This window comes from Puniceicoccus vermicola (genome assembly GCF_014230055.1).
Lineage (GTDB): Bacteria > Verrucomicrobiota > Verrucomicrobiia > Opitutales > Puniceicoccaceae > Puniceicoccus > Puniceicoccus vermicola.
On sequence record NZ_JACHVA010000082.1, the window covers coordinates 55865 to 113535 of the forward strand.

Sequence of the window (57671 nt, forward strand, 5' to 3'; positions counted from 1 at the left end):
CGTCTTTCCAGTGATTCGATAGATGGCCGATGTCGAGGGCACCGGAAAGGCTTACTGCGGCGCTGTAACGCTCTGGATGGGCAAGCCCGAGACGGAAGGCTCCGTATCCCCCCATCGAGAGACCAGCGGCGAAGCGAGCTTTGCGGTCGGAACGGATGGGGAACCAAGCTTCGCAGAGAGATGGTAATTCCTGACTGATATAGGACCAGTAGTTCATCCCCGAGGCGGTGTCCTGATAATAGCTCAAGTCAACTCGCGGCATGACGACGACGAGTGGGTAACTGGCCGCATAGCGCTCAATGGAAGTGCGTCGCATCCAGATGGTTTCATCATCGGACCACCCGTGCAGGAGGTAGAGCGCGGGATAACGGTCGAGCCGATCCGGGGTGCTCATCCCGATCTGACCCTGGGCATCGGGCTGGGGAAGAAGAACTTCGACCGAAGTCGAAACTCCTAGTTGTTGGGAAAAAAATCGAGTGCTTAACCAAGCCATCCCTTCACCATGAAATGGTTCACGGCCTGCGGCCAGCTTGAATCAATTTGGATGTGCCCGGTCGCCGCTTTCACGAGGGAAATGCCAAGAGGGTTGCGCTGGGGCGTCAGATGCTGCAGAATTTTGTCTACCGATGGCGAGAGTTACCATCCTCCTTCCTGTGCGCAATGGAGCGCAGACTCTGGAGGCAGCGGTGGAGTCGATCCTCCAGCAGACCTTCAAGGATTGGCGGCTATTGATCGTCGACGATCATTCGACCGACAGGACCCGGAAGTTGGCTGAGGGTTTCTCCGCCGAGGATCGTCGGATTTTGTCGATTCAGGCGGTGGGCCGAGGAATCGTCGCGGCGTTGAACGAAGGGCTCGCGAGGGTATCCAGTCCATTCGTGGCTCGGATGGACGTCGATGACTATTGTCATCCAGAGCGATTGCGGTGGCAGTGCGAGTTTTTGGAGGAGAATCCTGAGATCGGAGTGGTCTCCTGCCGGACCTGGCAGGATGGTGGTGGCCGGGGATATCAGCGCTACATGGATTGGACCAATTCGATTCTCTCGGTGGAGGAGCATTTCCAGAATCGGTTCGTAGAGTCTCCGGTGGCGCATCCGAGTGTCGTCTTTCGACGCGAAATTCCTGACCGCTTTGGGGGCTATCGTGCAGGTGATTTTCCGGAGGACTATGAGATGTGGCTCCGGTGGATGGACCAAGGCGTTCGATTTCAGAAAATCCCGGAATTCCTTCTGGAGTGGAGGGATTCGGAGAAGCGGCTCTCACGGTCTGATCCCCGCTACCGGCCGGAAGCGTTTTATGAAATCAAGAGTCACTTTCTCGGTCGTTGGTTGGAGCGGGAGATCCCTGCGGATCGTCCTCTTTGGCTCTGGGGAGCAGGCCGAGTAACCCGGCGTCGATTTCGGTCTTTGGAGGACAGTGGACATCGTTTCGCCGGATTCCTCGACATTGACCCGAAAAAGATCGGTCAGACGCTGGACGGGCGACCGGTGGAGGATCCGCGAGATCTCGCAGAGGACTCTGATCGATTTCTATTGTTCGGAGTGGGCGCGAGGGGCGCACGCGAGCGAGCCACCCAGTTTCTGGAAAGCCGGGGCTATCGGATCGGGAAGGATTTCTTGGCAGTGGCCTAGGCCGAATACTCTCCGAAAACGTAGTTTTTCAGATGCTCGGCTTCGACTTGATGCTCTTCCATTTGCCAGCGAGTGACATCCCCTATCGAGATGAGCCCGACGAGGCAATCCACCGTATCGAAGACCGGGAGGTGTCGGGTGCGCTTCTCGGTCATTTTCTGCATGGCCGTGGCGATGGTATCCGTGGTGTGAAGGAACTGCGGATCGGGGGTCATCACGTCGGCAATCCGAGTCGTTTGAGGATCCAGGGTTTTGGCGACAACCCGGGTCAGAACGTCACGTTCGGTGAAGATCCCGACCAGTTTTTGTTCCTCCAAGACCACGAGGCTGCCCACACGATGGCGGTTCATCTCAGCGACGGCTTCGAACACGGATTGATCGGGGGAAGTGGAGTAAACGTCCGAGGATTTGCGATTGAGGAGTTTGGTAATAGGGGTGTTGTTTTGAGGCATGGCCGGATATTATCGGAGCATGGCGCGGTTGGCAAACGAATAGAGAAGCAGTTGCGGCTGGCTTTTCGACCGGTGTATGCCTATCGAATGAAAGGGTGGAGAGACCTGTTTTCCCGATTTTCTACCTCTGGCGATTGTGGGCGCTGACTGGAGCCGGAGGATCTGAGCTTGTGGTGAAAAGAGCGTCTCTGCCTACCGTTTATCATGATTAAAGCCGAGAAAGACCGTATTCGCACCTGGTTGCTGTTTCGTTATTGTCGGTTTGCGATGCGGCGGCGTTTCTTTTCGGTCCGGCTTTACGTGGATTTGGATGATTTTCAAGAAACGGGAACTTTTCCGCTGATTCTCTATGGAAACCATTCCTACTGGTGGGACGGGCTCATGGAGACGCTGATTTTCGACCGGCTGAACCTGGACTACTACATCATGATGGAGGAGAAAAACCTCCTGAAGTTCCGTTATTTTCAGAAAACAGGGGTGTTCGGGGTGGATCTGGACAGCCAGAAAGGCCGGAGCCAGGCCTTGCTTTACGCGGCTCGATTACTGCGTTCAGATAGCTTTCGCCGGACGCTCCTGATGTATCCGCACGGTCGCCTCGTAAACGATTTTGAACCTTGGCCGGAGTTTCAAGGAGGGCTCAGCGGATTGCTGAAGATCAACGAAGGCGCCCACGCCCGGCCGATGGCGAAAAAAATCCACTCCGGAAAATATCCTTTGCCAGAGGCGGTGATACGGATCGGGGCACCGATTGCTGCGGATAATTTGGAAGAAGGACTACGGAGCTGTCACGAAAAGCTTCTGAAGGACCTCAACTCGGATGAAGAAACCGATCGTCACTGGTTGATTCCTCCTCCGCGGAAGTGGCATGGGAAGACGTAGGGGCTGGGCTGTCTGAATTCAGGCTGGGGTGCGGGTTGGGCCAACCCGCGCTACCTATTGGGAGATAGCAGCCTGGGAGGCTTATTGTGCGAGCTGTTCGCCGGGGACGGCTTGGCCGGTGCGGCGGTTCAGTTCCTCATAGATGCGGAGGGACACCCAGGCGTCGGTGGCAGTGTAGTTGATTTGCTTCTTGGTCAGAGGATTCTGTTCCCAATTGGAGACCCGTGCGGCTTTGGAAATGCGGAGGTAATTCAGGCTGGGGTGCGGGTTGGGCCAACCCGCGCTACCTATTGGGAGATAGCAGCCGGGGAGACTTATTGTGCGAGCTGTTCGCCGGGGACGGCTTGGCCGGTGCGGCGGTTCAGTTCCTCGTAGATGCGGAGGGAGACCCAGGCGTCGGTGGCGGCGTAGTTGATTTGCTTCTTGGTCAGAGGATTCTGTTCGCAGTTGGAGACCTGTGCGGCTTTGGAAATGCGGAGGTAATTCAGGCTGGGGTGCGGGTTGGGCCAACCCGCGCTACCTATTGTGAGATCGCAGTCGGGGAGACTTATTGCGCGAGCTGTTCGCCGGGGACGGCTTGGCCGGTGCGGCGGTTCAGTTCCTCATAGATGCGGAGGGAGACCCAGGCGTCGGTGGCGGCGTAGTTGATTTGCTTCTTGGTCAGAGGATTCTGTTCCCAATTGGAGACCTGTGCGGCTTTCGAAATACGGCCGTTGAGGAACATTCCGGCGAGATTACGGAGGCCGGTGGTAATGATTCCGCGGGCGGAGGCTATGGTGCCGAGATCGGTGAAGCCAGCGGCTTGGAAAGGGGAAATACGATTGAGGCCTTTGATGTCATCGTGAGGGGCGACGCCCACTTTCTCGACAGCCGGATCGGCAAGAATGGCGAACAATTCTTCGTGTCGGGAAATCTGCCGAAGCTGGAACAACCACGCTGTCGCTCCGTTGGACAGCTGGAGGAGAGCCGGTGGTCGAACTTCGTCTTGGCGGCGGAAAGTCGGCTTACTCTCCGTATCAAACCCGAGAAGGGTTTCGTGGCGAAGTTCTTCCAAGGCGCTGTCCATCTGAGCGTCATCTTGGATCAACTCGATCTTTCCCTTGAAGCCGATCATCGGCAGATTGCGGAGGACCTCTTTGCACATCCTCTCGGGAAAGGGAGCGTCGGCAGGTATATTCATCCTTCGGATTCTTGCGGTCCGTGGGGTTGTGGCAATGGTTTTTTGGCGCTGAAGACCCCTCGGGTATTGCGGTAGAGGACCCAGTCCGCGTGGTCCTTGGCTCCGGCTGAAAAACGCGGGAAGTCCCGCAGATTGCTTTTGAGGAAGACCTCTATGGCTTTTTCGAGGGCGTAGGCGCGTTCGGCGATATCGCGGGAGAGCCGGGCGTTGAGCTGGGTGCGCCAGTGAGATTCGACGAGGATGAAGAGATCGAATTGCGTGCGCAGCTCCTCGTGGGCGGCGATTTCGCCGTCGCAGATCAGGCAAGTTCCGGGATGAACGGGTTCCGTTTGGTCGGCTTCGCCCGCCGTCGCGTTGAAAATGGGGCGATGGATAGTCCGTCCTGATCGAGCCGCATCGAGGTCTGCAAAAAGCCGGGGCAGATCATTGCCTTCGGGATGTGAGCCGAGGAGGCCGCGTTTCGCCCGGTCCCGACGGGGAAGCCGGTAGTCGTCAAGAGGGAGGAGGGCGGAACCCTCAATCTTGTTCACGAGCCAGTGGGAGACGCTGGATTTGCCGGAGCCGCCCTGTCCACCGATTCCGATGAGGAGTGGAGTAGGCGGGGTCGGTTCGCGCTCCTGAAGATCAGATTGAAGCTGGGGCCACCAGCTCTCGAGGCTTTTGATTCCGTTGCGATTCATTAATCTAGATAGTCCTCATCGCTGGCTTTACGAACGGCCTCGACGGAGGGGAGGATTGACGCTCAATCAACTCGTCAATCCGTCTCCTTGCCGAGGAGGGCGCGAAGGTCAGAGGGGGCGTCGGAGACGGATCCTCAGACAAATCCGGTGCCGGATTCTGGACTTTCTTGTTCATGTTTTGCTGGTTGCTTGGATACATGCTGGTTGCGGGTTGAGCCAACCCGCGCTACCTTGGGCTAGAACTGGGTGGTGGGGACTTCGCGGACCGACGGGTCTACGTCGAAATATTCCTCAGGCTGAAATCCAAAGGCGCCGGCGACTAAGCTGGAGGGGAACTGTTCGCACTTATTGCGATATTCGCGGACGTTGCCGTTGAAGAAGCGACGGGCGGCTTGGATGCGATCTTCTGTGATAACGAGTTCGCGTTGCAGTTGGAGGAAATTCTGGTCGGCCTTGAGTTCTGGGTAATCTTCGGCACGGGCGAGGAGATGGGTGACCTGTCGGGACATCTCCTGCTCGGCGGGAGCTTGCTGGCCGGCCGAACCCTGACCACTCGTCTGGAGACAGCGTTCCCGGGCGAGGGTGACTCGCTCGAGGACTTCCTTTTCGTGGGCCGCGTAGCCCTTTACGGTTTCGACCAGATTGGGAATGAGTTCGTAGCGCCGTTTCAACTCCGTGTCGATATTGCTCCAGGCTTCCCGGATGTGATTGCGGAGGGAAACGAGGCCATTGTACTGGGCCAAGAGCCAGATGCCGGGAAGAAGGATGACCACCGCGACGATGATCCAGGGGAGTATGGACGGTGCATTCATGAAATGGGTCGTTCTTCCTCGAATAGGTATTCAGGCATGAGGCCGAAGATGGATCCGAGCCGTGCGACGTTGCGCTCCCAGTCCTCGACTTTGGTTTTGCGGGAAAAGGCGAGCACAAGCCATGCTCCTTCCACCTCAATGTTGAGGTCCTCTTCGTCGAGGAGATAGTCGATCATCCGGGCATTGCAGAAATCGTAGGCAAACTTCTTGTCGCGGCTCTTGACGTTGTAGCGCTTGGAGAACTCCACGGACTCAAAATCGATGTCGTCGAACCCGAGCATTTGGGCAAACTTCTGAAAGATTCCCTCCCGGTAAATGCGGAGCTCGGGGAAAGCACCGGGAAGCATGAGGAGGAAACTGGAACCGTGGTAATGGTGAGTCGTGCGGTTCCCCTTAGAGTCGGTCGAATGCGTTTCGTAGTGAAAGTCGAAGGTCTCGAGCGTTCGCCCGTCCATGTCTCCACGAAGTCGATTGTAGAGGTATCGATTACTGCCCTTGCGGATCGGATCAATGAATTCGAATTGCCGGATCTCAGTCTTGTTTTTTTCGGGGAAGAACTGCAGTCCATGCTTGCGGGCCAAAGCCGCTAGAGCTTCGCGTCGCTTTTTCTGCTGGAGCCAACCATAGTAGGCCAGTCCTCCAAAAACGATGACGACGGGGATGATTATGAAAACGGGGTTCATCGGATTAGAGTGTGAGAAAGGATCGAGGAGGGGACCAGTCTCAATTCGCGGAGGAAGACAGGCGAAGGCAAGAACAGGATGTTTGTAGTAGGGGCGCAGCTTCAGCTGCCCCCATCGCGGATTTTTGGGCAGTCTCTCCGTGAGGACCTTTCGTAGCCGCAGGACCGCGCAGCTAAAGCTGAGCGGCTACTTGTTGTAGGACCGGCAGCTAGAGCGGCCGGTCCCAGTGGGGATGTCGAATGTTGGGAATGCCGCCTAGGCGTCGGCGAAGAGTGCGGCTGGTGGGCCGCTTACGGGGAGGTCGCGGACGATTTTAGTAGGGGCGCAGCTTCAGCTGCCCCCATCGCGGATTTTTGGACAGTCTCTCCGTGAGGACCCTTCGTGGCCGCAGGCCCGCGCAGCTAAAGCTGAGCGGCTACTTGTTGTAGGACCGGCTGCTAGATCGGCCGGTCCCAGTGGGGACAGTGGAATGTTGAGGATACCGCCTGGACGTCGGCGAAGAGTGCGCCTGGTGGGCCGCTTGCGGGGAGTTCGCGCACGATTTTAGTAGGGGGCAGCTTCAGCTGCCCCCATTGCGGATTTTTGGACAGTCTCCCCGTGAGGACCCTTCGTGACCGCAGGACCGCGCAGCTAAAGCTGAGCGGCTACTTGTTGTAGGACCGGCTGCTAGATCGGCCGGTCCCAGTGGGGACAGGGGAATGTTGAGGATACCGCCTGGACGTCGGCGAAGAGTGCGGCTGGTGGGCCCCTTAGGGGAGGTTGCGGACGATTTTAGTAGGGGCGCAGCTTCAGCTGCCCCCATCGCGGATTTCTCGGACAGTCTCCCCGTGAGGACCCTTCGTGGCCGCAGGACCGCGCAGCTAAAGCTGAGCGGCTACTTGTTGTAGGAGACCGGCAGCTAAAGCTGCCGGTCCCAGTGGGGATGGCGAATGTTGGGAATGCCGCCTAGGCGTCGGCGAAGAGTGCGGCTGGTGGGCCGCTTACGGGGAGATCGCGCACGACGAAAAGGTTTCCGCCGAATTCTTCATCACGGTCTTTGGCTGTGCCGGTGCTGATGTAGAGGTCATTGCCCTTCGGTCCTCCGAAGGCGCACGAGGTGGTTTCGTGGGCGGGGACGTCGATGCGGCTGACCTCCTTGCCGGTTTCCGGATTGTAGCGGGCGACGTGTCCGCCGTGGCAGAAGGCGATCCAGAGGTTGTCTTCGCTGTCGATGGTCATTCCATCGGGCGAGGAATCCTTGTTCGAGGTCTCGACCACGACCCGAGGATTGGAAAGGGTCCCGGTTGCAGAATCGTAATCGAAGGCTTTGACTTCCTTGGAGGGGGTGTCGATGTAGAAGAGGGTCTTGCCGTCGGCTGACCAAGCGAGCCCGTTGGAGTTGGTCACTGGGCCGTAGGCTACGGAGTGCGACAAATCGCTGTCCAAGCAGTAGAGTTTGGCGGCTCCCGTTACTTTATCGGTGGCAATCGTTCCGCCATAGAGACGACCGTCAGGAGAGCACTTGCCGTCGTTGAAACGATTGTTGGGAAGATCGGGCTCGGGATCGTATATCGGGGTGCTCGTGCCCGTTTCGCGATCCAGGAAATAAAAACCGTTGTCTCCGCCCCAGAGGAGGCGTCCGGACTTGCAGGGAACGACGAAGCCTACTTGTTGGTCGAGTTCCCAGCTCTGTTGCTTGCCGGTCTCGGGATCGAATTCAAGGATGCTCTGGGCGTGAATGTCGACGTAGAGGAGGCGGCCGTTGTGCCAAGTCGGGCCCTCGCCCCATTTCGATTGGTAGTTGCCGATCGGTTCCGGTTTATTCATGGAGAAAGGCTTTCACAGAACCGGAAGCCAAGGCAAGGCGGTTTGTCGGTCTGTCAGTGGCCGGTGGTCGGTTTGTCGGTGGTCGGTCTGTCGGTGGTCAGTGGTCAGTGGTCAGTGGTCAGCGGTCGGTAGTCGGTGGTCGGTGGTCGGAGAGGCGGTTGCGCGACGGTCGGGACCTTCGACTAGGCGATGAGGGCCATCTTCTCCTTGGTAACGGGAGTGATGGGTTCTTTTCCTGCGAGGAAGCGCTCGCACTCCTTAACGACTTCGGCGCCCATGCGGAAGCATTCACGTCCTTTGGAACCGGCGATGTGGGGAGTGAGGATGGCGTTGGGCAAATCGCGAAGAGGTGAGCTATGACGATTGGCCTCATCCTGAATGACGTCGAGGATGGCGGTAATGTCGGGTCGTTCGCGGAGGACCTCGATCATCGCAGGTTCGTCGACGACCATCCCGCGGGAGGTGTTGATGAAGGTGGTGCCGTGGCTCATGCTACGGAGGTGGTCTCCGGTGATCATTCCCTCCGTCGACGGAAGCCAGGGGGTGTGGAGCGAAACCACATCGCAAGTTTCGAAAATCGCCTCCAGGGTTTCCGATTTCTCAGCTCCGCAGGCGTAAAAGAGGTCGTTAGTGGCGAAGGGGTCGTAAGCGACGACGTCGAGATCGAGATGTTTCAATTTCTGACAAACGAGTTGACCGATGGCACCGAGCGAAATGATACCGACGCGGCTACCGTGATACATGCCCTGAATGGTTTGGTGGGAGTCTCCATCTTCTCCCTTCTGGAGAGCCGTCATGTAGTGCCAAAAGCGCTTGAGCGAAAGAGTGATCGTGGCTTCGGTGAACTCTGCGACGGGAATCGCGTTCATCTGATAGGCACTGGTGAGGAGGATGTCGCGTTCCCAAAATGAATCGGTGATGAATCCGCGGGTGCTACCAGCCGCGTAGAAGAGGGCTTTCAGCGAGGGAAGAGCGTTCAGAAGCTCTTCGTCAAAGAGTGGGCAGCCCCAGCTTGAAAAGACAATATCGACATCCTGGTAGGCGGACGGATTGCTGAGAATCGACTCCCGAGTATGGAGATTCCCGTCATTGTCGGTCATCTCTTTGATCTGTTGAATGGAGCTCGTGTTGTAGACGAACTTGAGGGAATCCTCCGGAAGTAGGAAAATCGATTTCACTTTGGTTTAATAAAAATGGTATTTTTTGCTGTTGGCAGCAAGTCAATGACCTTAGAGCAGACATTATGGGTGGGTCAAGTTTGTGGAGATTCGATCCTTTCGAATCAGAAACCTTTGACTTTTCGCCTCGCAAAGAAAATTGCGGGGGGCGCCACGGCGGGATGCCGGCCTATTCTGCGTTGCGGAAAATGAGGGTCCGTTTCTCGCTCATATCTTCGATCGCGTAGCGTACTCCCTCGCGGCCAAGACCGCTGTCTTTCACTCCTCCGTAGGGAAGGTTGTCGACCCGCCAGGAGGGGATCTCATTGATGAGCACTCCACCAGCCTCGAGCGTGTCCCAAGCCCGGAAGGCGTGATCAATCTTGGCGGTGAAGACGCCGGCGTGGATCGCATAGTGGCTCTCGTTGACGGACTCCAGCACCTCATCGAATTCGAAAAATCGTTCAAGGACGACAATCGGCCCGAAGGCTTCCTCGCAATAGAGCTTCTGATCGCGGGGAACGTCGTAGAGAATGGTTGGCTCGACGAATTGACCGTCCCGCTTGCCTCCGTGGAGGATTTGGGCCCCGGAGGCCGTTGCTTCGTAGATCCATTCTTCGAGTCGCTGGGCCTGAGCTTCGTCGATGAGAGGGCCGATGAAGGTTTCTTGATCCCGAGGATCTCCGGACTTCAGGGCTTGGGTGGCGGCGACAAACTTTTGTACAAACTCTTCGGCGAGGGAATTGTGGAGATAAATCCTTTGCACGGAGATGCAGCTCTGGCCCGATTGGTAGAATGCACCAACGATGCAGCGTTTGACGGCATCCTCGACATCGGTGCCCTCATCGAGAACACAGGCGGCGTTTCCCCCCAGCTCGAGGACGACCTTTTTCTTGCCGGCGCGTTTCTTCAGTTCCCAGCCGACTCTGGGAGAACCGGTGAAGCTGAGGAGCTTGAGTCGCTTGTCGGTGGTGAACGCATCTGCCTCTGAGACCTCGCAGGGGAGGATCGAAAATGCGCCCTCCGGGAGGTCAGTTTCGGCAAGAATCTCTCCGATGATCAACGCTCCGAGAGGTGTGCGGCTGTCCGGCTTGAGGATGAAAGGACAACCGGCGGCGATAGCGGGTGCAACCTTGTGGGCCACTAGGTTGAGAGGGAAATTAAAAGGGGTGATAAAGGAACAGGGGCCGATCGGAACCCGCTTGACGATGCCGCGATATCCTCGGCAGCGTTCGCTGAGTTGGAGGTTCAGGACCTCTCCTTCGTCAGCCATGGTCTCGCGGGAGGCGATTTCAAACGTTTCGATGAGGCGTTCAACCTCACCCCGGCAGTCTTTGATCGGCTTTCCGGCTTCGCTGCAGAGAGCTTCTGCCAATTCCTCCTCCCGTTCACGGAAGCGCTTTATGCAGTGGTCGAGAGCAGCTTTCCGTTCAAACGGAGTTGTTTTGGCCATGGGCTTTCTTGCCGATACTGCCGATTCGATGGCTCGATCAATATCCTTGCGGTCTGCAAGGGCTACGGAGGCGATGAGCTCTCCACTGAATTTGTCGCAGACCTTGAGGTCGGTATTTGGCTCTTCGGGTTGGCTCCCGAGGTAGAACGGATAGGTGCCTTTCATGATAGGAGAAAGCATAGATTGGGAATCGCTCGGGGTCAAAGACGGACTGATTGGCTTGGGTCTTGCTATCTTCTTGCCACCAAGGACCCATTCCTTGAGTTTCCAGTCGCGAAAGCACTGGAAACTCGTCCTGAGGGTTCGCACTGAATCATTATGTGGTTATACGCAGCATCCTCTCTAGAATTTAATGTCGTCGTCGAGACTCCGTTTTTGATGATGTTGCGACCCCGGAGTGGGACCCAGCAATGGGTGAGTCGGGAGCAGTATGTCATGTCACCGAATGCTTCGCCCGTTGAGTTCACCGATCCCTTTGGAAATCTTTGCCAGCGATTGGTGGCACCACCAGGGCGGTTCTCGGTGAGGACGTCGGTCGATATTGAGGTTGCGGATGCCTATGATGTCGCGCCGGGGGCACCTTTCGTAGAAGTCCAGAATCTCCCGGATGAGACCTTGCCCTTCCTTTTGCCGAGTCGCTTCTGTGAGGCGGATCGTTTTACTCAGCTGTCCGCCTCTCTCGTGGGCGGGTGTAATCCGGGCTATGATCAGTGCATGGCGATCGTCGACTATATCAAGCGGACGGTTATCTATACACCCGGTCAAGGTCAGGAGATCATCAGCGCTTGCGAAGTCAATGGGCGCAATCAGGGAGTTTGTCGGGACATGGCGCATCTGGGTATTGCCTGTTGCCGGGCTCTTTCGATTCCGGCTCGGTTGGTTGTGGGTTACCTGGACCAGCTCGAGCCGATGGACCTCCACGCTTGGTTTGAGGCCTATGTCGGTGGTCGTTGGTACACCTTTGACCCGACCCAGAACAATCCAAATGGTGGCCGGGTTGCGATCGCCTATGGACGGGACGCGGCGGATGTTGCCGTGTACACCCAGTTCGGTGAACCGGTCGAACTCCTCAGCCTCGATGTTACCGTCGAGCGACGGTCTGCTCCGCCGAGCTGAGAGGCTCTTTGGAGATCGAACCTGCCAAGGTTAGGATCTGTTCGGCGACGTCGGCGATGTTGTAGAAAAGAGTAAACTGTAGCCGAGTCAGCCCTGCATTTGTCTGTTGGGTCTTTTCGGTGATTGAGGTGAGGATCGGGCGAAGATCTTCTTCCGGTGATGGGCAGGGTTGTTGCAAGCAATGCTGGCAGGTCTCCAGGGCCGAGAGGATTGAGTTGGAGAAATCGAGAATCTCCTCAGGAGGCCGCCTCTCAGGGCGGCGATGAGCGCCGAAGGCCGATAAATAGGAGAGTAGGGCGTGATTGAGGTAGGTCAGGTCAAAGGCGAGCTCACGTGACTTTTGGCGCTTGCTGGGTTCGAGATGCATGTCCTGCCAAGCGAGAACGAGAGCATTGTCGGCGCGGTGGGCTTCGCGCCGGGCAGAGCGGTAGGGGAGGTCGTCTCCGGTGACTGTCCCGGAATACTCGTCGAGGATTGCCCGAAAGTAGGCCGCATTCTTCGCCAAGGCTTCAGACAGGAGGCTGGGCAGTCGTTTGTACTGCCAGTCAGGCCAGAGTAATCGAACGCTGAGGTAAGCCAACCCCGAACCGATCAGCGTGTCGATCAAACGTGGGGCCATAAGGGCTACGCCTTGATGGGAGACCAGATTGAAGGCACAGAGGACGAATGTGGTGATGAAGATGACTGAGACGGAGTAGTTCTTCTTCAGCCAGAAGAAGAAGGCAAACGCCGAGACGAGCATGAAGAGCAATTGCCCCGGAATCGTGGGAAGCAATTGGACAATGAGAATTCCACCAACGACTCCGCTGAGGGTTCCGAGAATGCGCTGAAAGAGTCGGCGTCTCGTGCTGCTATAACTCGGTTGGCAGACGAAGAGACTCGTCAGAATGATCCATTCGCCCTTGGGCATGGGAAAGATCTGGAAGATCGTAAAACCAGTGAGAAAGCAAAGACTGAGGCGGATTGCGTGACGGAGACGCGGGCTCTCCCAGTAAAGCTGGTCCTTGATTCGCTGGACCGTGGTTCGTCGGTCACGAGCGAGTTGGGGCGATAGGTCGCGGAAGAGATTGTCGCTGAGATTCCGGAGCGACTGATTGGAACGGGCGAGGTTGTTGACGAGAAGGACAAGGGGCGAGGTCTGATCGAATTGGTTGTCCTGTAGTTGTTTTTCGAGAACGCCGATGATCCAGTCGAGGGAGACGGGGTGGCGATAAGGGACTCCGGTGAGAAGGCTTTCAGAGAGCTTTCGGGAGGCTTGCGACAATTGGCTAAGGGTCTGGCTGATGCCTTCCAGTAACTCCCGGTTTTCGGGTTTTTGGCTCAAAAGGTCGTAACGTTCGTGACTGGAAGCGGCGCGTTCGTGCAGGCTTTGAAGCAGCATGAAAGACTGCAGATAGGGCCGGAGTTCTGAGGGGTCCTTCAGGGAGTCGCTGTAGCTGTTGAGGACGTCTTTGCATTGGTCGAGTGCGGTGACGAGGCGAACGTTGCGAAGAGCGAGCTGGTTGCGCACCTGGCCCTGACTCTTTTCCTCGCTGGGGAAAAGACTCGCTTTGATTTCCAGATAGTCGGCGAGGGCCGCGTAGCCACGGGCGAGTTGTTCTTCCAGAAGACGCCATGGATGGAGGAGGAGCAGGCCCAGTGAGATGAGCCCGTAAAACAGGGCCCCAGCGGGGAGGAGGAGCGGCTGCCAGTACCAGGCTGGGCTGATCGAGGCTCCAATCATGGCATAGATTCCGACCAGAACAGCACCAAAGGTAACTCCGCGATAGCGTTCGCTGATTCCCCCGATCAGGAGAAACCCGATTGTAGATAGTGCGAGCCCTAGTCCGAGGAGGATCGGATAGGGGCGAAGGAGTTCTACCGAAAGGCTGGAGATTCCAAAGCTGACCACCTTCAGTGCCATTGACTTGACGCGGCCGGCGGGATGATCGTCAGTCTCGGAGAGGGCTCCGGCTAAGGCACCGAGGGAGAGCGATACCGCAAAGAAAGGAAAGCCAAGCAATACGAGAGGGATGGCAAGAAGAGCAATCGCGACGGTAGCCTTGATCGCCATGAGCCGATCCGGGTTTCGCCAGAAAGATCGGCGGATGGGCTCATACCATGAGCATCCTTCGAGCAAGCCTCGCACTCGGGATGTGCCTTCGTGTCCCTTCCTCTCTATCATTGGTTTTAAAGATTATCACCCGGGTTCTTCATTGAGAAGACTGTTTCTTGATCCGTCCCGCGGTAGGGGATGTCCGTTGCGGTTAAATGTCCGGCACTGGGCAAACCCAAAATGGACGCTGATCGGCTCCATCAGGGAAATTCAGGAATGGATAGCGTGGGATAAATATCTTTTTTGGGGGAGGGCGAAGCTAAAGTAGTGAGAGCTTCCAGCTCTCTCCTGCCGATCAGAGGCGAAACGGCGGGGAGCCATGTTGATTACACCCTCCGAGTTTCCACGTTTTCAATATAACCGTCCCAGTGCCCTCAATCCCTCCACTCAGGCAAGTTAGCCAAGGAATCGCCAACTCACTTGCCCGATTCATTTTTTCCGCTTCTTGGCGACCTTCCTCTTTCGCGGCGTCACCCAATGATCCACTGAGGAGTCGACGACGAAGGCTCCGCTCAACGTCTCGCGGCCTAGAAGCATTCGGTGGATCATGTTTTTGCGGCAGACCAGACTGACGAGAATTCGCTGTTTCACCCCCGATAGTTCCAAAGTCGTTTCGACGAAGAGACGCTCCTGCCCATGACCCGAAGTGCTTCGCACCCGTTTGCGGAGTTTGATGTCTTCTTCGACGGTGATGAGTTCGTCCTTTTTTCGGGAGAGGCGTATCTTGAACTGAACCCGATTATTCGGTAGCTCCAGAATCTCCGCGCAGTCGATGGCGCTACTCTTCGCCCCGGTGTCTGCTTTCGCTCGTAGGTGGAGGTTCCAGTCTGGAAGGTCGATCCACTCCCGCCAGCCGATGACCATGGGGGAACTCATTGTTCTTCCTCCTCACTCACATCGATGTTGGTCGCCAGTTGGGTTCGCAGATCGGATTCGAGTGAGTTCTTTTCGAGTCCGCCGATACTTTGAGTTAATCGGAGGTGCTGCTGTTTACTCTTGGGGAGGGCGATGTGAAATATTGGATCGCCGGCGGCGACGGCCGGCATTGTCGTCATCCCCATGACGATTCCATCGTAGGGGCTTCGAATGGTTTCATTGGTGCGGCCGAGGAGGGTGGTGTTGGTGGCAAGCACTTGACCCGAGGCGACTGATTGTCCAGGGGCGACGTGGTAGCGTAAGAGGCCAGCCTTTTCGGCCCGAACCCATTTGGTTTCTTCGACAATGATCTGGTGTGGAGGGAGCTGTTGGAATCCTTCGACGATTCCCAGTTCAATGAGGACGTTGGTAATGCCTCGTCGGGTGAGATCCAATACGGTGGGCTCCACTTTCCAAACTTCGCCTGCTTCGATGACAATTGTGGGGCATCCGGCATCGACCGCTTCTCTACGAAGTGAACCTTCGGGGCCTGATCCGTTGACAATCACCTCGCAACCGAAGGCACGCGCGAGGCGTTGACAGTCCGTATTCTCGCAGTCGGCCCGTACGTTGGGAAAATTGGTTCGCCGCAGGGCGGCTGTGTGAAGGTCGACGATGTAGTCGCAGCGTTTGACGACATCTTCAAACACCTTGCGGGCGAGCCTCGCAGTGAGACTGCCTTTGGCGGTTCCCGGGAAAGAGCGATTGAGATCGCGGCGGTCCGGCATGTAGCGAGTGTGTCGCTCGAATCCGAGAATGTTGATCACCGGGATGAGGATAAGAGTCCCGCGGGCCAAAGAGAAGGGAGGTTCTTGGATGAGGCTGCGGATCGCTCCTGTGCCATTCACTTCATCGCCATGAACGGCGCTGGTGATTCCCAGGACCGGTCCAGGCTCTTTGGCTCTCCAAACAACGATAGGAAGATTCACCCGGGCACCACTGAGGCTCTTGCCCACTTCGAGGGAGAATCGCTTCAGCTGTCCTGCCTCGACTCTCACCTTTCCCCATTCTGCGGGCGAGGGTTTCATAGCGTTTTTCCGTTTGTGACCGGAGTCTCGGGAAGCGGTTTAAGCTTCCGCCGTTTAGGAGATGGATCGGGGATCAGGCCCTTCATCTGATCGACTTGGCCATAGCACATCAGCGAATCGTTCGCCTCGAGCACCCGGCTCCCTTTGGGATTGGAAATAACCTTGTCGCCCCGTCGAAGCATCAGGACCACGACGTCGAGGTCGCGAAGACCGGTGTCGGCTACGGTTGATCCGACGAACTTGCTGCCTTCGGGGATCGAAATGTCGGCGACCCCGTATCCTCGACTGACGGTCAGACGCTGGCGGATATCAATCTCCGGGAATTTGATCTGGTCGGCAATGTAATCGATGACCGCCCCGGCGACGTCTAGTCCCGTAGCGTGCTCGATGCCCTCCAGTCCTGGCGAGGAATTGATTTCCATGATCTGGGGGCCGTCCTCTGCCTCCAGCATATCGACCCCGCAAATCTTGAGTCCCATGATCTGGGCGGCGCGGACCGCAGCTTCCGCGTAGGCAGGATCGAGGTCGATTACCTCGGCCTTGCCCCCTCGATGGACGTTGCTGCGAAACTCCTGTCCCTGTGCTACGCGCCGAATAGCCGCCACGACGCGATCCCCGATCACAAAGGCGCGCACATCCTTCCCTTTGCTCTCGGCGACAAACTTCTGCAGCAGCACCTGCTGTTTCGTGCTGTGGAGGGTTTCGATGATCGCCATGGCGATTTCCTTGCGATCAGCGAGGATCACTCCGACGCCCTGAGTTCCCTCAATCAACTTGATGATGACCGGAGCTCCACCTACGCGGTCCAAAGCCGCGGCGACATCCCTCTTGTCTTGAACATAGGCGGTGGGAGGAATACCGACATCATGTCGTGAAAGGATTTGCAGACTGCGGAGTTTGTCCCGTGAGTTTACGATCCCCGGTGCGGTATTCGGTGTGTAGACGTCCATCTGCTGAAACTGTTGGACAATCGCGGTGCCGTAACGGGTGATCGAGGTGCCGATGCGGGGAAGAATCGCATCGGGGGGAGTGATTTCTCGGTCTTTGTAAAAGAGGTTCGGGTCTCCGTGAGCGATATCAATGGCCAGCCGGAGGGTGTTGAAGACCTTTACGACGTGACCGCGGTTTTTCGCTGCTTCGATCAATCGGCGTGACGAGTAGCATTTGGGCGCGCAAGTGAGAATTCCAAGGTTCATTGGAGTATAGGCTAACGATACCTGCCTCGGGTAGCAACGGCTTTTGCCGGATTGCGTTCAACCGAAAATGTCAAAAGACCTATGACGGAATTCACGCTCGACCGGAAATCTTGAGTAAGATGGTCAAGCAATCCCCGGTGAGCGGAGCTCTTTGACCTTTTCGAAGTCCAGTGGGCGAGTCGCATACTTCGACCCTTTTTTGCTTCAAAAGTCGCGGCGAATCCCTTGGCTCTGGAATCGGGAGGTTTCGCATTCCTCGCACCCAATCCACTTGCTCATGGGGTATCTCACGATTGGGGCGAGGCGTTTTCGGTTTGTTTGTAGAATGGAATTCACTTACGTTTTTTTTATGAAAGTAAACGCACGGATATCGGTCGAATGGCGGCGCCGCATGCTCATTTTGTTCCTCATGTTTTTTGGGGTTGGGGCGTGGTTTCTCGCGGATGGGTATGTGAATTGGCCGAATGAGGCGAAGCGATATGAGGCTTTTTCCGAGATCCGTAGCGAGCTGGGCGAATCCGATGAGGTAGAGTCGGCCCACTCGGAAGAGGGTGAGAGTGCCGAGGTCCAATTGGCTTGGAAGCGCTACACTGAGGAACAGGGGATTTCGAATAAAATCCCGAAAGAACGCACAGAAGATGCGATCCGGGAGCAGCGGATCATCGGCGGCGTCGTGATGGCCTTCGCCCTCCTTTTCGGGGGTTGGGTGATTTGGAATCACAAGCTGTCCGTTCGCGCTGAGGGAGAGACGATTATCGGAGCCTCGGGCCAGCGGGTAGAACTCGACTCCATCGTCGCGACGGATCGCAAGAAGTGGAAAAAGAAGGGGATTGCTTACGCGATCTATGAGGAGAATGGGAAGCGGAAGCGCCTGACCCTCGACGACCACAAATTTGCCGGCTGTGAAGAGATTCTCCTCGAAGCGGAACGGCGGATCAAGGCGCGTGAAGGCGATTCATCCGAATAGTGCTTGTTGAAGGGCTGACTCGGGTTTTACTGCCGGAACGTTTGCTCTGTCATCGATTGACCGCAAGAAGGTTGGATCATCCCAACGGGCATTAGGCGGTTCAGTTTGCGGGTCTGCTCGGCTTGCTGAACTGAGATTGCGCGGATCCTGGATCGAAGTGCCGGAAGTCTGCAATACTGCTAGGGGATGGCCGGATTTTTGCTTTTGTTCAGGAGTCTCACCAACACCTGAACAGTTCTTATGAAACCAATCCAATACGCTCTCTTGATGATCGATTTTCAGAATGATTTTTGTCTGAAGGGAGGATACGGCGATCAGTGCGCGGGGTTGGACTGGGTGAATCCCGTTATTCCGAGGGCAAAGGCCTTACTCGAAGGGGCGCGGGCCTACGGGGTGCCGGTTATTCATACACGTGAAGGTTATGCATCGGATCTATCGGACTGCCCTCCGCTCCGGATCGAGAGGTCAGAGAAGGCGGGGGCCAAATACGGCTCGGAAGGTCCGATGGGCCGATTGATGATTCGGGGCGAATACGGGAATCAGATTATTGAGGAACTCGCTCCGATTGAAGGGGAGTTACAATATGACAAGAACTCCTACGGTGCGTTTGCGACGACGACTATCGATGAGGATTTAAAAGCTCTCGGAGTGACCGACCTCGTATTTGCGGGAGTCACAGCGGATATTTGCGTGCACACAACGCTGCGTGAAGCCACAGATCGAGGTTACAACTGTCTCTATGTGCGCGATGCGATCAGCACTCTAAATCCCTACATCCGCAAGGCGGCGGAAGAGATGATCCGCCAAGAAGGCGGAATCTGGGGCGAGGTAGTGGATTCGGAGGCAATTATTGAAATTTGGGCCAAGCTGAAAGCCTCTGAATGACGCGAGCAAGGGAGACGCCTTGGTCCATCAACGTCGGGATCAATGGAAGAAACTGGCACGGAAGCTGAATTTCTTCAGCCTCGAGTTGGTGAGCTTCAGGGTATTCCGGGAGGGACGCACCGTTTTCTTGCCAAACGTGGTTATTCGCTGTCTCAGATTTCGGGAATATCCAGCGTGAGAGTTGTCCACTCGTGTCGGCGGTGATAACTGGGCTTCGTTAGGTTTGCTGTCGAAGAAAGGGTGGCTTCCTTTTTACCGGGAGAAGCATCGTAGCGACAGATTGCGATTTCGAACGTTAGGGAACTTGGATTGGATACGATTCCAATCGATTTCCACGGGAGGAAAATGTGAGTGGACCACCGGTGAGACTCTTCGTCGATGGAGACGGAGCTCGTAATGAAATCGGGGTCGGTAATGTGAAACTCCTCGATCTGGCGTTCGGATTTCCGTACGGAGTCAAAATCCGCTGCCGTCCAATTGAGCTGGAGCCGGTGATCATTGGGGGTGACGTGAATTTCCCAGTAGGTGGGGAATCCGGGGATGCCCGCGAACAACTCGACGACATCGCCGAGTTCCCAAGTCTTTTGATTGAAGCCGGTTGCCTCCGAGAAGATGGTTTTATCCATTAGGGTGACAATGATGTTGAGCCCCTCGGAGGATGCATAGAGGAGAGCGACACCAGGAAGAAAATCTTCGGAAGGTTCGGCCAGCCAGAATTGCTTAAGCTCTAGGACTTTATCAGGAGATTGAGTCAATCCTTGTTGGTCGGCAAAGGCCAATGCTTCGGAGGTTAGATCGGAAATAGAAGTTCCCATGGTTGTGGAGATCGTGATTAGGGAAAGAAGAGAATAGATAGTCTTTGGGAGAAAGAGTTTTTTTGATAATTGTCATCTTTTGGAGATTGAAGAATGGGCGGCTCGTATGAGGTAGTCTGGGCGAACTCGGTTACGGAAAAATTACCCCGAGATTGTTCTGCGAGGCGACCACCCGGGCGGTTCGGAATTGTGCCCGCGGATGGTTCGGTTACTCTCGCAGGATGGTTAAAACCTTTGAAGAGGCCTGCGAGTTCGTTCTGAAGCACAAGGTTTGCACGGTTTTCGGGAGTAAGGACTCTCCTTACGTTTCTCTCTGGGACCATACGGATTTGTCCGCAAAGAAGCCCGCAGGCGGGGGATGGAGTCCGCGGGTGCAGGCGGTTTGGGACTGGAAGACGCGGATTCCGCAGACTTTTCCGGATGAGATTTTCTACGGAAAGGTGCCGGGAGGCGACGCGGTGCTAATGGAGATGAACTACCTGAGGGAGGTGCATTATCCGAAAGCTTATCAACCGATCGAGGAGCTCCCGGAATTGTCGCAGCAGCTCTATGAGCTCATCCAGATGGAGCCGTGGTATACGGGAGACCTTCGGCGGGAGGCGATGGAGCGGTTTGGATGCACGAAGAGTCGTTTCGATACTGCTCTGAAAAAGCTGCAAATCAGCCTGAATATCGTTCGCTCGTTGGATCCGCGCATCGAAAATGATTTCTGGCTTCCCTTTCGTGAGGTCTATTGGGACATCTTCGAGCGGTATCAAGAGAGCGGAGACTGAGATCTTGATCCGGGATGACGAGATGGCGGAGGTTTACCACTCCGGCAATTTTCCGTCCCACCAGCGAGGATCTTGAAAGCCCAGCATCGCATTCGGGTCCTGGGGGACTTTTTGAATCGGATATTCATGCCAGGTCCCGTCGGGGGCGAGCGCTCCGGGTTGTCCGGTTGTGTGGACCCAGTTCTGGCATGCTTCTCGGAGGCGGAGGAGTTCGGGGTGTGACTCCGTAGTCGAGGCCAAGTTGTGGTTTTCGCGAGGATCGTTGGTTAGGTCGAAGAGATATTCCTTTTGATCCGGGGCGCTGAAGATGTATTTCCAACCCTCCTCGACGGCCATGTAGAGGCCGTTTTCCTGACAGTTGTACTGAGAGAAGACCTGTGTGCGACCGGTGCTTCCGTCGGCAACGGATTGCAGCGGGATTCCATCGAAATCTTCCGTTTCGAACGGGACGTCCGCGGCGCGGAGAAACGTGGGAGCCAGGTCGATGAGACTGACCGGTGTCCCGGTGCGGGTGTCGGCGCGGGAGCCGTCCGGCCAGCGGACGATCATCGGAACTCGGGCGGAAACGTCGTGCATCCCCCGCTTTCCGAAGCAGCCGTAGTCGCCGAGGTATTCGCCGTGGTCGGCGCTGAAGACGATGAGGGTGTTCTCGAGTTGTCCGGTTTTTTCCAAGGATTGGAGAATGCGCCCGACTTGTTTGTCGATGAAGCTGATGCAGGCGAAGTAGTAGGCACGCATTTGCCGGATGAGGTTGAGGTCAAGTCCTCCGTAGTCTCGGTATTTTTGACGGTTTTGGCGGCGATTGATGAAAAAGGTAAGTTCCTCGAGGTCGCCCGGGAGGTCCGGAAGGGGCATGTCAGGGCCACGGTAGAGTTTGTGCCAGGGGACCGGCGGTGCGAATGGCGGGTGGGGGTGAATGAAGCTGCTGTAGAGATACCAAGGCTGGCTTTCGGTTTTCTCGCTTTCGATGAAGTCGATGGAGCGGTCGCCGATCCAATGAGTCGGGTGCTTCTCCTCCGGTAAAAGGCTGGGTTGCGGGACGTAGTACATCTCTCCGCGGATTCCGTGGGGCTCAAGAACCCAGCCGCAATCGGATTCGACGAGGTCTCGTGCGTAGTCGTCGCGAACCCGGTCCTCGGGGATTTCCTCCTGATAGTCACGGGTTTCGAATCCACGTTTTGAATACGGGTCCGGCGTGAAGTGGCATTTGCCGACTCCGTGCGTACGGTATCCGCTTTGGCGAAGGCGTTCCATGAAGGTGGGTTGGTCCTCTGCTGGCATTCTGTTCGCGTTCGAGAAACAGCCAGTGCGGCCGGGGTATTGGCCGGTGATCATGCAGGCGCGGGCGGGGACGCACTCGGGGCTGGGGGAGTAGGCGCGCTCGAAGGTGGTGCCTTCGGATGTGAGCCGATCGAGGTTCGGGGTCTTGAGGAACGGGTAGTGGCCGAGGGCGGCGATGGTGTCGAACCGCTGTTGGTCGGTGAAAAGGTGGAGGATGTTCGGGCGTCGGGATGAACTCATGGGACCAGTGTAGGGGATCGAGTGGTTCAGCGACTAGGATCGGTTGCGGGAAACCGATTTTGCAGGTTGTTTTGGTCCAGTATTATGGACTAGATTTGTAAGGTGAAACAATTGGATCGAGCCTTGGCGGTGATTCGTTTCCTGCAGCGGGAACGTCGGGCGAGTTTTGGAGAATTGTATGAAGAGCTTGCTCCTATCTCCCGGACGACGCTCTCGGCGCTGCTCTCCTCTCTAAAGCGGCTGGAGGAGGTAGAGCACGTCGGGCGAGAGTATATGCCGGCGCGTGGAGTGCTCGGGGCGGGCGATATTCAATTCTACGAACTTCCGCGTAAGGTGCGCGCACGAACCCAGTCTGTCCTGACTCGAGTCGCTCGCGAATCCAGCCACGCGTGTGCGATTTTTGCCCGGGTTGGCACCATGACAATGAGAATTGTTGACCAGTGTAATCTGCCGGATGGGGATTGGCGCTTTTCACCCGTGGGTTATGAGTGGCCGTTGGTTCCCTTTCATGGCTTTGCGAAGGTGTTCTTAGCAGACTCGGATCCCGAGCTGGCGCGGTCTTGCTATGGGCGTTGGAATCGTCACTTGCGCCCGGAGCTAATCCCGGGTTCCTGGGAGGATTTTGCGAAACAATTGGGCCGGATTCGGAAGAAGGGATACGCTTTGGAGTATCAAGAGGAGTCTCGCGAGATTCTGCGCCTCGCGGCCCCGATTCATGAGTCTTCACGTAGGGAAGTTCGATTTGTGGTTGGGATCGTGGCTCGAAATGTGTACCTGCTGGAGGCTGATGAGTGTCTTCGGATTCTCCTCCCGGCGGCGAAGGAATTGTCTTCGGTGTTGGGTGATTTGTAGTCCGGCCGAAATACTATTTTGGGGTGCAGCAGGGGGGGGAGCGCGGCTCTTCACTGTGAGGTAAGTGTCAGCCCTTCGCTTGCATGAATTTTCTGGAGGGGAGGCTCTTGCACTTCCGCTGCGTGGGATGCTGCGCGCGGGCACTGTCGATTGGTGGGGAGATTCTTCGAAGCGAATGATACTCAAACCAATCTCCCGTAAAATCCGAATTTTCGTAGCATCCCGCCGTGAGGCGGATGACCGGGGACGGTGAGAATCTATGGGCGACTGACGGTCATCAGGATTTTGGAGAAGCAGTGGATCCGTGATCGTAGAGTTTTCCGGAAATTGTGAGGGTGAATTCGCCCTGGTGGCAGAGTTCGGGATCGGAGAGGAGGATTCGGGCCGCGCTGCGTCCCATTTGTTCCCAGTTGGGGCCGTAGGAGGAGATTTTCTGTGAGTGGGAAATCATCTCATCCGCTAGATTGTCGAAGCCGACGATGCTGATATCTTCTGGGATCGACATCCCAGCGGCTTGCAGGCGATGGGCCACGAAGTAGGCCATGCTGTCGGAACTGCATGCGATCGCTGTGCATCCCTCCGGGATCCTGATGTCTTTCTGTCCACGCGGGATGAAATGGGATTCTGGAGTGAGTCCGTTCTCATGCATGGCCAGAAGGTAGCCGTTGGATCGCTCGACAAACAGGCGCGTGTGGGACTCCTTGTATCCGAGGAAGGCGATTTTTCGATGCCCGAGTCGGATGAGGTGCTCGGTTGCGAGTTTCATTCCGTTTTGGTTGTCGGCGATTACTCGCGAGATGCCTGTGCCGTCAATATAGCTGCTCACGGCGAGGGAGGGGATCCCCGCAAGCGATGTAAGGGAATGGGGAGAGTAGCGCCCGAATATGAAGGCGGCGTCGATGGTCCGGTTTTGAACGATCTGGGGAGTTTCTTCGAGGTCGACGGTTTCGATCAGCGTTTCCACTTTCATCCGTTTACATTCCTGCTGGAGCGAATAGAAGGTCATGGTTTTCAGTTTCGAAGCGAAGGACATGTGAGCCTGGTCGGGGGCCTCGAAGAAGATAATGCCCGCTCTTTTGACTTTTTCTGAAGGGGAGGACAGTTGGGCGCGGTTTTTACGGTATCCCAGTTCGTTGGCCTTTTGGAGCACGCGCTCTCGGGTGTCTGCTGCCAGGTGAGGGTAGTCGCGAAGAGCCCGGGAGACTGTGATGGTGGAGAGGTTGAGCGCGTCTGCGATCTGTTTTTGACTAACTGACATAGGAATGCATCTAGGATTGTTTCGTTTTATGACACAAAAATCATTTTGTGTCATTTTTTAAATTTGAAAAATGAGGCAGTGATGAGTTCGAACAAATCTCAAGAGTCCTGAGAATGGTTTATTTTGAAGGATCGGAGGTTACGACTTGACAGTTTTTTGGATTTTGTGTCTGTTAATTGTCAGACAGAAAATTCTCTGTCATTGATAGCCGTTCCCTCTCTTCCGGTTCTTCGGATTTCCCCACAATGAAGAAATACAATGAAAGGTTTAGTCTTCTCTGTGGATCGCGATCCGGGAATGGGAATGCCTCCACTCAGATGAACCCTCAATCCAACTATCCATGTTAAATAATCAAGTGTCCCCCTCTTCTTTGTTTGTCGCAATGATCCTATCGGTTCCAGTGATCTCGTCAGGAGCGATCTATGAATGGGATTTTCAGGATCCTTCGTATGTGCCCGGTGAACCGGTCTCCGGAACCGGAATCGATACGGGCGGAATGACATTGGGCAACGAGGCCATCATTGTCGACGGCTCGACGACTCCTCCGGATATTTTCGGTGGTGACGGCAATCAGAGCACGTACTTTCATTTTGAATTCACCTCGGGCGCGACTCCCATCCTTCAGTTCAATATCCCCGGGTATGATCCCGGGTCGCCACTCACGAAGGGATCCGTATCCTTCGACATTCAGTTGGAGACGGCTGGCTACATGAGGGGGGCAATCGAAGTCGATCTCGGGACGATGTTTACGGCCGGAAGCACGGGCCGAGCGGCATCGCTCGCAGCCTTGCAATTTAACTATTCGAATTCCGGAAGTTCGCCCGTTGGACAGGTAAACTATTTCGAAAATACGACGTCGGGTGGATCAATTTCTTCCAGTGCTTATACTTTGAACAGCGGGAGTGCGACGAATGTCGAGATTTCCTGGGATGTTGAAACTGGATCGTATTCAGTTTTTCTCGACGATAATTTGATCATCACTTCCGATTTTACGGTGGATACGGTCACTGGTGTGAACGCAATTCGGTTCTCCAGCGTAAATGGACCGAGCGATATCGGGTTCTTCATCGACAATATCCAGGCGATTCCGGAGCCGGGCGCGGCTGGGATTTTCATAGCTCTCGTGGGCGGACTCGCGGTCCTCGGCCTGCGTCGTCGAAATCGTCGATAGGCAAATCGGTTTTGGTTCTAAGTCGAACTTCCCTCAATTGGTTCACCCGTTTCCCCTTTATTTGTCATGTCTCGAAAACTCAAAATTTTGACCTTGTTGATCTCGAACTTTTGCCTGGCGTTCCAGTTGGGAGCGTCGGAGTTCCTCTGGGATTTTCAGGATTCCGATCCGGGTTCTGCGCCCGAAGGAACCGGGGTTTCGGTCTTCGGAGTCTCGGAAGGAACGACTCAGGTCGTTGTTACTGGAGGTGAGTTGGAACTGCATGATCCGTTTGGCGAACCAGGCAACAGAAGTGTTTATCTTTCCCGCGAGGAATCAGCCGCCAAACACCCAATTTTGCAGTTGCAGTTATCCTCTCCCCTGCGTGATGGCAGACTGGAGTTTGATTTGTTTCTCCCGGGCGATATGGGGACCGGATTGATGGAGGTCGATCTGGGCGATTTTGGTGGAGAGCGCGATCAGGCTCGGGCAAAATCGCTTGCGGCGGTTCAATTCACGACTCGAGCCTCGGGTGCGAGTCAGGGAAAAGTGTCCTGCTTTTCCGGCAGTTCCAAGGGGTCGGACATCGTCTCGACACGTGGTGAGTCTCGTCTGGACAAGAACAAGGTCATTATTTCATGGTCCGGGATCGATGGCACCTATCGAATCATCCTCAATGGTGAGACGGTTACCTCGGAGAAGCATCCGGATGGAGTCTTTCCGGCCACAAACCCGGAACTGGCCGAGGTTTCTACCATTCGCTTCACCACGGCTGCTTCGGCGGCCAGTCCATCTTATTATATCGACAATGTTCGGGTGAACGGGGAGTCGGCACAATGAGGGGATTTGCGGGAATAAATATTCTTTCCTTTGCAATTTTTCTGTCGGCGGCGGCGGTCTCGGGAGAGGCTCGTGAGCTCTGGGTAGGACAAGAGAATGTCGAGCACTCCTCTTATTCCACGATTCAGGAGGCGTTGAACGAGGCTGAGTCCGGAGATTTGATTCGAGTAGCACCGGGAGTGTATCACGAACGGATCGTATTCCGGAACGGGGGTGCCTACGGCGAACCTATCATTCTGCAGGGAGAACCGGGAGCGATTCTGGACGGAAGTACTCCGGTCGAGTTCGAATGGGAGGCCCTGCCCGAAGTGGGCGAAGGGGTTTACGGCACTCCACTGGGATTTTTCCCATTCACAGTGACGGCAGAAGGGAAGACCGTGACGACGTTGAACGAGAAGCGGGTCCAACCGGATGCGAAGAAGCATCATTTTTTTGATCCGATCATTTGGACCGAAGCATTTCGCGATGGAGTGGGTCCATCTGGATGGGATGGGGTGAAAGCGCTCGCGATGTATCGCCACGCGGAGAAACAGCTGGTCGTTCGGTTTCGAGGAGAGAAGAACCCCGGGAAGATGGCGATCACAGCCTCTCCCCAGGAGCCGATCATCTTGATTGCCGGAGTCGACCGGTGTGTGGTGAGAGGACTCGTTTTGCGTAATGGCTATGTCGGTGTGGAAATGGATGATACCCTCGGGTCGGTGGTGGAGGATTGTGTGATTCAGGCGATTGATTATGGGGTCATGATCAAGAATGGCGCAGACCGGTGCACCGTGCGCAGTAACGAGATCTCTCTCGATCCCTATGCCGGGGCGGATCCTTATGGGGAGGGCTCATGGGACAATTGGTTGGCAATGAAAGTCGGAGGCTATTATGACCGCAGGGCAGTCACTATCCTGGAGACGCTCGGCGGGCATCGTATCCATGATAACTGGATTCATGACCATTGGGATGGCATCAGTGATGTTGGAAATCCTCCTTGGGATAAGCGCGAGGATCCGCCGATTGATAACCCAAACCTGAGGATTCATCATAACTATTTCAGTGTCATGGCCGATGACGCAATGGAGACGATGGGAGCCAGTGTAAACGGGCGTTGGCACGACAATGTCGTCGAGCGGAGTCGTTGCGGCTTTCGGATCAAAGCGCCTCAGATGGGTCCTTTGTATCTCTATGGAAATATCTTCTTCGACAATAAGGAGGACTATCGAAACTGGGGGCAGGGGACTCAACTCTTCCCGGAAGCCGAAGTCTGGGTTTATCACAACACCAGCACTTCCGATGCGGCGGTGACGATGAACTACAGCAAGGATCTTCCCGTAACGACCCCGAACTACCACTATTACAATAATTTGTTCTGGTGTAAGGAGGCAGTGATGAAGCATCCGGCCTTGCCGGAGCCTGATTGGAGAGGAAATTTCAACGTATATGTTCGGGCTTCGCTGGAGCATCCGCGCCCCTGGGATCCCCCTGGCATCCCCCGGTTTGCGGAGAAGTTTCTGCGGGAATGGCAGGAAGGAAAGGAATTGGTTCAGTCGAATGGCATCGATCTCGACGGGACCTGGGTGGCAGACGGATTTCCAGGATTTCGGGATGCGGAGAACCGTGATGTCTCCTTAACTGAAAACAGTGTGGCGAGAGGTCGCGGTATTCCCCGGTCAGATTTGAGGGATGAACCTCTGCCGGGTTTTCCGGCTACGGATGGAAAGAGGCCGGATGCAGGCGCTCTGCAATACGGCGTGTCTATGCCCGTGGTGCCGCGCTCGGCTGACAAGGCCAACCAACCGCAGGCGGGTCTTTGGCCGCCGAAGCGTCAAGCACATGTTGCACAGCAAACTGAATAGATGCGGGGAGTTGCGATGAGAAAAATTACCCCGATTACTTCTTTCAGGAATGGGTTCACATTGATCGAACTGCTCGTGGTTCTGGCGATTCTTTCCATCCTGGCCGCCATCCTGATTCCTGTCGCTGGTTCGATGCGCAACAGTGCCCGGCTTGCGGAGTGCACGAGCAACCTTCGGCAGATCGGAGCGGCGGGAATGTTGTTTTCCAACGAGCATGGTGGCCGCTTGCCCAGTTCCCGGCTCTATAACTCTTCTGAGGATGAGGAAGATCCTGGTCTTCGGGAATACTTCGACGATGATGAACGCCACTCGGTGTTCAGTTGTCCTTCTCTTGAGGGATACGGTAAATCTCAAACTTACACGTTTCCGTTGGCCAGCACGTCAAACGATTGGGGCCCGACCGTGTGGTTGCCGATGAACAAGCGTCAGAACGTGGAGTTTCCGGTTGAGACCGCGTGGGTCATGGACGGGCGTTGGCTTTCAAGTGGTCCTTGGTTCTCGACTTCAATTGTTCCGAGTCGCGACGATTTGAATAATCTCCTCTATCCTCATGATGATCGTCAGAACGTCCTTTTCCTGGATGGTCACGTCGAAGCTGTTTTCCTTGACGAATTGGCAAACCCACGGGCGAAAATCTGGACCGGTCGGGAGTTGTGACAGTTCTTTGAATCGCTGGAGATGCTGGGAGTGATGGGGAAATGCGTTGATTGGGAAAGGGATTGGGTTCGGTCGGATGACTAAGGAATTAGGTGGAGCTGAATTGTCCCTTCCCCTTCGTGTCGGATTGATCGGTGTCTCGGGGTATGGTCGCTGCCATTATGAGGCCATCAGGTCGCTGGAAGAAGAGGGGCTGGTCTCTCTCGTTGCCGCGACGGTCATCAACCCGGACGAAGAGGTGGAATGCTGCCGGGAAATGAGAGCCAATGGCTGTCGAATCTACGATGACTATCAAACGATGATCCGATGCGAGTCGGGGCGAACGGATCTCTATTGCATCCCGACTGGAATCGAATGGCATTGCCAAATGACCCTGGACGCCCTCGAAGCGGGCTGTCATGTCCTCGTCGAGAAGCCGGTGGCGGGATCCGCCGAGGAGGCGCAAGCGATGAGGGAGGCCGAGAAACACAGTGGATTGCGGGTGTTTGTTGGATTCCAGAATCTGTTCGCGGACGACCTTTGGAAAACGAAGCAGTTGCTGGTGAATGGGACGATTGGAACTCTGCGGCGCGTCCGAGTGAGTGCTCTCTGGCCGCGAGGCATTCGCTATTATGAGCGAACCCGCTGGGCGGGTCGGTTGATGCATCGGGGAAAGGCTGTCTTTGATTCTCCCGTAAACAATGCCATGGCCCACTTCATCATGATGGCATTGTTTTTTAGTGGGACTCGTGTTTCGGAAGCGTCTCGCGTTCGACAGATTCGAGCTCACTTGATGAGGGTTCAATCGATCGAGAGTTTCGACACGTGCTCGATGGAGCTGATTACCGAAAGTGGTGTGACGGTGCTGGTGAATATGAGCCATTCGACCCGGGAGTATCGTCCGGCCGAGTTGGTTCTGGAAGGGACTGAGGGTGAGTGTAGATGGGGAGAGAAGACTGGGGTCCAATTCGAGTCGGGGGAATTTGGGAAACCGAAGGCCAATCATTTTCCGCCCTTTTCAAACACTCGGATCGTGATGTTGCGTCACATCGTCGATCAGCTTTGCGGAGGGAACAGTCCCGTTTGTTCTTTGGAGCTCGCGAAGGTCCACACGGAATTCGTCGACAAACTGCATCGCAGTGCATCGATTTGGGATATGGATCCAAGCTTGGCGGTCGAAGAAGAGCGCGATGGCGAACCCTACCGCGTGGTCGAGAGGTTGGGAGAAGCTCTCTTGTCTGCCCATGATCAGGGACAGTTGTGGGAGGCGGGTCCGTGGTGTGCTGCCTCGTCCACGAGTCTGCTCGGTTGAGAGGCTACGCTTTCCGGTTGCGCCATTTCTTGGGTGAGATGCCTGTGCGTTGCCGGAATTGTTTGGAGAAAGTGTAGGGGTCGGGGTAGCCCAGTTCGTCGGCAATCTCTTTGATGGTGAGAGAGCTGGCTTCGAGGAGTGCGCAGGCGTTCTCGATGCGAACCTGGATGCGATAGTTTCCCGGAGTGATGCCGAATCGCTTCTGGAAGAGGGATCGAATTCGCGAGTAGCTAAGACCGATCGGTTCGACAATCGTGGCGAGGTCGGCTGGTTCGGTGGCTCTCGTGCGGATCAGTTCGCGACATTTTTCCAATTCTTCCCGATGAGCCTGACGATCGGCTTGACTCTCCAAGTTGCGGCGTAGGACTTGCCGGATGAGAGCGATGATCTCGAACTCGTGATCGCTGTTGGCGAGGACGGTGTCGGAAGATTCCATTTGTCGAATGAGGCGGGCGATGCGTTCGGGGATTTCGGGACGCGTTCCGAGGCGGATCACCGGGTCCCCGGGAGTCATCAGTCCCAGGTCGCAGAGGAGGGTATACCACTCTTGGCGGACGGATACGAAGCACTCGAGCCATTGGCTTTGTGGGTCAACGGAATTGGTGTGATGGCGGTCCGGACAACGAAAAATGATGTCGCCGGCAGCGAGGGGGGAATGGATGCCGTGGGAATCGTGGTAGTGGCCGGTTCCGCGAAGCAGATAAACCATGGCGAGGCGGTCATAGTGCTCGTTCTCGATATCGTTGGAAATCCCCGACTTGTTGAGAAATCCGCAGCTGAGGGCCGATCCTAGGCGGCTTCCGGTAATGTTGCGATAGACGGTCCGGTTGTTTTCGTAGTTTTTGAGATTCATTCGGGATGAGCAAATATGACATGTTTTTGGGCACTTTGTCTATTCGGATTTGGGCTGCGGCCGGATAGGATGATGCTATGCCTCTCAGCCCAATTGACCGTATTCTTGGAAAGACCTTTGAACAACCGGAGTTGACCGGAATGAACCGCGTACCGATGCGGGCCACGCAGTATTCGTATCCTGATGTGGAGTCTGCGCTCGTCGGGGACCGGAAAACATCGCCTTGGTGGGTCTCTCTGGATGGCACCTGGCGGTTTCTCTATCGGGAGAATCCATCGGAGTTGCCCGAGGGGATCGATTCGGCGGACGGCTCGGGAGAAGATTGGGCGGATATGCCGGTGCCGAGTCTTTGGCCGATGCAGGGGTACAGTTTTCCGCACTACACGAATGTGAAGATGCCTTTTCACGCGGAAGCCCCTCATTCCCCGGAACGGAATCCGACCGGGGTTTACCAGAGGAGTTTCACCGTTGAGCCGTCTTGGAAAGGGCGTCGCGTCGTGCTTCATTTCGGCGGGGTCGACGGTGTGCTGCAACTTTATGTCAACGGATCGTTTGTCGGCTTGAATAAGGATTCCCGGCTGCCTTCCGAATACGACATCACGAAGAACGTGAATTGGGACGGGGAGAATCGACTGACGGCCGTCGTCATCCAGTATAGTGACGCCAGTTATGTCGAGGATCAGGACCAGTGGCGGATGGGGGGCATTCATCGCGAGGTGTGTCTGTACTCGACGGGTGCTGTGTTTCTGGAGGATGTGAAGGCGTTGACCGATTTCGATCCGGAGTCCGGGGACGGTTCTTTGGACCTGCAGGTGCGTGTCTCGATGGGAAACGCTCTGGAAGAGGGATGGACGGTCGATTGGCGGTTGCTGGATGCTTCGGAGGAGGGAGAAATCGGCTCCAACCGTGAGGAGGTCGCGGTGCGCCGGGAGCATCTCGCTCCGTGGCCGAGAATCGGTTGCCATGTCGGAAAGTTGTTTTCGGGAGTTCAGCCTTGGTCTGCCGAGCAGCCAACACGCTATCGGCTTTTGGTCGCCCTGAATTCGCCCTCCGGGGATGTGGTGGAAAGCACTGCGATCTGGATCGGTTTCCGAAGAGTGAAAATCCACGACCGTGAGTTGTTGGTCAATGGGAAGGCGGTGATGTTCCATGGGGTCAATCGTCACGACCATACGGATACCGGTGGCAATGTCGTGACCGAGGAGTGGATGCGCAAGGACCTCGAGGTCATGAAGGCCCACAACATCAATGCCATCCGCACCTCCCACTATCCGAACGATCCGCTCTTCTACGATCTTTGCGACGAGTATGGTTTCTATGTGATCGATGAAGCCAATATCGAGTCCCACGACTTTCATAATACCATTTGCGAGGATAAGCGCTACTTGAACGCCTTTGTGGAACGGGGGATGCGGATGGTGATGCGGGACAAGAATCATCCGAGCATCATCATGTGGTCTCTCGGAAACGAGTCGGGGCACGGTTCGAACCATGACGCGATGGCGGGCTGGATCCGCAAGTATGATCCCACCCGGCTGATGCACTATGAAGGTGCGATATCCCGCGGGCAGTCCAAGTCGGAGTGGGATCAGGGGCACCTGGCCACGGACGTCATTTGTCCGATGTATCCCGAGGTGCGGGAAATGATTGAATGGGTCGAGGAGGAGCGTGACCCGCGTCCAGTGATTCTCTGCGAATACTCGCATGCAATGGGCAATAGTAATGGTTGTCTGAAGGAGTACTACGATGCCTTTGAAGCATACAAAGGCCTTCAGGGAGGTTTTATCTGGGAATGGCTCGACCACGGACTGAAGGAAACCGCCGAGAACGGAAAGGAATACTGGACCTATGGGGGCGACTACGGAGACGCGCCCAATGACGCGAATTTTGTGGCCGACGGCTTGGTTTGGCCGGATCGGACGCCTCATCCGGGTCTTTCCGAACTCAAGAAGCTGGCCCAGCCTTTGGCGGTGGAGAAGCTCGACGGAGATGCATTGAAGATTTCTGTGCGGTCGAAGCACGACTTCCGGTCGCTGGATTATCTGGAAGCACAGTGGACGCTTCTCGGGGATGGAAAGGAATTGGCTTCGGGGACCCTCGATTTGCAGGGAATTGCGGCGGGGGGAGCAAAAGAATTTGCCCTGACGGAGGCAGATTCCGCTGTGGCTGATTTTTCGGGCGAGGCGCTGTCGTTGCACATCTCCTTTGTCCAGGGAGAGGCCGAAGGTTTGCTTCCGGCTGGGCATGAAATCGCTTGGGAGCACTTCAACCTGAAGGAGTTGGCAGCCATTTCCGCGAGCTCGCTTTCCGCGGTGAATTCCACCGTTTCGCAGAAGGAGTCGGGTTTGGTCCTGGAGGCGGAAGGGTGGACCGCGAAGTGGTCGTCGGAGAGCGGGCAACTCGAATCGATTTTGGATGCAAACGGGAAGGAGTTCCTGGCGGCGCCGCTTCGGTTTACCTGGTGGCGGGCGGCAACCGACAATGATGGGATGAAGCTCTGGTCCGGGCAGGACGCGAAGCCCTTGGGCAAATGGCAGGGGGCTGGCTTGCCGGAGACTGAGCTGATCCTGGATCGGCATGAAGCGCGGGACGATGCGGGGGTCGAATCCGTTTGGACCGTTCGGACACCGGTTCACCCGCGGGCGGCGACGTTCCGTCAGCGAGTGAAATGGACCGGGAAGGGATTATGGATCACGAACGAATTGGAAACCTCAGCCGATCTTCCCGATCTTCCGCGGCTCGGCATCGAGTTCGCCGTCGTTCCCGGATTTGAAAAGGTGGACTACTTCGGTTACGGACCAGTGGAGAATTACCGGGACCGCTGTGCCGGGGTGTGGAAGGAGCATTTCTCGACAACCGTCGAGGCCATGCACGTGCCCTATATCATGCCGCAGGAGAACGGGAGTCGGTCCGGGGCGGTACGGGTGAGGTTGCAGAATGAGGAAGGGATTCGGTTGAAAATCGAGGCCGTGGAAAAGGCCTTCGAATTCAAGGCTTCTCACCTGAATGATGAGGACCTCTACAAGGCGACCCATACCTACGAGCTGGAACCGCGTCCGGAGACTTGGGTCTACGTGGATCATCTGCAGCGAGGGCTTGGGACGAAGAGCTGCGGTCCCGATACTCTGGATCAGTATAAGATCCGGCCGGGGAAGTATTCGTGGAGTTTTCTGCTCCGAGTCGAATCCTAGTGCTCAAGACTTGAGCGGCGCGAAAATCGGGCTAGTCTTCTCCGAATGCCCCGAATCCAGTCTCTTTTCATTCTTCGCAGTTTGTGCGGTTGCCTCCTTCTTCTGACCCTGTGGGGACAGAGTCGGGGAGAGGAAATTGTTCTCGGAAACGGAAAGATCGAAGTCGCCGTCGATCCGGCAAAAGGGCGAATCATGCATCTTTCGCTGCCGGGACTGGAGAACCTGCTATGGATCAATCCGGATGCCGAGAAGCACTTCGAGGAACATGGTTGGCAACAGTGGGGAGGAGACCGGATGCTCGTCACACCGATTGCTCTCTGGCCTCAAATTTACGGCTCAAGTCGCCCGGATCCAGAGGTGAATGATCTGCCGTGGGAGGTTCTGGAAAAGGGAGATGCCTACGTTAGACTTCGCAGTGCTCAGAGCGAGGTTTTGGGCGTTCAGGTCGAGAGAATGATTCAACTGGTCGAAGGAGAGGCGGTTGTTCGGCAATCCTACGTGGTGCGAAAAATCGCGGAAAGTCCGATACCCGTTCATGTCTGGACTCTGACCCATTTCCCGGTGCAGGGAACGATATGGATGAATATCGCGGAAGATACTTTACATAACGGAATCCGACCGCTCCGAAACTTTTTCATCGGCCGGCAATATGTCGAAGGGCGGTTGACTTATCCGGAAGCGGATCGGGTTGAGATCAGCATGCCGGATGAACATCCGATTAAGGTGGGAACTTTCGGAGGATGGATCGCTTGGAAGAATGATGGCTTCCTCTTCTGGATCGAGGCGGAATGGAATCGGGATGGACTTTATTTTGATGGATCCAATTTGCAGATTTACATCAATCCTCGCCCCGGAGGTTTTATCGAAGTGGAAAGCCAGAGCCCGACCCGCTATCTCGAGGTTGGGGAGAGCGTAGAGTTCGAGACGCGAATGGGAATCGAAGATGTTTCAGCAGAGGAAAGAGCGTCGGTGAAGAAAGTCCTCCAAGGTTTGCAGGGGGAATAGTCAGGCCGATCGCGTGAATCGTGAAGGATTCATCGGTGGAAGCTCCGTGCCGTGCCGCTTGAACAAATGTCCGAGTCGAGTAGAGCTCCCTGGCCCATGTCACATGGATACAGCGGAGTGGCAGGATTCGTTTGCTGAAGCGGCACGGTACGGGATGCAGGCTCTCTCCAGCTTCTCTGCGGCAGCGAATGAGATGGATGTCGGTCAGAGTGTTCGTGTAAGGTTACTCTTCTTCCGTCAAAATCCCTTGTTTCCGGATGTTTCGAAAATATAGTCGCAGAATTGCCAGCGTGCTCCTTTCCGTTGGGGTGCTTCCTTTGGGGTATTGTCTAATCTCTCATTGGTGTATGTGCGGCCATCGGGCTCACGAATCAAATAGTCAGATTCGCGACGTTCTGATCGACTACGCAGCATTTGGCATCGTTAGCATCGGAATGGTTGCATCTCTTTGGGTGAAGGGGAATAAGAGCGCTTCCTATTTTCTCATTCTGTTCGCAGAGTTTTTGATGTTGGCGCAATTTTCGGTTTTCGCGCTGATTCCCTATCTCTTTGGAGTCGTGGGAATTGTCCGGAAATAGGGGAGTTAATAGGTTCAATTGAAAACCATTTCGGTCGGAATGAAATCTCCGTTGGGTTGAGGGTGCAGCTTTTGCAGCGTTCAACCTCAACCCCCTCTGCCTTATGATTCGAAATCCCCGTTTTGTTCTTGGTCTCGTCGTATTGGGTCTGTCGACTTCTACTTCTTGGGCCGCCGACTATTGGATCTCTCCGGGAGGGAGTGGTTCGATGGATGGGAGCTCGGAAGCAAACGCCCTTCCGAGTTCGGCGATGGAGACGGTTTTGAACACTACGATGGGGGCAGGGGATACGCTCTATGTCCTTTCCGGTGATTACGGTGCCACGCAGATGCGGATCGAATCCGATGGGACCGTCAGCCAACCGAAGCGGATCGTCGGTGTGGACATTGGTGGCGGAGTTCCGCATTTCAGCGGCAATGGAGTTTGGAAGAGATCCGAGCCGGAGTCCGGTCAGTGGCGCATCATCATACTCGACGGGAGTCATTGGGAAATCGAAAATCTGGAGCTCAGCGGAGTTCGCCAGGCGATCAGCAACGAGGAAGGCGATTTTGCGAGCCACATTCGGTTTCGTGACCTTCATGTTCACGACGTTCGATACGGAATCTACCTTTCGGATATGGACGATTCCACTTTTGAGAATGTCGCGGTGACGCATTATACGAAGCATGGATTCCGTTTGGAGAAAGGATGCGACAACATTGTTTTCCAATCCTGTCTGGCGGACATGACACGGGGGGATCATTCTTGGTGGGAGCACTCCGAATTGTATCCCTTCGGATTTGTTTCCTACGGTCGGAGTGCGGGGAATACGAACGTCTCCTACATCGATTGCGTCTCGAAGAATAACCGGAAAAACCTGCAGGCTCGGAGTTATTGGAACGGGGATGGGTTTGTCATCGAAGGAGATACGACGGGAGTTTCGTTCCAGAATTGCATTGCCCTGAATAACGAGGATGCGGGTTTTGATGTGAAGGCGGATGTTTCGATCGAGAACTGCGTCTCGTTTCAAAATTTCCGGGGCTATCGGATTTGGGGGACTGGTACGATCTACAACTCGGTGGCAGGCTTTCCGTTTCGGCGGGCCAATCACGTTCCCAACGGGGTGGAAACAACGGGTGGAAGCGGAGTTTGGACAAAGAATGGGACCGCGACGGTGGACTATTTTACATTTTACGGAAACAAGGGGAGAGGAGCCCATGAGGAGGGCAGTGGTTCGATTACATTGACCAACAGCATTCTCGCATTCTCGGGAGCGGAGGGGCAGTTCACGGTGGGATCGATTAGTCTGAGCACGGGAACTGTAACCTATCGACCCGGATCCGGAACGGCCCCCGATTTTGTCGATGCAGATCCGAATTGGGACGGAATCGGTTCCCATATGAACAGCCAGACCTATGGAGAGAGCAAAGGGTATTTTCAAGGCACTGTCGGGGTTCAATTTGATCCGGCCCAGGTTGACGGCTACGGAAGCCAGTCGCAATCGGGGAGCACTGTCACTGTAGGATCTTCGGGGACGGCTTTGACTCTTGCGGGTAATATTTGGCGGAAGTATCCGTTCTCTTATGATGTGACCTCCAGCACGGTGCTCGAGGTCACTGTGAGTGCAAGCGATGTCGGAGAGATCTTGGCGGTTGGCTTGGATGACGACAATGACTTCGATGACACCAAATCGAATTTCCAGTTGGGAGGTTCGCAGCCGAATACGGATAACTTCTACCCGGTCACACCTGATTATTCCCCTGTGAGTGGCGCGGTAACCTATCGGATTCCGGTGGGGAGCTATTTTACTGGCAGTAGGAACTATTTGACCTTTGTCGCGGACGACGACGCTGATGCGAGTGCGAATGTGACATTTTCTGGGATACAGGTGTTTGAGTCGCCCGATTTCTCACTCGCAGGCTTCAGCGATTACTCGATCCAGTCGGGCGCTGGAAATGTGAGTCTCGAGTCGGGGAACACCGCCGTACATCTGACTGGAAACCTTTGGCAGAAATTCCCATTCAACTACACCTTCACCCCGGCCACGGTGGTTGAGGTAACGATTGATGCGATCGATGCGGGAGAAGTCCTAGGAATCGGGTTTGATAGCGACAATAGCTACTCCAACGCCTCAACGACCTTTCGCTTGGGCGGGAGTCAGAGTCCTCCCAGTCGCTTCATCGTGCTTTCTCCCTCCTATACCGATGGAGAGGGCGCGGTGACCTATGTGATTCCTGTGGGCGAGTACATTTCAGGTCCAAAAGCCTACGTTACGTTTGTCGCGGATGATGACGATGACTCGAGCGTCGACGCGACTTTTGCTGATCTGCGGATCTACGAGAAGAATTAAGGAAGGTATTTCGATTTTTTGGTATTGTTAGCCGGTTCTCCCGGAAACCTTCGGTCGTTGACGCTCAGTTCACCGGCTTGGATGCTGTAAACCCAGCCATTTTTTTGAACCTGGGTATCTTCGAAATCCCCTATTATTTCTTTTGCGGAGCAGATCTGGACTGGTTCTATTATCGGCGCAGAAACAGGTCTCGATCAAAATGTCCCGGACGGTTTTTTCTGGCTGGTTTTTCGGGGTTTAGGGAGATCTTGTTGCGATGTATATGAATCTTCCTGTAGACCTATCCGATCTTATGGAAACCTCAATTGATACCGAAGTTACGTTAAACGGTCTCGTCGTGAATCGTGTGCCCACTCCGCATGGAGGGATGGAGCTGCGAATCTGCCCTTCGTCTAAAAGTAAGGACCGAGTGGCTCATCGGGAGGAGATTTCCGGTCGCCCTGAGTCCGTGAAGATCACCCCCTCGGCGACAAAGCCGGACAGCATGGTTCAGGTGAAGCTGGCTCAGGATGCGATGGATTTCGGGTTTTTGTCCGGGACAACCATGCAGGACAGCCGGACGACGTCGGGGCTGTGTGTCGTTCCCGTCGAGGAATCGGATCGTGTCGGTCTGGGGGACGACGTATTGGTGACCGCGTTGCTGAACGAAGTCTCGAAGGTGCGGGTTTGCCATTTTCTGAAGCCGACGCCGGTCGAGGGGACTTTGTTGTCCTGGACCCGGGTGACGAATATCGGTGATGAACCGTTCGAGTTAGAACACTTGTCGAGCTTCGTCCTCTCCGGTTTGACTCCCTTCGCCCCGGAGGATGCTCCTGGGCGGCTGAAAATGCATCGTTTTCGGAGCTGGTGGAGCAATGAGGGACAGCACGAAAGTAGGTCACTGGAAGATCTGCATCTGGTTCGGAACTGGGGTGGTTGGATGCTTCCGAATGAGCGGTTTGGCCAAGTCGGGACACAGCCGGTGCGGAAGTTTTTCCCATTTGTCGCGCTGGAAGATACGGAAGCCGGGGTTCTTTGGGGGGCTCAACTCGCTTGGGCTGGCTCTTGGCAGATGGAAGTGACACGGCGTGCGGACCAGGTGTCACTCTCGGGAGGCCTGGCTGACTACGAGTTTGGTCACTGGAAAAAGGCGATCCAGCCCGGAGAGTCTTTTGTGAGTCCAATCGCGCATCTGGCGAGTGTCGCCGGTGAGATCGATGAACTGACGGATCGGCTGGTCTCGCTGCAGGAGGCGCTTCTTCCGGAACCGCCGGAAGCGGAGAAGGAACTGCCGGTGATGTTTAACGAGTGGTGCACCAATTGGGGGTCGCCTAGTCACGACAAGACGATTGCTTTGGCCAAGCGTTTACAGGGGTCCGGAGTGAAGTATTTAGTGATCGATGACGGATGGGCGAAGCGTCCGCCGGAAGCGAAAGCGCAGTCCAATGGAGACTGGATCGTCGATCAGGAAAAGTTTCCTCATGGGATGAAGGCGACTTGTGACGAGTTGAAAGCCATGGGCTTCGTGCCCGGCGTATGGTTCGAGTTCGAGGTCTGTAATCCCGGGTCCAAGGCATTTGAGGAGACCGATCACTTGCTTCATCGCAACGGGCGGGTACTGGACGTTGGTTCCCGTCGATTCTGGAACTTAAATGATCCGTGGGTCGTCGATTATTTGGATCAGAAGCTTGTCCGGTTCCTCCGGGAGAACGGCTTTGGCTACCTGAAGGTCGACTACAACGATAACATCGGGATCGGATGCGATCATCCGGATTCTTTCGGAGAAGGCCTGCGCCAGCATGTCGAGGGCGTTTATCGCTCCTTCGAGCGCATTCATGAAGGTGTCGAGGACATCATTATCGAAAACTGTGCTTCGGGAGGACATCGACTCGAGCCTTCGATGATGGCGTTGACGGAGATGAGCTCGTTCTCCGATGCCCACGAGTCGACCAATATCCCGATTGTCGCTCGGCAGCTCCATCATTTGATGCCGCCCCGCCAATCACAGATCTGGGCGGTGCTTTACCCTGAGGATTCTCCGGAGCGGTTTGTCTATTCGCTGGCGGCCACTTTCTACGGACGCATGTGTCTTTCGGGCCCGATCCATGATATCGGTGACGAACAGATGGATGTGATCCGCCGAAGCATTGCACTCTATGGGGAAGTCGCTCCTATCATTCGGGAGGGAAGAACATGGTTTGTCGGAGAAACGCCTTGGAACTGGCGCGATCCTGAGGGCTGGTGCGGTGTTTGCCGGGTCAGTAGCGAGGGTGACCGTGCGGTCGTGGTTGTCCACGAATTCGATCGGAAAGATTCAGAGGAGATTATTTGCGACCTGCCAATGGAGGGCGACTGGAAGGTCTCTGGGTCACTGACCGACGAGACTACCGGGGAGCCGGTCTTGCGCGGAAGCTCACTGCATTTCCCTGCTGGAAAGTCTTTCCGCGGATACGTGATCTCGCTGGTTCGTCAGTAGGGCTCCGAAAGTTCGGCGGCAGGACTTTCAGGACGGAGTTGATCCCGAAGGCGAGACGCTGCCGTTTGGCTTCGGTCTACACCTCGATTTTGCTTTTCGGAGATTTTTTTCTTTTCTCGGGGAACGCTTAGGGGTGATATTTGGAGCATGGCGAAACCCCTCGTAAAATCAGCCGTATTCTTATCCATTTTCGGTCTGGGACTAATCTCTCAGGCTGACGTAAGCCTCCCGGGCTTGTTCGGAGACCACATGGTTTTCCAGCGGGAGCAGTCCAACCCGGTTTGGGGATGGGCGGACGCCGGCGAGGAGGTGACCGTCTCGATCAACGGCCAATCTCAATCTACGACAGCCGATGAGGATGGAAATTGGCAGGTGGAGCTGGATCCTCTTCCGGTCGGGGGCCCCTACACATTGCAGGTGGAAGGCAACAACTCGCTGACCGTCGAAGATGTTTTGTCCGGGGAGGTCTGGATCTGCTCGGGGCAGTCGAACATGGAGTGGCCCATTTCAAGGGTCAATAATGCCGATGTTGAGATCGTTTCGGCGAACTATCCGGAAATTCGTTTGATGACCGTGCCCCGAATTGGGACCCAGGAGCCACAATTGACATTCAATGGAAAGTGGGTGCTTTGTTCTCCCGAAACGGTTGGAAACTTTTCGGCAGTTGGATATCTCTTCGGTCGACGTATTCACAATACCCTCGGAGTGCCGGTCGGTTTGATCGACAATTCGTGGGGAGGTTCAGCCGCTGAGGCCTGGGTGCCCCGGGAAAAGCTGGAAGCTTCTGAAACCTTCTCAAAATATTTGGCGGATTGGGAAAAGAAAACTTCGGAATATACGGACGAGATCCACGCCGAGAAAGTTGCGGAATACAATGAGTGGAAAGCCGCTGGAAAACCGGATCCCAAAATGCGCTGGCCACGTGATCCCCGAACAGGGCAGCACCGCCCGGCCAACCTCTACAATGGTGTTCTTTATCCGTTGATTGGTTACGGCATTCGAGGGGTAATTTGGTATCAGGGGGAGACCAATGGTGGACGCGCCGAAGCTTATCGGGAGCTTTTCCCTCTCATGATTTCGACATGGCGCGAAGACTGGGGGCAGGGCGATTTCCCATTCTATTGGGTGCAGTTAGCTGATTTCCAGGCAGAGAAGGAAGAGCCGGGTGACAGTAGCTGGGCGAATCTTCGGGAAGCACAAACAATGACTCTGTCTCTTCCCAACACCGGTGAGGCGGTGATCATCGATGCCGGGGAAGGTCGCGATATTCACCCTCGCGACAAGCAGACAGTAGCGAGTCGATTGGTGCGTCACGCTCTTGCGAATGATTACGGCTTCGACATGGTGCCTGCCAGTCCGATCTTTGAATCAATGGATGTGGAAGGCAATGTCGCCACAATTACGTTTTCGAGCATCGACGAAGGTCTTTATTCCTTCGATACGAAGGATGTCGTTGGATTCGCGGTTGCCGGAGAAGATGGTAACTTTGTGTGGGCCGACGCGAAAATCGTTGGCAAAGACAAGGTCGAGGTTTCGGCAGAAGGAGTCGAGACACCCGTAGCCGTGAGGTACGCTTGGGCGATGAACCCGATTGCCAATCTCTACGATCGCAACGGCCTTCCCGTGACTCCGTTCCGCACCGACAGCGAGTAGGAGCCCAACAGTTCTGCGATAACTTTTTACTCCATTCCTCTCCAGTTCAAGTCAACTGGGGGGGAGGACTGTTCTCCTCCTAGGTTCTAGGCCAGATAGGGCGCTAGAACCGGGCGGGCTTCCAAGGCTTGAACCGTTTTCTCGACTCTTTGCAGGTCCTCATCCTTAAATCCGGAAAATGGGGAAGCGAGGTGTCGTCCGGCGATCCCGCGGACTTCCAGCGCCCCTTTCAGGCCTTTGATGATGCTGGAACCGTGTTTCCCGATCGTGAAGAGACGGCTTGAGATCTCCATAACCTCTCGTTGCAGGGTTTCGGCTGTGCGGAAATCCCCCGCCTCCATGAGTTCGTAGATCTTGACGTAGAGTTTGGGAAATACGTTGGCGCCGCCATTGATGCCCCCGTTTCCTCCGGCCAAGAGAGACTCGGCCAAGAGTTCCTCGGGGCCGATTAGGAGGGTTAGGTCGCGGTCGCCGATGAGACGCTTGATTTTCTTGAAGTAAAAGAGATCGCCGGAGCTGTCTTTGAGCCCGAGGCAGTTCTCCATGGTAAACGCCAGCTCCACGACATCGAGTGGCAGTGACACCTTGGTCAGGGCGGGCATGTTGTAGAGAAAGAACGGGAGACTCACTTTGTCGCCCATCCGTTGCACGAAATCGTGCAACTCCGGTGCGCCGGGGATGAAATAGTAGGGCGGGGTAAAGGCGACGGCGTCGGCTCCCGCTTTCTGCGAATAATCGGCCAGCGAGAGAGATTCGGCGTAGGCGGTGTCGCTGATGCTGACGATGACCGGAATGCGGGCATCCACTTTTTCGGTGACAAAGTCGATGTATTGACGTCGGAGGTCGTAGCTCAAATTGGGACCTTCCCCGGTCGTTCCGAGGATGAATAGACCGTGGACTCCGCCGGCGATTACATGTTCGATGAGGCGTGAGGTTGCCTCCAGGTCCAAGGTTTCGTCCGCCTTGAGCGGAGTGACGAGCGGAGGGATGATGCCGTGAATCTTCATAGGAATTATTGGTAGGTTATAAAAGGTATGGGTGCTGTCGAATGGCCGGGAGTATCTTTAATTTTCCGTTTTCCGGGCCACGGAATCCTTTATGAGGGATTGGTAGGCGAGCTGATCTTCGTAGAGACGGTGAAATACCCGGTACTTGGCGTCATGGTAGGTAGAGGATTCCGTCTGCGGGTCGATGATTTTCCCGGGTCGGGACATTTGGGCCATGGCTTCCTGGACACTGGAACAGTTCCCTGAGGCCACAGCTCCGAGCATCGCCGATCCCAGAATTACGGCTTCGGGCTCTGCCGGGAGAATCAATTTGCACTGGGTAATGTCGGCGTGCTGCTGGAGGAAGACCGGATTTTTAGTTCCTCCGCCACAGCAGACAAGAGTGTCGATCGCATATCCGCTCGCATTCATCGCTTCGACGATATGGCGAGTGCCATAGGCGATGGCTTGGATCGTAGCCAGATAAAGAAGGGCGAGGTCGGTGAGTTCTGCCGAAAGATGCAGTCCGGAGATCATTCCGACCAAGTGGGGGTTGGCCCTTGGGGAGCGGTTGCCGTGGAAATAGGGACAGACATGGAGGTCGGCGGTCAACTCTTCCAAGGGGCCACCAACGGCGAGCTCCGCAAGCTTGTCGTTCAATACCTCATACGGAGTGATCCCCGCCTCCTTGGATGCCTGAATCATGGCCTCGGTAGCGCCGTGGTTGAAGATGATGTGATCGACCAGAGCGCCAGTGGCGGATTGGCCTCCCTCGTTGAGCCAGAGGCCGGGGATCATCGAGGAAAAGTAGGGGCCCCAGACGCCGGGAATTGGGCGCATTTCCGGCGAGGCGACCATGTGGCAGGAGGAGGTTCCGCCGATGAGGGCGAGGCGATTCTCCAAGTCGGCGGGGGTGGGACCTTCGCTCTTGTCCGGCATCCCGATCATCCCAATGCCTCCCGCATGGGCGTCGATGATGGAAACTCCGACAGCCGTTCCGGGAACCAGACCGAGTTCGGACGCAGCCGTTTCCGTCAATCCTTGACCGACAGGTTCTCCCATGGGCAGGATTTCAGTGCCGATCCGGGCAAAGTCTTCTTCCGCGAGGTCTTTGAGGCCGATGGCCCGAAAAAAGTCTTCCTGCCAACCGCTTCGTCCTTCAGCGGCCTCATGGGCCAGATAGGTCCACTTGCAAGTGGTCGAGCAGAGGGAGCGCGTCGTTGAGCCAGTGGCGCGGAAGGTCAGGAAGTCGGGCAAGTCGAAGAAATGCCGAGTGCGTCGCCAGGACTCGGGAAGGTGATTTTTCAACCAAAGGAGTTTGGGCGTCTGCATCTCCGGAGAGATCTTGCCTCCCACGAACGAGAAGACCGAAAAGTCCCCCGAACTATTGATGCGTTCCGTTTCGGCAAGAGCACGGTGGTCCATCCAAACGATGATGTTTTGTCGGTCGTCACCGTCAGGGCTCGCAGTAACGGGTTTCCCGTCGGCGTCGACTAGGACAAGCGAGCAGGTGGCGTCGAATCCGATGCCCTTGATCTCTGTCGGATTCACTGAGGATTCCGCAACTACCTCGCGCGTGCAGGTGCAGATTGCTTCCCAAATATCGTCGGACGATTGTTCGACAAAGTTGGGCCCGGGCCGCCATGTTTGGATGGAGCGGCTTTGATTCGCGATCAAACGACCATTTTCGTCAAAGAGACCGGCACGGGCACTGCCGGTTCCCACATCAATTCCAATAAAGTAGTCCACCCTTGAATTGTAGTTGAGTTGGACGCTTTACGATATACGATTTTGCGGCAAAAGTGAGTCATAAAACGCCAAAAAGGGTCGCGCTTCTTCTCGGACAGGATCTTGGGTATTCCCGACGGGTTCTCTCTGGAGTTCTCGGCTACTCGGAGTCTCATCGGCTCGACTGGATCTACCACAACGCGCCTCCGGATATCCGTATCCTCCCGGCTCTGGAACGGTGGCGACCGCATGGAGTGGTGGTTCACCTTGCGGACCGGACTCTTGCCGAAGGTCTTTCCCGGTTGTCTGTCCCCATGATCTCGGTGACCAATACCATTGAGGATGCAACCATCCCTTTTGTGGATGTGGATAGCGAAGCAGTGGGGCGAATGGCGGCCGAGTACTTTCTGGGTCGCGGCTTTCGGTCCTTCGCTTACTTCGGTAGCCGACGAGTGTCTTTCTCTCAAAACCGGGAGAAGGGGTTTCGTACCGTTCTCGAAAAAAGGGTTACCGGGTTTCCAATTTTCACGCAAATTTCCTCCCTTATCCTCCGCTCTCGCAGGATTGGAGTCGCTATGATCGGCAGACCGAGCGTTGGCTCAAACAACTGCCGAAGCCGGTGGGGGTTCTAGCCTCCAATGACATCCCCGGCCGTTCTCTTTGCGAGCTTTGCCGCAATGCCGGGATCCGAGTCCCGGAGGCAGTGGCGGTGCTGGGTGTGGACAACGATGAATCGGAGTGTCGGATGAGTTTTCCGACCCTTTCCAGCATTGATATTCCGGCCGAGGCGGTGGGCAGGACCGCAATGGAATCGCTGGCCAAGCTTATGAAAGGGGGGCAACCTCCACCGGCGGCGACATTTCTGCCACCGGTCGGCCTGATCGCTCGCAGTTCGACCGATTGGCTGGCACCCCGCGATCCGATTCTCGGAAAAGCCCTTCAAATCATCGAGGAAGAATCCGACCGTGGGATAGGCGTGGAGGCGGTTTGCGAATCACTGGGCGTCTCCCGGAGAAACCTCGAACGACGCTTCCGCTCGGAACTCGGCATCGGCGTTCATGAGCGGATCCAGACGGTTCAGGTGGCTCGGGCAAAACGATTGTTGCTGGAATCCAATCTGAGGATCAGCGAGGTCGCGGAGCGCACGGGGTTCGGGAATTTGAGACGCTTCGATCGAGTCTTCCGTCAGGTCGAGGGATGTCAGCCTTCGGAGTATCGACGGCTGCGCTGATCGGGGAGCGGAGGAGCGGGGGAGAAAAAAACTACTTCGTAGTTCCTCTACGCAGGAGGGGATGGTGGCGGACGTGCGAAGCACTTTCGCAATCCATTTTCGGAAATTTCCCGAAGAGAATCCGGTAAAAAAGGAGAGGAATTTTCTTGCTAGAAAGCAATAAATTGCAATTATAGCAACATTGTGAAGGCGAAGACACCCCCCTTTAACGGATTTACCCTGATTGAATTGTTGACGGTTATCGCGATTGTTGGGCTGCTGGCGGCGATTGTAGTTCCCACTGTCGGCTCTCTCCGCGAGAACGCGCGCAACACGCAGTGTTTGAACAATCTGCGTCAGCTCGGCGTAGCGACCAAGCTTTATGCCAACGACCACGGCAATCGATTGCCGACGTTGAATTACACCTACGTTTCCGATCTCTGGCCCTATCTGGATGCCGGGGAGGGCGAGGCTCCGGCATTGTCGGGGGCCGGGTTTCCGGAGCGACTGCGGGGGACGGCTTTCGAGTGCCCTGCCATGGATTTCGACGAGGGCGTGACGAGTTTGCGCAGCTACGGAGTAAACTCGTTTCTCCGGTCCTACTATCTGAAAGGGGGAGATGACAACAAAGACTATTCTGATTCGCCCCTTCTGCTGGTCCGACAGCCCGAGAAAGTCGTTCTCTTTGCCGACACTTATGGCAGTAGCAATCTATCCCACGCTCGCTGGAAAGCGGCCTCCGAACGTCATGGCGGCCATGTGAATTCCGTATTTGCCGACGGCCATGTCGAACAAGTTGCCGGGGACGATCCCGAGCCGAACACTTACAACAGCGTCTTCTGGCGGGGGAAGGATATTTAGAATTTCCCCGACTTCGCGGACTCTATCCCTCTACAAACAAACTCCAACCCAACCCAATATCGTTATGAAAAAATCATCCATCTTCTCAGTTGGCCTCTTGGCGGTGATGACCTCCGGAGCGGGCCTTCAAGCCATCGTCCTTTCAAATTTTGACTTTGAAAACGCGACATCCGGAGCGAGCCTGGGCGGTGCTGTCGGGACGGCTCGCAGCACCGGAGGGGTCGGAGATGGTTTCGATTTCACGAGTTCTGTTTCCGGAGGCACCTATACGGTTTCGACGCTGTCTCATTCCGGGCCCGGCGATATGAATGCCGTTGGAGCGAACGTTCGCAGTGATACACTAGCTCTCTCCACGTCCGGAGGTTTTTCCGGCAACTTTCTGGAGATTTCCCCGCATCGGCTCACGAACACTGGCGCGGGAGATAAGAATCCAGGTAGCTTCGGCGGAGACTATTTCCGCTTTTCGGTCCAAGCCGATGCCGGAAGTAGTTTAAGCCTGAACTCGTTTTCTTATGACAAAGGAACGGGCGATGGAGCGACCGACGGAGGCACGATTTCGTTCCAGTCGCAGGCCTGGTATTCGCTGGACGGTGGATCGACCTGGGTGAAAATGCAGGAAGACCAGAATCTTTCCCATACGGCTGAGGGAAAGTTTAGCTCGTCGAGTTCGTTCATCGATCTTACCGAAGTCGCTGCGTTGCAGGAGGTCACCGGGGAGATTCAGATCGCTCTTTCCCTCGGGGATAACAGCGGTCGGAGTGCCTACAGTTCGAGTTCGACCAACCCCGCAGCGTTCTATTTGGACAATATCCAGTTGGCCGGGGACATTTCCGCGATTCCTGAGCCGGGACAGGCCGGACTTCTCTTCGGTGTCGTTGGATTATTCCTACTCGGAACACGCCGTCGGTTGCGCAAAGACTAGGAGGGGAAAGAGCGTATTCGTTGAGCCGCGCAAAGTGTCCGGTTCTCGACCGGATTCGTTTATGCCGTTGGCCTACGACAGTCGTGGATGGGAGTGTGCCCGCAGTTTCTTTTGGATTGGTCGCATCCATCCGAGATCTTCTCGAATGAAGTTCGGCCTTTCCCTCTCGGTGATCTCGAAATCACAGTCAATCGCTCAGGCTTCCGGATTCTAGCCGAAAACTCTCTATGAAATTATCCCTATTGGACTGGTCCATTGTCGTGGGTTTTGTCGCTTTCTTGATCGGCATGGCTTACGCGGCGCAGCGCTACACTCGATCGGTCTCCGGCTTCCTCGCGGCGGACCGTTCGGCGGGCCGATATCTGCTGACCTTGGCGGATGGCATGGCCGGATTGGGGGCGATCGCGGTGATCGCGAATTTCGAGAAGTTCTACCAAGCCGGTTTTGCGGCGAGTTGGTGGGGGTTGATGATGGGGCCGCTGGGTATGATCGCGGCTCTCTCGGGCTGGGTTGCTTATCGTTATCGGGAGACGAGGGCGATGACCATGGCACAGTATTTCGAAATGAGATACAGTCGGAAGTTTCGAGTTTATGCCGGAATCCTCGCTTGGTTCAGCGGTGTTTTGAACTACGGAGTATTTCCGGGGATTACCGCTCTCTTCCTTATCCATTTCTGCGGCTTGCCCGAATCTTTCGAGTGGCTCGGGGTTACCTTCAGCACTTTTCCCTTCCTCATGGCGGTGATGCTGACCATTGCCGCCTGCTTTACGCTTTTTGGCGGTATGATCACGGTGATGATCACGGACTTCTTCCAAGGCCAGTTCGTGAACATTGTGTTTCTTTTGATTATGGGCCTGCTTCTCTGGAAAATCAGTTGGAGCGACATCATCGCGACCTTGGAAACTGCTCCGGAGGGAAAGAGTCTGCTCAACCCCTTCGATCAGGGGGAGATCAAGGACTTCAACTTTTGGTTTTTCGCGATATTCGGCTTCAAGATCTTTTACAACCGTTTGGGTTGGCAGGGGGCGCAGGGATACTTCTGCGCGGCGAAGTCCCCCCACGAGCAAAAGATGGCAGGAGTATTGGCCGAATGGAGAAACGGCGTGACCTACCTAATGTTTTTGATCATGCCGATTTGCGCTTATGTGGTGATGCACAACGCTTCGTTTGCCGGAGTGGCAGAGTCGACGCAAGTGGCTCTGAGCGGGATTAATGATCCGCAAGTGCAAAAGCAAATGCTCACCCCGATGGTGATGAACCAGCTTTTTCCCATTGGCTTGGTGGGGTTGTTTGCTGCCGCCATGATCGCTGCGGCAATCTCGACGGACGATACCCAGCTGCATTCTTGGGGGAGTATTTTCATTCAGGACGTGGTTTTGCCATTCCGAGAGAAACCCTTCACGCCGAAGCAACAATTGGTGCTCTTGCGATTTTCGGTGATCGGTGTGGCCCTTTTCGCATTTTTCTGGAGTTGGTTTTTTCCGCTCAAAGACTACCTCTTCATGTATATGCTCCTCACCGGAACCATTTATCTGGGAGGATCGGGGGCGGTGATCATTGGCGGACTTTACTGGAGAAAGGCGACGACGCAAGGTGCATGGACCGCAATGACCGTCGGTATGCTGATCGGTATAACCGGGATTGGATTACAAGCCATATGGCCCTCGGTTCCATTCTTGGTCGAGATTGCGCCGAAGTTTCCGCTGAATGGGGCCTGGCTGGCCATGATTGCCTACATCTGCTCGATCGTGAGTTTTGTTGGGGTTTCCTTGCTCACGTGCAAAGAGCCTTTCGAACTCGAAAAGATGCTCCATCGCGGAAAGTACGCGCTTCCGGACTCGCGGGTGAAGGGGGATCAATATCAGGGCAAAGGTTTCTGGGATCGCTTGTTGGGATTTTCGGATGAGTTTACCCGGGGGGACCGAATCATTTATCGACTCAAAGTCAGTTGGACCTCTTTCTGGTTCGTTTGTTTTGTCGTTGGGACCGTTCTGGGGCTGACGATTGGGATTCCTGACCGTATCTGGGGGCATTGGTGGCTGTTCACGGTTTTACTCGGTGGAATGGTGGGGCTTATCACCGTAGTGTGGTTTCTCACCGGCGGCATCAAGGATCTCTTCTCGTTGTTCCGACACCTGAAGCAGGCTCGCGACGAGTCTTCGGAGGAAGAGGATGACGGATCTGTGCACGAATTCGACGAACATCGGAACGATCAAGGAGTCCCGCCGGAGACCGAGACGGTGGCGGCTCGGTCTCCCGCCTCGAAACCTTCGGTTCCATGAAAATTTTGAATTCATTCTTACTGGTTGGATTGCTTTTGCCCGTTGCAGCCTTTTGCGAGGGCGCGCCAACGATGCCAGACCGTGGATTGCCGCAGGTCTTGCCGGTAGATCATTCGGTCCTCTACACGCCCTTTCCCACTTTGTTGTGGGAAGAAATCCGAGGGGCCGCTTCCTATTCGGTCGAGATTTCTCTTGATCCCGATTTTGAAGAGATCGTCGATCGCGACCAGATCTCGATTCCCCACTATGTGCCGTCTCACCCGCTGGAAGCGAGGGAGTATTACTGGCGGGCAACTCCAGTCGGGGACGAGATCGCAAAAGGGGGCTCAACGACGGTACATCGGTTCGAGGTCCGATATCCGGAACGGATCTTCGACATTCCATCGGGCGCGGAAATCTCCACGATCGAGCGCACCATTGCCGAAGCCGCGAAACAAACTCCCGCAGTCGTTCGGTTTCCCAAAAACGGGAAGCTTCGCTTGGTGCCGAGTTCTTCCGACCTGATTCGATTGCAGGGTGTCTCCGATCTGATCATCGAAGGGCGAGGGTGCGAAGTGATTTTTGAGAACCCGGCGAGCGGTTTCGCCAGATTCGTCGATTGCGAAAGGATTACCGTGCGAGACCTTACGATCCGATTCGATCCGTTGCCATATGCGATCGGGAAAATTCGGTCGGTCGATCCGTCGACCGGGCAATTCGAGGTCGTGATGGATCACGAGGAGTTGCTGCCGTTCGATGATCCGCTGCTGGCCAAGCATTGGACCTGGGGAGTTGTTCTCGATGGGAAGGTTCCGGGAAAAATGGCCGACGATACTCCCTTGGTTGTATCCACCGAGGAAGGGTGGGTTGAGAAAACGATCGGAGACGACGGTGTCGCGATCTACACCTTGAAACTGAAGGCTGTTCACCTTGGCAAATTTCTGGTTCCGGGAAACAAGTTCATTGTCTTCGCCCGGAAAAAAGGAAGAGGCCTCGTTCGGATCGAGAGAGGTTCCGATTTCACTTTTTATGGTCTTACGAACTTTGGGGCATCCGCCGGGCACTACACCAGTTTTGGCAGTTCGGGGTTGAAAGTGATTGGTTGCCAGTCGCTCATTCCGGACGGGCAGTGGGCCGGAGGGAATGCGGATGGGCTGCACGTTCGATCCAACCTCATTGGTCCCTGGGTCCAGGATTGTCGCTTCGAGGGGCTGGGAGACGATGCCATTGCAATCTACGCTAAAGGACTCTTTATCTTAAGCCAGGATTCCGAAACCCGGATTCGGGTAGACGGATATCTCTTCGATCTGAACGAGGGACAGCGCCTCCGGATCTTTGATCCGAGGACGGGAAAGATTCTCGTTTCGGAGATCGGAATCGCGGACATTGAAAAAATGCCCGCCGGCAGTGGAGGATTTCCGGAAGAGCACTTCCTCCTGACCTTAACAGAACCCCTCTCGGTTGACCTGGAGACGGGAAATGAAGATCCGCTTTTAAATGATCAGGTCTTCAATCAGACTATGGCAAACCATCGCTTCGTGGTCAGAAACAATTTTTTCGAGCGTATTCGACGGTTCGGGACCGTCGTGCGTGCAGTCGACGGTTTGATCGAGGGCAATCGATATGACCGGATCTCCAATATTCCTATCGTGCTTCGCAACGAGCCCGATCTGTGGAGAAATGGACTCAACAGCGAAAATATCCGGATCCTCAACAACACGATCACCAACTCCGGATACGTTCGGGGACGTGAAGAAATGGGGCAGATCCATGTAGCCTTTTACAAAATGGGGCACGAACTCGCCGATTCCCGCAGTCACCGGAACCTGACGATTTCTGGAAATACGATTGAGAACTGGCAGGACTATGGAATCGCGATTCGAAATGCGTCCGGAGTGACGATCACGGATAATCTCCTGCGTAGCGATGAGGAGAATTTCGACAATGGCCGCCGACACTCCGCGATCTTTATTGACGATTCCGAGGGCGTGTTCATCCAAGGAAATCAAATCGAGGACAGACGTCCCTTGGACGCAGAAGTTGAGATCACCGCAAACACCGATTCGGTAGTTTGGGTAGACGAGTCGAAAAATTAGAAGCTAATCCCTTATGCAGATGATGCCTTTCCTTTCATTCTTATCGAAAATTTCGCTTGGCTTGCTCGGTCTCGTGGCCGTCTCCGTGCCCGCGGTGGCAGAGGAGGGGAATCGCGTCCTCCACGTGCGGGAATTCGGGGCGATCCCCGATGACGGATTGGATGACATGCCCGCGATCAATGAGGCCATCCGGACGGCAACTAGGCTGGGGGCTTCCGAGGTTCGCTTCGACTCGGGGACCTATCGCTTGCAAGAAACGGTGACGGTGGGTGGTTTCGGGCACGACAATTACATGATCGTCGACCATGCGAAGAACATGGCCCTCGTAGGGGAAGTCGACGAAGACGGAAAGCCGACGACCCGGATCGTTCGGGATTACGAATTGAACAATGAGGCCAAGCCGCCGATCCAACTGAGAATCTGGAATTCCGATTCGGTGTCGGTTCGCAACTTCGTCTTTACGAATGATCCCCCAATGGGCTCGACCGCAAAGGTGGTCTCGGTTGACCGGGAAAACGATGTGGTTGTCGTCGAGGTGCTACCCGGGTTGCCGGCGTATGACGGGATGCGCGCTGCCTCCGCCCATGCGTGGAATCTGGAAACGACGAAGTTGAAACGTTTCGGGAGTACGCCCGGCTCCGCCACTCTGACAATCGGTTTGAACGTGAACGATTATTGGGAAGTGGTCCCGGACTCTGGGGGGCGCCTGCTGAAAATGGAGGGGGCCGGCTTCGCGAACCGCCTCGCAGTGGGCGATGGGGTGAGCTGGCATCATAAGTCCACCGATTCCCATAACCAGATCGAGGTGATGTATTGTCGCGATACGGTTTTCGAAAACGTTTCGCTGCCGAATCTGAGCAACGCGGGAATGTTGGCGGGCTATAATCACAATTTTACCTTGAGAAGAATTCGGTTCGAACCTGAAAACGGAAATCTGGCGGTCGGAGGCCGGGACGGAATTCACCTCAGCAATACCTCTGGAACGGTGCTCGTGGAGGATTCGGTTTTTCGGGGCTTGAGGATGGATCCGTTGGTTCTCCGTAAGAGTTTCGGATTCATCCGGGAGATTGGCGATGACGGATCGATCGTGGTGAAGACGAATCTGCGCACGGCCGCGGAGATTCCATCCGGGGATTCTTTGCGATTCTGGGTGGGAGAGGTGCCCTTCGATCTTACCGTCGAGTCGGCCGAGGATCTCGGCGACAGTCTCTATCGCTATCGATTGGTCGAGGATTTGCCCGACACGGTCAAGAGCGATTCGGTTGTGAGCTTCCAAACCTATTCTCTCGACGAGGCGATCATTCGAAACTGTGTCTTTGCGGGGAATTTCGGCAGTGCCATTGTCAACTTTGTCGAGAATGTGATCATCGAGGACTGTGTCTTCTCCGATAATGCCTATCAGATCAAAATGGGCGCGAATTTTGTTTCCGGTGCGTTCGCCCGAAATGTCATTTTCCGCAATAATCTCTGCGAGGATGTGAGTTGGGTAGACATCGCTCGTCGGGCACAACCGTCAATCCTCATGATTCATTCCCTGAATCGATTCTTCGAGGATCCCCGGTACAACCGGAACATCGAGATCTATGGAAACACTTTTCGGAATCCTGATGGCCCGGACAACGCGGTGGCGATCGATGTCCGCAACGCAACGGATGTCCGGATACACGATAATGTCTACGAGGGGTTTGAGCGGAAGGTGAGCATCGATCCCGAGACGACGGCCGATATTGAGGTGGAGGATTGAGGTAAACCTGCGGCGGGTGCCGGGCCGATCGCCTCCCAATCTGTAGCATCCCGCCGTGAGGCGGATGAGTGTGGGGCACCAGGAGTTGAAGAATACCCGGTCCCTATCGCGTCTCTCCCCCGAGATCGGAGTCTATTCCTGCTTCAAATTCCTGCGGGCAATCTTTGCCCCGCGAGTTTTGGGGTCAGGAATCTCGGAGATTGATGGAAGTGGTGCTGGAGGCGTCGACCCGGACAGGCTCCCGAATCCCGTCGTAGCGGTTGCGGGATATTTCGACATTTCGGGCGGTCATGAGATGAATGCCCACCTCGGAATTTCGGAATGTGTTCTCGGTAATTAGAATATCTCGATTCAGCGGAAGATCGAATCCAGCGGAATGAATCCCCACGCATCCGACCGTGTCGTAGCGCGGATAGAAACCGCAATTATCGAACTCGCATTGTCGAATCAGAACATCGGTCGCATGGCCGCCCTCGGCATGGGTTGGCATCTCTGCGCCCAGAAGAATTCCCGGGTTCATGATGTTTTCGTATCGATTGTTATGGAGAGTGAGGTGGTCATAGCGGACAAGATGGCCCGCCCCGGCGATGTTGGAAAAGCGAGAGTTCCGGCACTGATAGGATTCGGCCTCCCAGCAATTGAAGGCGCAGAGCGTACCGGTTCCGGCGAAATCCGGAAACCCTTCGGTGAACCGGACCCGGTAGAGATAGCCGAGATGTTCGTCTTTTGCTTGGTCTTCCAGTCGTGCCGATTCAACGACGCGTGACTCTGTCCGTGGGCCCCGGTGAAAATCGACGACCGACCCTATCGTGATCGGGGCGTAGGTGTAGCGGCAGAAAAAGAGGGCTTCCCTTTCCCCTTCGAGTTTGCGGAGGGTCGCCCAGTTGGAGTGCATGTTCTGCCCGTCCATTCTTACTCCGCGGACCGATAGCCCGTCGATTGCGATATGTCCCCCGCATTTGAAAATCTTCCACGCGTCTCGCGGTCCGGTGAAGAGTCGGTCTCCGTCGGGGCGAAAGGACACATTTCGCGCGACGATCCCCCGGCAGCTCTCCGTGAGGAAACAAAAACCGTTGCTGTTAGCGGTCCTCAGATTTTCGAAAGAAAGGTTGTCGCAATGTCCAAAATACACCTGAAAATCGGTACGTGCTCCTTGATGCCAGGAGAGGAGGTTTCCGCGTTGGGTCATCTTGGCTGCGCGGGGATCGACCAAGCGGTATTCGTGGGCGCCGATTTTCTTCCAGGTTGATTGGGCGCCGTTTCCATAGCTGATGCTCTCGCCGAGGAGAGTTTCTCCATCCGGGGAGAATTGGTTCGCGCAATAGGCTCCCATTCCGTCCCAGATCGGGCATCCCGTAAATGGACGTACCGTAACCCCGGTGTCGTCGCCTTCGATGACTTCTCCCGCCGAGGTGAATGTCGGAGCCCGCGTAAAGGCAAGATTCTCGATGCGAAGATTTGTGCAGTGTTCACTCCAGAGAATCGCGGGGAGCAGCGGATGGTTCTTTTCCTCGTTCCATCCCACGAGGGTCGTCAGAGGAGTGCCTTGCGCATCCGCGATTCCGGAAAGAGTCAGATTCGGGATCCGTTGCAGGAGAAGATGACACTCTTTCCGGGGAGGAGTGCCGCGGCTGCCCGCGTCGTGTACGATTCCTTCGGTTTCGTGCTCTACGTGGGAGATGAGTCGGTAGTGGCCCTTTTCGAATTGAATCCGCCGGGCACCGATGCGGATCGCCTCTTGGATCGCTTTCCGAATGCCTGCCGCCGAATCGCTATCTCCCGGGTGAGTGAAATCCCGGATGAAGACAGTCGGGCGTTCTTCTCGTGGAGAGGTTGGATTCAATAAAGAGCTTGGGGTCGGTTCCATGCGGATCAAAGGATTTGAGACGGTTTGTCAGATGGCTTAATAATTGCTTTATTAGCAAATATAGTCAACTCGATATTTTTCCTCGAACTGGAGCAATGGCGATCGCTAGGTTCTGTGGAGTCTCTGCAATTATCCTCGTGTCCCTCCCGTTATTTGCTATAGCTAAAAAAGTCATATGGTCGCGTTTCCAAAACAACCGAACAAGAGTTTGATCGATGGCATTCGCTGCCTGCAGGAGGTGCTGAGCCGGACTGAGCCGGTGGGGGTGGCTCAGGTGGCGGCGGAGCTGGATTTGGAGACCACGCGGGTGCACCGGATTCTCCGGACACTGGCGGCGTCCGGGATGCTGCGTTGGACGGAGAAGCGCAAGTACGCTGCCGGACCGGCGGTTCCGGTTCTGGCGACGCAGACGATGCACGCTTCGGGGTTTTACAAAGCGATTGGTCCGATGGCTCGTCTACACGAGGAGCTGAACATGATCACGGCCTTGGGGTTGCTCTGGAACCGTTCGGTTTCTTACTTGTATCACGCGGAGCCCGACGAACCGCTGACCCGAACGATCGGTAGCTTCGATGTTTGGCCGGCAACGGTCTCGGGATTGGGGGTGGCCTTGCTCTCCCTGCAGTCGGATCAGGAGATTCGTGAACTGTATGAGGGCAGGGAGATTCCTTCCTTCGATTCGCTGGAGCACTTGCTCGATACGCTGGCCCAGGTGCGGGAGCAGGGCTACGCTCTTCAAGATCACACCTTGGCCATCACTCTCGACGAAACCTTCCAGGCCGCCATCGGATTCAGCATGCCGGAGGTGAAGGACGACAGCGTTTCGAAATTTCTCCCGCGTCTCTTGAAGTGTCGTGAGGAGATTCTTCTCGAACTAAACGAGTCCTAGATTCGGATTCATTGTTCCCAGAGGCTTTTCAACCCCTCTGCCAGCGGCGCCACTTCTTCTTTGGCGCGGAGAGCGTCAAGCCACTCGGTGGGGATTGAGGAAAACCCGTGCCGAATGCCAGCGATCCCTCCCGCAACACAGGCGGTTGTATCGGTGTCGTTGCCGAAGGAAACGGCGGTGCGAACCACCGACGGGTAGTCGGATTCCTCACACGCGGTGCGGGCACTGCTGAGACAATCGACGACATAGCCTCCACCGTTGGGCGCATTCTCCATCGCTGGGAGGATCTTTCTCTCCAGCTCAATGCGATAGGCATTGTCCTCGCCGTAGAGAAGGCGGAGGGCGTCAACGGCTTCGTCCCAGGGATTTTCGGTTCCATGCAGTTCTCGGATGGCCCAGAGGCAGTACAGGGCGCAGCAGGCCTGGGAGCGATAGTGACGGTGGGTGACGCAGGATTGCTCGTGGGCGCGGAGGACGAGGTCCATCTCGGAACCCTTGTGGGTGAGCACGAGCGGGAGGCAACGCATGAGGGAGCCGTTGCCGTTGTTGCGCTCGCTGCGGAGGCCGGACATCACCGGGGATTTGCCCCGTTGGAGGTTGTCGAGGGCCTGGCCAGTCTGGATGCCGACATCGAAGACAAAATGGTCGACGGCCATGTACCCGCGTTCATACCACGCGAGTAAGCGAAGAGCGAAGTCTCGGAGCCCCCAGTCGGGTCGGTCGAGGAGGGAGGCGAGCAGGCAGAGAGCCTGGGCCCCGTCGTCGGACCAAGTCCCTGGGGGAACTTGCTGGTAGCTGCGGATCCACCCTTTGTGGGGGATCATATGGATCTGCTCTTTCGGGGGCAGCTCCTGGGCTGTCCGGAATTCGTAGGAGACTCCGACGGCATCGCCGACCAGAAGCCCATAAAGTCCTCCTTGGATTCTATCGATAGGTTTGATCACAACTCTGCTGGAATGCATTCATTTCTTTTCGGTATAGCAGGGTTGGGTTCAATAGAGCAGCTCGCGAAGGCGGTAGTCGCCTCCAACGACTAGAAATTCGGATTCTCCTTGAAGAATACTACCGGAAAGGATCTCCCCATGGAAGAAAATCTTCGAAAGGGGGACT

The 57671-nt window shown here is 55.6% G+C and carries 50 protein-coding genes (2 of these 50 running past the window's edge); 26 read left to right on the forward strand and 24 right to left on the reverse strand.

Translation table 11 applies throughout. From position 1 onward, the window contains the following. Positions 1 to 493, reverse strand: the 5' portion of a protein-coding gene (locus H5P30_RS10070; protein WP_185692821.1) for an alpha/beta hydrolase. 305 nt of this gene lie to the left of the window's left edge; 493 of the gene's 798 nt are visible here — the first part of the coding sequence; its start codon is at positions 491 to 493; its stop codon lies beyond the left edge, outside the window. Positions 494 to 626: 133 nt separating this feature from the next. On the opposite strand from H5P30_RS10070, the gene H5P30_RS10075 reads away from it, so the two are divergent. Then, positions 627 to 1631, forward strand: coding sequence for a glycosyltransferase family 2 protein (locus H5P30_RS10075; protein WP_185692822.1), 1005 nt, complete (start codon positions 627 to 629; stop codon positions 1629 to 1631). Here H5P30_RS10075 and H5P30_RS10080 read toward each other — a convergent pair. Further along, entirely contained in the window at positions 1628 to 2083 is a 456-nt protein-coding gene (locus H5P30_RS10080; RefSeq protein ID WP_185692823.1) for a CBS domain-containing protein, read from the reverse strand. The genes H5P30_RS10075 and H5P30_RS10080 overlap by 4 nt on opposite strands. A gap of 204 nt (positions 2084 to 2287) precedes the next feature. Here H5P30_RS10080 and H5P30_RS10085 point away from each other — a divergent pair, with 204 nt between their 5' ends. Further along, a complete protein-coding gene (locus tag H5P30_RS10085; RefSeq protein WP_185692824.1) occupies positions 2288 to 2962 on the forward strand; it encodes a lysophospholipid acyltransferase family protein in 675 nt (224 codons plus the stop codon). Positions 2963 to 3043: 81 nt separating this feature from the next. On the opposite strand, the gene H5P30_RS22485 is transcribed toward H5P30_RS10085, so the two are convergent. From H5P30_RS22485 to H5P30_RS10125, 9 genes are all read right to left on the reverse strand, one after another. Continuing rightward, positions 3044 to 3355 carry a 3'-5' exonuclease family protein gene (locus tag H5P30_RS22485; protein ID WP_425504934.1) on the reverse strand — a complete coding sequence of 104 codons (312 nt, stop codon included), beginning with the start codon at positions 3353 to 3355 and terminating at the stop codon, positions 3044 to 3046. Continuing rightward, entirely contained in the window at positions 3277 to 3513 is a 237-nt protein-coding gene (locus H5P30_RS22490; RefSeq protein WP_425504935.1) for a 3'-5' exonuclease family protein, read from the reverse strand. The genes H5P30_RS22485 and H5P30_RS22490 overlap by 79 nt, the downstream gene beginning before the upstream one ends. Next, positions 3510 to 4142, reverse strand: coding sequence for a 3'-5' exonuclease (locus H5P30_RS10095; RefSeq protein WP_185692825.1), 633 nt, complete (start codon positions 4140 to 4142; stop codon positions 3510 to 3512). Before H5P30_RS10095 ends, H5P30_RS22490 begins: the two co-directional genes overlap by 4 nt. After that, on the reverse strand, positions 4139 to 4822 hold the full coding sequence (locus H5P30_RS10100; protein ID WP_185692826.1) for a nucleoside/nucleotide kinase family protein: 684 nt from the start codon (positions 4820 to 4822) through the stop codon (positions 4139 to 4141). Before H5P30_RS10100 ends, H5P30_RS10095 begins: the two co-directional genes overlap by 4 nt. 236 nt (positions 4823 to 5058) lie before the next feature. Beyond that, positions 5059 to 5634 carry a LemA family protein gene (locus H5P30_RS10105; RefSeq protein WP_185692827.1) on the reverse strand — a complete coding sequence of 192 codons (576 nt, stop codon included), beginning with the start codon at positions 5632 to 5634 and terminating at the stop codon, positions 5059 to 5061. Continuing rightward, entirely contained in the window at positions 5631 to 6317 is a 687-nt protein-coding gene (locus tag H5P30_RS10110; protein ID WP_185692828.1) for a hypothetical protein, read from the reverse strand. The genes H5P30_RS10105 and H5P30_RS10110 overlap by 4 nt, the downstream gene beginning before the upstream one ends. Positions 6318 to 7262: 945 nt before the next feature. Continuing rightward, positions 7263 to 8123 (reverse strand): SMP-30/gluconolactonase/LRE family protein, encoded by an 861-nt coding sequence (locus H5P30_RS10115; RefSeq protein ID WP_185692829.1) that lies wholly within the window; start codon positions 8121 to 8123, stop codon positions 7263 to 7265. A 182-nt stretch (positions 8124 to 8305) separates the two neighbouring features. Then, a complete protein-coding gene (locus H5P30_RS22035; RefSeq protein ID WP_185692830.1) occupies positions 8306 to 9301 on the reverse strand; it encodes an NAD(P)-dependent oxidoreductase in 996 nt (331 codons plus the stop codon). A 169-nt stretch (positions 9302 to 9470) separates the two neighbouring features. Further along, complete coding sequence (locus H5P30_RS10125) at positions 9471 to 10901, reverse strand: aldehyde dehydrogenase family protein (RefSeq protein ID WP_185692932.1); 1431 nt, start codon at positions 10899 to 10901, stop codon at positions 9471 to 9473. 150 nt (positions 10902 to 11051) lie between these two features. On the opposite strand from H5P30_RS10125, the gene H5P30_RS10130 reads away from it, so the two are divergent. Continuing rightward, entirely contained in the window at positions 11052 to 11849 is a 798-nt protein-coding gene (locus H5P30_RS10130; RefSeq protein ID WP_185692831.1) for a transglutaminase domain-containing protein, read from the forward strand. Here the strand turns inward: H5P30_RS10130 and yccS are convergent. The 4 genes from yccS to H5P30_RS10150 all read right to left on the reverse strand — a co-directional run bounded on the left by yccS (position 11815) and on the right by H5P30_RS10150 (position 17083). Further along, the gene (yccS, locus tag H5P30_RS10135) at positions 11815 to 14013 is read right to left on the reverse strand and encodes a YccS family putative transporter (RefSeq protein ID WP_185692832.1); all 2199 of its coding nucleotides are present in this window, start codon (positions 14011 to 14013) and stop codon (positions 11815 to 11817) included. The genes H5P30_RS10130 and yccS overlap by 35 nt on opposite strands. Before the next feature lie 360 nt (positions 14014 to 14373). Further along, positions 14374 to 14820 (reverse strand): ATP-dependent zinc protease family protein, encoded by a 447-nt coding sequence (locus tag H5P30_RS10140; protein ID WP_185692833.1) that lies wholly within the window; start codon positions 14818 to 14820, stop codon positions 14374 to 14376. Next, a complete protein-coding gene (locus H5P30_RS10145) occupies positions 14817 to 15887 on the reverse strand; it encodes a succinylglutamate desuccinylase/aspartoacylase family protein (RefSeq protein WP_185692834.1) in 1071 nt (356 codons plus the stop codon). The genes H5P30_RS10140 and H5P30_RS10145 overlap by 4 nt, the downstream gene beginning before the upstream one ends. Beyond that, positions 15884 to 17083: a RimK family alpha-L-glutamate ligase gene (locus tag H5P30_RS10150; protein ID WP_185692835.1), complete on the reverse strand. Its 1200-nt coding sequence runs from the start codon at positions 17081 to 17083 to the stop codon at positions 15884 to 15886. Before H5P30_RS10150 ends, H5P30_RS10145 begins: the two co-directional genes overlap by 4 nt. A gap of 349 nt (positions 17084 to 17432) precedes the next feature. Between H5P30_RS10150 and H5P30_RS10155 the strand changes: the two genes are divergently transcribed. Both H5P30_RS10155 and H5P30_RS10160 read left to right on the forward strand, forming a co-directional pair. Further along, entirely contained in the window at positions 17433 to 18050 is a 618-nt protein-coding gene (locus tag H5P30_RS10155; protein ID WP_185692836.1) for a hypothetical protein, read from the forward strand. Positions 18051 to 18290: 240 nt separating this feature from the next. Continuing rightward, complete coding sequence (locus H5P30_RS10160) at positions 18291 to 18935, forward strand: cysteine hydrolase family protein (protein ID WP_185692837.1); 645 nt, start codon at positions 18291 to 18293, stop codon at positions 18933 to 18935. A gap of 152 nt (positions 18936 to 19087) precedes the next feature. On the opposite strand, the gene H5P30_RS10165 is transcribed toward H5P30_RS10160, so the two are convergent. Beyond that, positions 19088 to 19750 (reverse strand): DOMON domain-containing protein, encoded by a 663-nt coding sequence (locus H5P30_RS10165; protein WP_185692838.1) that lies wholly within the window; start codon positions 19748 to 19750, stop codon positions 19088 to 19090. A 221-nt stretch (positions 19751 to 19971) separates the two neighbouring features. Here H5P30_RS10165 and H5P30_RS10170 point away from each other — a divergent pair, with 221 nt between their 5' ends. Next, positions 19972 to 20523 (forward strand): AlkZ-related protein, encoded by a 552-nt coding sequence (locus H5P30_RS10170; protein WP_185692839.1) that lies wholly within the window; start codon positions 19972 to 19974, stop codon positions 20521 to 20523. A 33-nt stretch (positions 20524 to 20556) separates the two neighbouring features. Here the strand turns inward: H5P30_RS10170 and H5P30_RS10175 are convergent, their stop codons facing one another. Then, positions 20557 to 22044, reverse strand: coding sequence for a sulfatase family protein (locus tag H5P30_RS10175; RefSeq protein WP_185692840.1), 1488 nt, complete (start codon positions 22042 to 22044; stop codon positions 20557 to 20559). A 102-nt stretch (positions 22045 to 22146) separates the two neighbouring features. Between H5P30_RS10175 and H5P30_RS10180 the strand changes: the two genes are divergently transcribed. Beyond that, the gene (locus H5P30_RS10180; protein ID WP_185692841.1) at positions 22147 to 22896 is read left to right on the forward strand and encodes an IclR family transcriptional regulator domain-containing protein; all 750 of its coding nucleotides are present in this window, start codon (positions 22147 to 22149) and stop codon (positions 22894 to 22896) included. A gap of 277 nt (positions 22897 to 23173) precedes the next feature. On the opposite strand, the gene H5P30_RS10185 is transcribed toward H5P30_RS10180, so the two are convergent. Next, complete coding sequence (locus H5P30_RS10185; protein WP_185692842.1) at positions 23174 to 24154, reverse strand: LacI family DNA-binding transcriptional regulator; 981 nt, start codon at positions 24152 to 24154, stop codon at positions 23174 to 23176. 340 nt (positions 24155 to 24494) lie between these two features. On the opposite strand from H5P30_RS10185, the gene H5P30_RS10190 reads away from it, so the two are divergent. The 5 genes from H5P30_RS10190 to H5P30_RS10210 all read left to right on the forward strand — a co-directional run bounded on the left by H5P30_RS10190 (position 24495) and on the right by H5P30_RS10210 (position 29933). After that, positions 24495 to 25325 carry a hypothetical protein gene (locus H5P30_RS10190; RefSeq protein ID WP_185692843.1) on the forward strand — a complete coding sequence of 277 codons (831 nt, stop codon included), beginning with the start codon at positions 24495 to 24497 and terminating at the stop codon, positions 25323 to 25325. A 66-nt stretch (positions 25326 to 25391) separates the two neighbouring features. Continuing rightward, positions 25392 to 26144: a hypothetical protein gene (locus H5P30_RS10195; RefSeq protein WP_185692844.1), complete on the forward strand. Its 753-nt coding sequence runs from the start codon at positions 25392 to 25394 to the stop codon at positions 26142 to 26144. Further along, positions 26141 to 27985, forward strand: coding sequence for a NosD domain-containing protein (locus H5P30_RS10200; RefSeq protein WP_185692845.1), 1845 nt, complete (start codon positions 26141 to 26143; stop codon positions 27983 to 27985). Before H5P30_RS10195 ends, H5P30_RS10200 begins: the two co-directional genes overlap by 4 nt. Before the next feature lie 15 nt (positions 27986 to 28000). After that, complete coding sequence (locus H5P30_RS10205; protein WP_185692846.1) at positions 28001 to 28642, forward strand: prepilin-type N-terminal cleavage/methylation domain-containing protein; 642 nt, start codon at positions 28001 to 28003, stop codon at positions 28640 to 28642. A 76-nt stretch (positions 28643 to 28718) separates the two neighbouring features. Then, entirely contained in the window at positions 28719 to 29933 is a 1215-nt protein-coding gene (locus H5P30_RS10210; RefSeq protein ID WP_185692847.1) for a Gfo/Idh/MocA family protein, read from the forward strand. Positions 29934 to 29937: 4 nt separating this feature from the next. On the opposite strand, the gene H5P30_RS10215 is transcribed toward H5P30_RS10210, so the two are convergent. Continuing rightward, positions 29938 to 30786 carry a helix-turn-helix domain-containing protein gene (locus H5P30_RS10215; protein WP_185692848.1) on the reverse strand — a complete coding sequence of 283 codons (849 nt, stop codon included), beginning with the start codon at positions 30784 to 30786 and terminating at the stop codon, positions 29938 to 29940. Between the two features lie 77 nt (positions 30787 to 30863). On the opposite strand from H5P30_RS10215, the gene H5P30_RS10220 reads away from it, so the two are divergent. The 6 genes from H5P30_RS10220 to H5P30_RS10245 all read left to right on the forward strand — a co-directional run bounded on the left by H5P30_RS10220 (position 30864) and on the right by H5P30_RS10245 (position 41997). Then, positions 30864 to 33977, forward strand: coding sequence for a glycoside hydrolase family 2 TIM barrel-domain containing protein (locus H5P30_RS10220; RefSeq protein ID WP_185692849.1), 3114 nt, complete (start codon positions 30864 to 30866; stop codon positions 33975 to 33977). 45 nt (positions 33978 to 34022) lie between these two features. Beyond that, positions 34023 to 34982 (forward strand): hypothetical protein, encoded by a 960-nt coding sequence (locus H5P30_RS10225; RefSeq protein ID WP_185692850.1) that lies wholly within the window; start codon positions 34023 to 34025, stop codon positions 34980 to 34982. Between the two features lie 257 nt (positions 34983 to 35239). Continuing rightward, positions 35240 to 35560, forward strand: a complete 321-nt coding sequence (locus H5P30_RS10230; RefSeq protein ID WP_185692851.1) for a hypothetical protein — start codon at positions 35240 to 35242, stop codon at positions 35558 to 35560. A gap of 103 nt (positions 35561 to 35663) precedes the next feature. Continuing rightward, positions 35664 to 37889 (forward strand): right-handed parallel beta-helix repeat-containing protein, encoded by a 2226-nt coding sequence (locus H5P30_RS10235; protein WP_185692852.1) that lies wholly within the window; start codon positions 35664 to 35666, stop codon positions 37887 to 37889. Positions 37890 to 38181: 292 nt separating this feature from the next. Next, complete coding sequence (locus H5P30_RS10240) at positions 38182 to 40344, forward strand: glycoside hydrolase family 36 protein (protein ID WP_185692853.1); 2163 nt, start codon at positions 38182 to 38184, stop codon at positions 40342 to 40344. 147 nt (positions 40345 to 40491) lie between these two features. After that, a complete protein-coding gene (locus H5P30_RS10245) occupies positions 40492 to 41997 on the forward strand; it encodes a sialate O-acetylesterase (RefSeq protein ID WP_185692854.1) in 1506 nt (501 codons plus the stop codon). An 86-nt stretch (positions 41998 to 42083) separates the two neighbouring features. Here H5P30_RS10245 and H5P30_RS10250 read toward each other — a convergent pair whose 3' ends face one another. Then, entirely contained in the window at positions 42084 to 43004 is a 921-nt protein-coding gene (locus H5P30_RS10250; RefSeq protein WP_185692855.1) for a dihydrodipicolinate synthase family protein, read from the reverse strand. A gap of 57 nt (positions 43005 to 43061) precedes the next feature. Beyond that, entirely contained in the window at positions 43062 to 44732 is a 1671-nt protein-coding gene (locus tag H5P30_RS10255) for an FGGY family pentulose kinase (protein ID WP_185692856.1), read from the reverse strand. 53 nt (positions 44733 to 44785) lie between these two features. Here H5P30_RS10255 and H5P30_RS10260 point away from each other — a divergent pair, with 53 nt between their 5' ends. The 7 genes from H5P30_RS10260 to H5P30_RS10290 all read left to right on the forward strand — a co-directional run bounded on the left by H5P30_RS10260 (position 44786) and on the right by H5P30_RS10290 (position 53805). Continuing rightward, positions 44786 to 45343 carry a type 1 periplasmic-binding domain-containing protein gene (locus tag H5P30_RS10260; RefSeq protein WP_185692857.1) on the forward strand — a complete coding sequence of 186 codons (558 nt, stop codon included), beginning with the start codon at positions 44786 to 44788 and terminating at the stop codon, positions 45341 to 45343. Next, positions 45331 to 45942, forward strand: a complete 612-nt coding sequence (locus H5P30_RS10265; protein WP_185692858.1) for a helix-turn-helix domain-containing protein — start codon at positions 45331 to 45333, stop codon at positions 45940 to 45942. Before H5P30_RS10260 ends, H5P30_RS10265 begins: the two co-directional genes overlap by 13 nt. 183 nt (positions 45943 to 46125) lie before the next feature. After that, a complete protein-coding gene (locus tag H5P30_RS22495; RefSeq protein WP_185692859.1) occupies positions 46126 to 46782 on the forward strand; it encodes a DUF1559 family PulG-like putative transporter in 657 nt (218 codons plus the stop codon). Positions 46783 to 46846: 64 nt separating this feature from the next. After that, positions 46847 to 47704, forward strand: coding sequence for a hypothetical protein (locus H5P30_RS10275; RefSeq protein WP_185692860.1), 858 nt, complete (start codon positions 46847 to 46849; stop codon positions 47702 to 47704). 227 nt (positions 47705 to 47931) lie between these two features. Then, positions 47932 to 49986 carry a sodium:solute symporter family protein gene (locus H5P30_RS10280; protein WP_185692861.1) on the forward strand — a complete coding sequence of 685 codons (2055 nt, stop codon included), beginning with the start codon at positions 47932 to 47934 and terminating at the stop codon, positions 49984 to 49986. Then, positions 49983 to 52061 carry a right-handed parallel beta-helix repeat-containing protein gene (locus H5P30_RS10285; protein ID WP_185692862.1) on the forward strand — a complete coding sequence of 693 codons (2079 nt, stop codon included), beginning with the start codon at positions 49983 to 49985 and terminating at the stop codon, positions 52059 to 52061. Before H5P30_RS10280 ends, H5P30_RS10285 begins: the two co-directional genes overlap by 4 nt. A gap of 19 nt (positions 52062 to 52080) precedes the next feature. Beyond that, positions 52081 to 53805 (forward strand): right-handed parallel beta-helix repeat-containing protein, encoded by a 1725-nt coding sequence (locus H5P30_RS10290; protein ID WP_185692863.1) that lies wholly within the window; start codon positions 52081 to 52083, stop codon positions 53803 to 53805. Positions 53806 to 53989: 184 nt separating this feature from the next. On the opposite strand, the gene H5P30_RS10295 is transcribed toward H5P30_RS10290, so the two are convergent. Then, on the reverse strand, positions 53990 to 55672 hold the full coding sequence (locus H5P30_RS10295; RefSeq protein ID WP_185692864.1) for a right-handed parallel beta-helix repeat-containing protein: 1683 nt from the start codon (positions 55670 to 55672) through the stop codon (positions 53990 to 53992). 175 nt (positions 55673 to 55847) lie between these two features. Here H5P30_RS10295 and H5P30_RS10300 point away from each other — a divergent pair, with 175 nt between their 5' ends. Next, positions 55848 to 56561 carry an IclR family transcriptional regulator gene (locus H5P30_RS10300; RefSeq protein ID WP_185692865.1) on the forward strand — a complete coding sequence of 238 codons (714 nt, stop codon included), beginning with the start codon at positions 55848 to 55850 and terminating at the stop codon, positions 56559 to 56561. A gap of 8 nt (positions 56562 to 56569) precedes the next feature. Here the strand turns inward: H5P30_RS10300 and H5P30_RS10305 are convergent, their stop codons facing one another. Both H5P30_RS10305 and H5P30_RS10310 read right to left on the reverse strand, forming a co-directional pair. Continuing rightward, positions 56570 to 57523: an ADP-ribosylglycohydrolase family protein gene (locus H5P30_RS10305; protein ID WP_185692866.1), complete on the reverse strand. Its 954-nt coding sequence runs from the start codon at positions 57521 to 57523 to the stop codon at positions 56570 to 56572. 30 nt (positions 57524 to 57553) lie between these two features. After that, on the reverse strand, positions 57554 to 57671 hold the end of the coding sequence (locus tag H5P30_RS10310; RefSeq protein ID WP_185692867.1) for an NAD(+)--dinitrogen-reductase ADP-D-ribosyltransferase. It continues 722 nt past the right edge of the window; 118 of the gene's 840 nt are visible here — the last part of the coding sequence; the start codon falls outside the window, past its right edge; the stop codon is at positions 57554 to 57556.

Bases quoted from the DNA above. Each gene is read 5' to 3' on its own strand.
- H5P30_RS10075 (WP_185692822.1), top strand. From the start codon at position 627: ATGGCGAGAGTTACCATCCTCCTTCCTGTGCGCAATGGAGCGCAGACT.
- H5P30_RS10215 (WP_185692848.1), bottom strand. From the start codon at position 30,786: ATGAATCTCAAAAACTACGAAAACAACCGGACCGTCTATCGCAACATT.
- H5P30_RS10165 (WP_185692838.1), bottom strand. From the start codon at position 19,750: ATGGGAACTTCTATTTCCGATCTAACCTCCGAAGCATTGGCCTTTGCC.
- H5P30_RS10130 (WP_185692831.1), top strand. From the start codon at position 11,052: ATGTGGTTATACGCAGCATCCTCTCTAGAATTTAATGTCGTCGTCGAG.
- H5P30_RS10280 (WP_185692861.1), top strand. From the start codon at position 47,932: ATGAAATTATCCCTATTGGACTGGTCCATTGTCGTGGGTTTTGTCGCT.
- H5P30_RS10300 (WP_185692865.1), top strand. From the start codon at position 55,848: ATGGTCGCGTTTCCAAAACAACCGAACAAGAGTTTGATCGATGGCATT.
- H5P30_RS10085 (WP_185692824.1), top strand. From the start codon at position 2,288: ATGATTAAAGCCGAGAAAGACCGTATTCGCACCTGGTTGCTGTTTCGT.
- H5P30_RS10295 (WP_185692864.1), bottom strand. From the start codon at position 55,672: ATGGAACCGACCCCAAGCTCTTTATTGAATCCAACCTCTCCACGAGAA.
- H5P30_RS10220 (WP_185692849.1), top strand. From the start codon at position 30,864: ATGCCTCTCAGCCCAATTGACCGTATTCTTGGAAAGACCTTTGAACAA.
- H5P30_RS10240 (WP_185692853.1), top strand. From the start codon at position 38,182: ATGGAAACCTCAATTGATACCGAAGTTACGTTAAACGGTCTCGTCGTG.
- H5P30_RS10235 (WP_185692852.1), top strand. From the start codon at position 35,664: ATGATTCGAAATCCCCGTTTTGTTCTTGGTCTCGTCGTATTGGGTCTG.
- H5P30_RS10275 (WP_185692860.1), top strand. From the start codon at position 46,847: ATGAAAAAATCATCCATCTTCTCAGTTGGCCTCTTGGCGGTGATGACC.
- H5P30_RS10170 (WP_185692839.1), top strand. From the start codon at position 19,972: ATGGTTAAAACCTTTGAAGAGGCCTGCGAGTTCGTTCTGAAGCACAAG.
- H5P30_RS10190 (WP_185692843.1), top strand. From the start codon at position 24,495: ATGTTAAATAATCAAGTGTCCCCCTCTTCTTTGTTTGTCGCAATGATC.
- H5P30_RS10145 (WP_185692834.1), bottom strand. From the start codon at position 15,887: ATGAAACCCTCGCCCGCAGAATGGGGAAAGGTGAGAGTCGAGGCAGGA.
- H5P30_RS10285 (WP_185692862.1), top strand. From the start codon at position 49,983: ATGAAAATTTTGAATTCATTCTTACTGGTTGGATTGCTTTTGCCCGTT.
- H5P30_RS10200 (WP_185692845.1), top strand. From the start codon at position 26,141: ATGAGGGGATTTGCGGGAATAAATATTCTTTCCTTTGCAATTTTTCTG.
- H5P30_RS10230 (WP_185692851.1), top strand. From the start codon at position 35,240: ATGTTTCGAAAATATAGTCGCAGAATTGCCAGCGTGCTCCTTTCCGTT.
- H5P30_RS10210 (WP_185692847.1), top strand. From the start codon at position 28,719: ATGACTAAGGAATTAGGTGGAGCTGAATTGTCCCTTCCCCTTCGTGTC.
- yccS (WP_185692832.1), bottom strand. From the start codon at position 14,013: ATGATAGAGAGGAAGGGACACGAAGGCACATCCCGAGTGCGAGGCTTG.
- H5P30_RS10080 (WP_185692823.1), bottom strand. From the start codon at position 2,083: ATGCCTCAAAACAACACCCCTATTACCAAACTCCTCAATCGCAAATCC.
- H5P30_RS10105 (WP_185692827.1), bottom strand. From the start codon at position 5,634: ATGAATGCACCGTCCATACTCCCCTGGATCATCGTCGCGGTGGTCATC.
- H5P30_RS10195 (WP_185692844.1), top strand. From the start codon at position 25,392: ATGTCTCGAAAACTCAAAATTTTGACCTTGTTGATCTCGAACTTTTGC.
- H5P30_RS10095 (WP_185692825.1), bottom strand. From the start codon at position 4,142: ATGAATATACCTGCCGACGCTCCCTTTCCCGAGAGGATGTGCAAAGAG.
- H5P30_RS10155 (WP_185692836.1), top strand. From the start codon at position 17,433: ATGAAAGTAAACGCACGGATATCGGTCGAATGGCGGCGCCGCATGCTC.
- H5P30_RS10245 (WP_185692854.1), top strand. From the start codon at position 40,492: ATGGCGAAACCCCTCGTAAAATCAGCCGTATTCTTATCCATTTTCGGT.
- H5P30_RS10110 (WP_185692828.1), bottom strand. From the start codon at position 6,317: ATGAACCCCGTTTTCATAATCATCCCCGTCGTCATCGTTTTTGGAGGA.
- H5P30_RS10100 (WP_185692826.1), bottom strand. From the start codon at position 4,822: ATGAATCGCAACGGAATCAAAAGCCTCGAGAGCTGGTGGCCCCAGCTT.
- H5P30_RS10305 (WP_185692866.1), bottom strand. From the start codon at position 57,523: ATGCATTCCAGCAGAGTTGTGATCAAACCTATCGATAGAATCCAAGGA.
- H5P30_RS10140 (WP_185692833.1), bottom strand. From the start codon at position 14,820: ATGAGTTCCCCCATGGTCATCGGCTGGCGGGAGTGGATCGACCTTCCA.
- H5P30_RS10185 (WP_185692842.1), bottom strand. From the start codon at position 24,154: ATGTCAGTTAGTCAAAAACAGATCGCAGACGCGCTCAACCTCTCCACC.
- H5P30_RS10175 (WP_185692840.1), bottom strand. From the start codon at position 22,044: ATGAGTTCATCCCGACGCCCGAACATCCTCCACCTTTTCACCGACCAA.
- H5P30_RS10290 (WP_185692863.1), top strand. From the start codon at position 52,081: ATGATGCCTTTCCTTTCATTCTTATCGAAAATTTCGCTTGGCTTGCTC.
- H5P30_RS10225 (WP_185692850.1), top strand. From the start codon at position 34,023: ATGCCCCGAATCCAGTCTCTTTTCATTCTTCGCAGTTTGTGCGGTTGC.
- H5P30_RS10115 (WP_185692829.1), bottom strand. From the start codon at position 8,123: ATGAATAAACCGGAACCGATCGGCAACTACCAATCGAAATGGGGCGAG.
- H5P30_RS10205 (WP_185692846.1), top strand. From the start codon at position 28,001: ATGAGAAAAATTACCCCGATTACTTCTTTCAGGAATGGGTTCACATTG.
- H5P30_RS10150 (WP_185692835.1), bottom strand. From the start codon at position 17,083: ATGAACCTTGGAATTCTCACTTGCGCGCCCAAATGCTACTCGTCACGC.
- H5P30_RS10160 (WP_185692837.1), top strand. From the start codon at position 18,291: ATGAAACCAATCCAATACGCTCTCTTGATGATCGATTTTCAGAATGAT.
- H5P30_RS10250 (WP_185692855.1), bottom strand. From the start codon at position 43,004: ATGAAGATTCACGGCATCATCCCTCCGCTCGTCACTCCGCTCAAGGCG.